Here is a 57,671-nt window from a genome sequence, read left to right as displayed (position 1 = left end):
GGTTCAGCTGGCGAATGTCCTCCGCTACCCGTGGACGTCGTCAGAGCGCCTACCGAGTTCTGGTCGCGAGCTCCGCCGGTCGGCTGCGCGCCGGCCGGGCAGACGTGTGGGACAGCGGCCGCGTCGCCTCCGCGGACTCGGTGACCGTACGTTACGCGGGCCGCGCCCTGAAGCCCTCCACCCGCTACCACTGGACCGTCCGCGTCTGGGACGAGGACGGCCGTGCCGTTCCCGACGCCCCGGCCGCCTTCTTCGAGACCGGCCTGCTGAGCACCGACGGCACGACCAACTGGGACGGCGCCCGATGGATCGCCATGTCGGGCAAGAAGGCGAATTCGGCCGGGGCCCCGCTGCTGCGCCGCGAGACCCGGCTGCGGGGCGCGGTCCGCGAGGCCCGGCTGTACGTGTCGGCGCTCGGTGTGTACGAGGCCCACGTCAACGGCCACCGGGTCACCGTGCCGCACGGCACCGGCACCACCCGTGAACTCCTCACCCCCGGCTGGACGAACTACGACACCACTGTCAGCTACTTCACCTATGACGTCACGGATCTGGTCTCCGGACGGAAGCGGCTGGCGCTCGCGGCGGTGCTGGGCAACGGCTGGTACAACGGCCGCGTCTCGGAGGACAGCGTCTACTACTCCGCCGACGGCAACTTGCTGGCTCTGAAGGCCAAACTGCTGCTGCGCTATGCCGACGGGTCGACGCAGAGCGTGGTGACCGGGCCCGGTGCCGGCTGGAAGGCGACCGACACCGGCCCCTACCGCGCCGACGACATCTACGACGGCCAGACCTACGACGCCCGCAAGGAGCTGCCCGGCTGGACGGCGGCCGGCTATGACGACTCCACCTGGGCCGACGTCGCGGAGCACGGCTACTCGGCCGGCTTCCCGGACGCCCGGCTCGTCGCCTACCCGGGGGACAGCGCCCGGCTGACCCCTCAGTGGGACCGCACCCCGCGCTCGCTCACCGTCTGCACCGGCGTCGCGGGCGAGGGCTCCAGCGCCAACGGCAAGGGCCACGTCGTCGTCGATGAAGGTCGCACGGTGACCGATCCTGCCCAAGCCGCCACCGCGTCCGTGACCCTCGCCGAAGGGGACACGGCGGTCTTCGACCTCGGCCAGAACATGGTCGGCGTGCCCCGCTACACCGTGCGCGGCCCCGCCGGCGCCCAGGTCACCCTCCGCTTCGGCGAGATGCTCAACGACGCGAGCCAGAGCGCCGACGGCCCCGAGGGTTCCGTCTACCGCGCGAACCTGCGCACCGCCGAGGCGACCAGCACGTACATCCTCAGGGGCGATCCGCACGGCGAGACCCACGAGGACTCGCTCACGTTCTACGGCTTCCGGTACGCCTCCGTGACCGTCACCGGCGGGCCGGTCACCGTCACCTCGCTCACCGGCTGCGTCGCCACCTCCGCGCTGCGCGAGGTCGGCACCGTCACCACCGACGACGACCAGGTCAACCAGTTGATCAGCAACGTCCACTGGGGTCAGCGCGGCAACTACCTGTGGATACCGACCGACTGCCCGCAGCGCGACGAGCGCCTCGGCTGGACCGGCGACACCCAGGTGTTCTGCGCCACCGGCCTGTACAACGTGGACGCCGTCACCTTCCTCAGCCACTTCGAGGAACTCCTCGTCGAGTCGCAGCGGACGTACGGCATCGACGGCGCCCAGTTCCCCGCGGTCGCCCCCGGGAACCGGGCCTTCACCGTCGCCCCGGTGAGCGGCTGGGCCGACTGCGGGATCATCGTGCCCTGGACCGTGTGGCAGATGAGCGGAGACCGGACCGTCATAGACCGCAACTGGGAGGCGATGAACCGCTACCTCGACTGGATCGTGAAAAAGAGCGGGACGACCTACGCGGGCCAGGGCTCCCTGTTCGCCGACTGGCTGGCCCCCCAGGGCACCGGCACCCAGTTCATGAGCGACGTCTACTACGCCTACAGCACCCGGCTCATGGCCCACATGGCGCGGGCGACCGGCCGGGCCGCGGAGGCGGACACGTACGACAAGCTCCACGGCGACATCAAGCGCGCGTTCAAGGCCAGGTACCTCAGCGTCCAGGGGGACAGCATCACCGTGCGCTCCAGCCTGGGCGGCACGCCGCCCACCGGCACGGAACCCGAGGACGACAGCCAGACCGCGCTGCTGTGGGTGCTCAAGCTCGGCCTGTACGACACCGAGGCCCAGCGCCGCCGACTGGTCTCCCTGCTCGCCGACAACATCGGCAACGACGCCGCGTACAAGGCGGCCCATCCCACCAGCGCCCGTGTCCAGTACGCCGCGGACACCCTCTCCGTCGGCTTCCTCGGTGTGAACGTCCTCGCCCCCGTCCTCACCGACGAGGGCCGCGCCGACCTCGCGTACACACTGCTCCACCAGAACGCCCTGCCGTCCTGGCTGTTCTCCGTCGACAACGGAGCCACCACCCTGTGGGAGTGGTGGAACTCGTACTCGAAGCAGGACGGTTTCGGCCCGGTGGTGATGAACTCCTTCAACCACTACGCCTACGGGTCGATCATGGAGTGGATGTACGAGGGGATGGCGGGCATCGCCAGGGACCCGGACAACCCCGGCTTCCGTCACTTCTTCCTGCGCCCGCACGTCGATCCGACGGGAAGGATCACCCACGTGTCCGGCTCGCACGTGTCGCCGTACGGCGAGATCGTCAGCGAGTGGACGGCGAAGGGCCGCGCCCTGACGTACCGGGCCCACGTCCCCGCCAACAGCACGGCGACGCTGCGCATCCCCGCCACCGACCCGGCCGCCGTCCGTGCCGGCAGGACACCCCTGTCCCACGTCGACGGCGTCGAGTACCTGGGCTTCTCGGACGGCACGGCGTCCTACCGGCTGCCGTCCGGCCGTTATGAGGCCACCTCCGCCCTGGCCTGAGGGGGCTGTGGGGCGACGGCCTACCGAGGGGCCATACGGATGGCGCCGTCGAGGCGGATGGTCTCGCCGTTGAGCATGGGATTGGCGACGACATGGGCGGCCAGCGCCGCGTACTCGCTCGGGTCGCCCAGGCGTGCGGGGTGCGGGACCTGTGCTCCCAGCGAGGCGACCGCCTCCTTGGGGAGGGTGTCGAACAGCGGGGTGTGGAACAGGCCTGGCGCGATGGTCACCACGCGGATGGCGAGGCTCGCGAGGTCACGGGCGACCGGGAGGGTCATGCCGACGATCCCTCCCTTGGAGGCGGAGTAGGAGGCCTGGCCGATCTGGCCGTCGAAGGCGGCGACGGACGCGGTGTTGATGATGACACCGCGTTCCTCGCCGAGGGGTTCGGCCCGTGCCATCCGCTCGGCGGCGAGGCGGATGACGTTGAACGTACCGATCAGATTGACCTGGACGACCTTGGTGAACGTATCGAGCGGGTGCGCGCCCGCCTTGCCCACCGTCTTGGCCGCAGGGCCTATCCCCGCGCAGTTCACGGCGACCCGCAGGGTCCCGAGCGACTGGGCGAGGTCGAGGGCGGCCGACACGTCCGCCTCGCTGGTGACGTCGGCCGGGGCGAAGGCCACCTGGTCGCCGAGTTCCTCCGCGACGGTCTTGCCCTTGGAGGCCGGCAGGTCGACGATGACGACCGCGGCCCCCGACTCGACGAACTTCCGCACGGTCGCCAGCCCGAGGCCGGAGGCCCCTCCGGTGACGAGGGCGACGCTGCCTGCGATGTCCACGTGTTCTCCTGGATCTCGTTGGTGGGGGACGTCAGATGCGTTCGATGATCGTGGCGTTGGCCATGCCGCCGCCCTCGCACATCGTCTGCAGGCCGTAGCGCCCGCCGGTTGCCTGCAGGTGGTGGACCAGCGTGGTGAGCAGACGGGTGCCGGACGCGCCGAGTGCATGGCCGAGTGCGATGGCGCCACCGCGGGGGTTGAGCCGCTCGGGGTCCGCGCCCAGTTCCCGTTCCCAGAGCAGCGGGACGGGCGCGAAGGCTTCGTTGACCTCGTACGCGTCGATGTCCTCGATCGTCAGGCCCGCGCGGGTCAGCACTCGCCGGCTGGCCGGGACGACACCGGTGAGCATCAGCAGTGGGTCACTGCCCGTGACGGCGAAGGCATGGAAGCGGGCCAGCGGTCGCAGGCCGAGTGCCGCGGCCCTGTCCTCACTCATGATCAGGACGGCCGACGCCCCGTCGGTGAGCGGCGAGGAGTTCCCCGGCGTGATACGCCAGTCCTCGATCTCCGGGAAGCGCCGGGCGATCTCCTCATCCGCGAAGGAGGGCCTCAGTCCGGCCAGCCCCGCCGCATCCGTCCCCGGCCGGACTGTCTCGTCCCTGGTGAGGACACCCCCGTCGGGGCCGACGACCGGGGCGAGCTCCTGGCAAAAGGCCCCGCGGTCCATGGCCGCCGCCGCTCGCGCATGCGATTGAGCGGCATGCGCGTCCAGGGTGTCGCGGCCGAACTTCCAGCGGGCGGCGATGAGTTCGGCCGCGACACCCTGGTTGACCAACCCGTCGGGGTAGCGCGCGCCGACCCCCGGGCCGAAGGGATCGCGGCCCTGGGTGGGCGAGCCCATCGGCACCCGGCTCATGGACTCCACCCCGCACGCGATCACCACGTCGTACGCGCCGGCGATCACACCCTGCGCGGCGAAACTCGCGGCCTGCTGGCTCGAACCGCACTGGCGGTCGACGGTCGTCGCCGGGACCGACTCGGGAAAACCCGCACCGAGAACGGCGCTGCGCGCGATGTTCATCGCCTGCTCGCCCGCCTGTCCGACACAGCCGGCGATCACGTCGTCGACCTGGTCGGGGTCGAGGTCATTGCGCGCGACCAGCGTCCGGAGCACACCCGACAGCAGTTCGGCCGGATGGATCCCGGACAGCTGCCCGCCCGGCTTGCCCCTGCCGGACGGGGTGCGCACCGCGTCCACGATGACGGCGTTGATCATGAGCCTGCCCCTCTGCCCTGCTCCGTGGCCACAACTCTATCGATCGATAGATATTGCACTATAGGAGCGACGAGCGCCCCCATCAAGAGTCCTTGACGCGATGTCCGCCAGGGCCCTAGGGTCCGATCTATCGATCGATAGATTTCATGGAGCCGCCATGAACGAAACGAACTGCCGCCCGGAGTAGCGTTCTCACCGCGGAGTGCAGAACCTGGCAGCCCTTGAGCGCCACGCGCCACAGACGCGCGGACGGTATCGCCGCTCACGAGCCACCGCGCCGTTCCCACCTCGCCCGGAAGGGGCAAAGTCGGCCAACCATGCCGTCGGCTCTCGCCGCGGACTCCCCCTGGAGATGACAGTGTCGTCACATGCCGGTCCAGCGGTCTCTGAGGCCGCTCCACCCCGTCGTTCGGCCCGCGCGTCCTTCGCCGCGGCGATCGCGACCTCGCTCGAGTGGTACGACTTCTTCATCTACTCCACCGCCGCCGCGCTGGTCTTCAACACCACCTTCTTCGCTACCGACGACGCCGTCGTCTCGGCCCTCAGTTCGTTCGCCACCGTGGCGGTGGGCTTCGTCGCCCGGCCCGTCGGCGGCGCCGTCGCGGGCGCGCTCGGGGACCGGCACGGACGCAAGCCCGTGCTGGTCGGCGCCATCAGCCTCATGGCGGTGGCCACCTCGCTGGTCGGCTGCGTACCGAACACCAAGGCAGTGTGGCTGGCACCGGCGCTGCTGGTGATACTGCGCCTGTGCCAGGGGCTGGCCGTCGGCGCGCAGTGGAGCAGCGCGGTCCTGGTCGCGACGGAGAACGCGCCCGCGCACCTGCGCGGGTTCTTCGGAAGCTTCGCCCAACTCGGCGTCCCGATCGGGGCGGTACTCGGCAACGTGGTGTTCCTGATCGCCACCGCGGCGTCCTCGGCGGAGGCCTTCTCCTCCTGGGTGTGGAGGATCCCCTTCTGGATCAGTCTGGTCATGCTGCCGATCGCCTTCGCCATCCACCGCTTCCTTGAGGAGACCCCGGAGTTCGAGGCGGCCGCGGCGAGGACCGCCGCACGACCCGAGGCCGAGGTCCGGCGCTCCGTGTTCGTCGAGGCCGTCCGGCGCAACCCGGGCGCGATCCTGACCGCGGCGGGCGCGAACACCGCGGGTGTGGTGCTCTTCCAGGTGACGGTCGCCGGCTCGGTGCAGTTCGTGACGACGTATCTCGGGATAGGCCGTACCTCGGCCCTCACCTGGGTGCTGGTGGCGTGCGCTCTCATGATGCCGTTGGTGCCGCTCTTCGGCTGGCTGTCGGACCGCTTCGGCCGCAGGCTGATCTTCGGGCTGGGAGCCGCCGCGATGATGGTCTGGGGAGTACCGATGTGGTTGCTGATTCCCGCGTCCGGGCCCGACCGGATCTGGCCGTTCGCCCTGGCCGTCATAGGCGCCGCCGTCGCCATGTCCCTGCAGACCGGCACTCAGGGCACGCTCATCGCCGAGCTCTTCCCGCCGGAGGTGCGTTCCTCGGGCGCCTCGCTCGGTTATCAGACAGCAGGGATCATCGGGGGCTTCGGACCGATCGTCACCGTCGCGTTGATCGACGGTGACTCGGCAAACGCCTGGCGGGTCGGCGCACTCGTGGCCGTCCTGGCCATGGCCTCCCTGGTCTGTCTGCAGCTGATCATCCGTCGCCGCTACCACTCGACCTCCGAACATGTCGCCTCCGACGAGACCGACGTCGTCACGGCCAGCTGACCTGGAGCATCTCGTGCACACCACGCCCTCCCCCGGCGCCCCCTTTCCCGACTCGGTGGCGCGAACCGATCCCGCGCGTCCGGCATTCGTCATGGCCGAGACCGGACAGGTGGTGACCTACGGCGAACTGGTCGACTCGTCCCGGGCCATCGCTGCCCTGCTGTGGTCCCGCGGGCTCCGGCACGGCGACTGTGTCGCCATCCTGATGGAGAACACCGCCGACTACCTACCGGTGGCATGGGCGGCGCAACGGTGCGGGCTGCGCTACGTCGGCCTGCCCGTCCGGCTGGAGCCCGCGGAGGCTGCCTACATCCTGCGCGACTCCCAGGCCCGTGCCCTCGTCACCAGCCCGGCCCATGTCGACCGGGCCGCCGCCGCGCTGCCGGAGGCGCCCGGGGTCGAACTGCGATTCAGCACCGGGCCCGCGGCCCAGGGCTTCGAGGAGCTGGCCGAGGCCGCGTCCGCTGCCCCTCCTGTCGTGCCCGAGGAGCGGGAAGGCGTCGACCTGCTCTATTCCTCGGGTACGACCGGCCGGCCGAAGGGCGTCGCGGCGAACCTGCCGCTGGCTCCGCTGGGCACCCCGCCCGGCGTCGCCACCCTGCTGCACGAGCGCTGGGGCCTCGACGAGACGGCGACGTACCTTTCACCTGCGCCGCTGTACCACGCCGCGCCGTTGCGCTTCTGCATGACGGTGCACCGTTACGGCGGCACTGTCGTGATCATGGAGCGCTTCGGCGCCGAGGCCGCGCTGGAGCTCATCGAACGCCATCGCGTGACCCACACCCAGATGGTTCCGACGATGCTCACCCGAATGCTCAAGCTGCCCGCGGAAGCACGCGCGCGACGTGACATGTCGTCCCTGCGCGTGCTCGTGCACGCGGCGGCCCCGTGCCCGCCCGAGGCCAAGCGGGCCCTGATCGCCTGGCTCGGACCGATCGTGCACGAGTACTACTCGTCCACCGAGAACTACCTGTTCACCGCGATCGACTCCCAGGAGTGGCTCGCGCATCCGGGCTCGGTCGGACGGCCACTGCTCGGGCGGCCTCACATCCTCGACGAGGTCGGCGGGGAACTGCCCGTGGGCGAGATCGGAACGGTCTGGTCCGAGGGCGGCCTGCCCTTCGAGTACCTGAACGACCCGGCCAAGACCGCGGAGTCACGCAACGACCGTGGCTGGACCACGGTCGGCGACCTCGGCCACCTCGACGCCGACGGCTACCTCTACCTCGCCGACCGCCGCGTCGACCTCGTTCTCTCCGGGGGCGTGAACATCTACCCGCAGGAAGCCGAGAACGTCCTGGTCGCGCACGCCGACGTGGCCGACGCCGCGGTCTTCGGCATTCCGCACGACGAGCTGGGCGAGGTCGTGCACGCCGTGGTCCAGCTCCGCCCGGACCTGGCCCCGAGTCCGGAGATGGCCGAGCAGCTCATCGACTGGTGCCGTCGGCATCTCTCGACCTACAAGTGCCCACGCGGCCTCGACTTCGCCGACGAGCTGCCACGTTCACCCACCGGCAAGCTGTTCAAGCGCGAACTCAGGGAGCAGTACCGGTGAGCGCTGAGCCGAGCCGCCCCGAGGCCGGCACCAGGGTGGTCTTGGAACGGCACGGCCACGTCCTTGTCATCCGGATGCAGCGCACGGCCAAGCGCAACGCCATCGACGCGGGCATGACGGCCTCGCTGGATGCCGCGCTGAACGAACTCGACGACGATCCGGATCTTCGGTGCGGGATCCTCACCGGCGGTGGCCAGGTGTTCTCCGCCGGAACCGATCTCGCGGTGGGCGCCGGAGACCCGACGCCCCGCGGCGGTCCCTACGGAGTCGTCCGCAGGCAGCGCGCCACCCCCCTGATCGCGGCAGTCGAGGGCGTCGCCCTCGGTGGCGGCTTCGAGCTGGTCCTGGCCTGCGACATGGTCGTTGCGGGCCGGTCGGCCCAGTTCGGCCTGCCCGAGGTGTCCCGGGGCGTGGTGCCCACCTGTGGGGCGCTGTTCCGGGCCTGGCGGCCGCTGCCCTTGACCGTGGCCAAGCAGATGCTGCTGACCGGCAGGCCCCTGCCCGCCCCTCGGGCCTACGAGCTCGGGCTGGTCAACGACCTGGTGGACGACGGCGAGGCGGAGGCTGCCGCCATGGCACTGGCCGACCAGGTCTGTGCGAACTCCCCGCTGTCCGTGAGCGCGACCCTCGCCGCGGTCGACCGGGTCGCCGCCGGGACGGATGAGCTGGGATGGGAGGTGACCCGGCATGCGATCGAATCCGTCCTCGGCTCCGAGGATCAGCGCGAGGGCGTCGCCGCCTTCCTGGAGAAGCGGACACCCCGCTGGCGCGGCCGCTGACACCCAGCGGCTTTCCCGGCGGCTCTCCCCCGCGTCCGGCACCCGGACCGGAACCCCCAACCCAGGACCGAGCCCTGAACCGGACCATCGACATCGGAGGTACTTGTGCGACGCATTGTCTGCTTGGAGTTCGGTGATCCGTCGGCTCTGCGGATTCTGGAGGAACCGACACCGCGGCCGCGGCCCGGCGAGGTCCTCATCGAGCTGACGGCCGTCGGTGTCAGCTTCGTCGACGGGCTCCTCGTACGCGGCGCCTACCAGGTCCGTCCGCCGCTGCCGTTCACTCCGGGCAGCTGCGTGGCGGGCCGCGTGGTCGCGGTCGGCGAGAGCGTCGCGAACCCGCCCCTCGGTACCGCGGTGGCGACGGTGCTCGCCGACTTCGGCGGCTACGCCTCACATGTCACCGTTCCCGCCGACGCGGTCGTCCCGTTGCCCGCCGACGTCACCCCCGACATCGCCGCGGCGGCCATGGAGAGTTATCTGACCCTGGTGTTCGCCACCACCCATCGCCTCACGATCGGGCCCGGCGAGCACGTCGTCGTCCTCGGCGCCGGCGGAGGCATCGGCCAAGCCGCGATCGACGTGGCGCGCAGCCTCGGTGCCCGCGTCGTCGCGGTGGCCTCCACGGAGGACAAGCGCGCCGCGGCCAAAGCGGCTGGAGCCGAAGTGACGCTCGGCTACGACAACCTCAAGGACGGCATCCGTGCCGCCACCGGCGGCGGCGCGGACGTTGTCATCGACCCGGTCGGGGGGCTCGCGGCCGAAAGCGCCCTGCGGGCACTGACGACGGGAGGGCGCTTCTGCGTCCTCGGATTCGCCTCGGGCGACATCCCCCGGTTGCCGGCGAACATCGTGTTGCTGCGCAACCGCTCGGTCGTCGGCGTCGACTGGGGCGACTGGTCGCGCGAAGTCGGCGGACCCCGCGGCAACGCGGCCCTCCTCGCCGACGTCCTCGCCCGGATCGGTCGTGGCGAGTTGCACCCCGCGCGGCCCTCGACCGCATCGCTCGCCGACACCGGCCGGGTGCTGCAGTTGCTCGGCGAACGCCGGGCCGTAGGCAAGTACGTCCTGCATCCATGACCCCGGAAAGGCGCCGCATGAGCACCGCAGAGATCCTCGGCAGTTCCGCAGCGAGCGGATCCGCCGGGGTCAACGACTTCGAGGGACTGCTGCAACGGCGCTGGAGCTGTCGCGCCTACCTGCCGGACCAGGTCCCGGACCACGTCATCGCCAGGATGTTCGGCATGGCACAGCGCACCGCGTCCTGGTGCAACACCCAGCCCTGGCACGTCCATCTGACCAACGGCGAAGCGACCCGGCGCCTGGCACGGAGCCTGACCGAGCACGCGCGCACCCGGCAGCAGGTGTCCGATCTCGAGGCACCCGCCCGGTACCGGGGGGTCTACCGGGACCGCCGCCGGGAGGCGGGACACGCGCTGTACGCCAGCCTCGGGATCGAGAAGACCGATCTGGCGGCGCGAGAGGCACAGCTGCTGAAGAACTTCGAGTTCTTCGGCGCCCCGCACGTCGCGATCATCACCGGCGACCGGGACCAAGGCGTGTACGGAGCCATCGACTGCGGTGGCTATGTCGCGAACCTGCTCAACGCCGGCACCTCACTCGGCATCGCGACCGTCCCGCAGGCCGCGATCGCCATGCACTCCGACCACGTCCGTACCCACCTCCGGATCCCGGAGGACCAACTGATCGTCTGCGCGGTCGCGTTCGGCTATCCCGACACCGCCCATCCGGCCAACCGCTTCCGCACCACCCGCGCCGACCTCACCGAGACGGTCGTCGTGATCGACGAGTGACCATCGGGCCGCCGCACCCACACCACCCTCCGGCCTCATCACAGGAACGAGCAGAACTGATGAAGCGCACAGTCTTCAACGAGGACCACGAGGCCTTCCGCGTCGTGATCCGGGACTTCATCGCCAACGAGGTCGTGCCCCACTACGCGGCCTGGGAGGAGGCCGGTCTCCCCTCGCGTGACCTGTTCCGCAAACTGGGCGCCCTCGGCGTGACGGGGTTCGGCATCCCGGAGGAGTACGGCGGCCCCGGCGACCCCGGGTACAAGTACCAGGTCGTCCTCAACGAGGAGTGCGCCTACGCGGGCGTGATGCTCGGACACCACACGCTCAGCACCGGCATCGTCCTGCCCTACCTGCTCGACCTGGCCGACGACGAGCAGAAGAAGCGCTGGCTGCCCGGCGTCGCCACCGGCGACATCATGCTGTGCATCGCGATGACCGAACCAGGCACCGGATCCGACCTCGCCGGCGTCCGCACCACGGCCACCCTCTCCGAGGACGGCACCCACTACATCGTGAACGGGTCCAAGACCTTCATCACCGGCGCCCGCAACTCCGAGCTGTGTGTGGTCGTAGCCCGCACCTCCCCGGCCGCCTCGGACAACCGCCGGGCCGGCCTGAGCCTGCTGGTCGTCCCCACCGACAGCGACGGCTTCACCTTCGGCCGCACGTTGGAGAAGATCGGCCTGCGCTCGTCCGACACGAACGAGCTGTCCTTCGTCGACGTCAAGGTGCCGGTGGAGAACCTGCTGGGCGTGGAGGGCCGCGGCTTCGAGTACCTGGGCCGGAACCTGGTGCGCGAACGCCTGGCCATCGGTGCCGAGGCGATCTCCCGCGCCCGCGCCGCGATCGTGTTCGCCCAGAACTACGTGCGCGAACGTCAGGTCTTCGGCAAGCCGGTCGCCCACTTCCAGAACACCAAGTTCGTGCTGGCCGAGTGCGAGACCGAGGTGGCCGCCGCCGAGGCACTGTGCGACCGGGCGCTCGACCTGGAGGAGGCCGGCGAGCTCACCGCCGCCGACGCCGCCCGGATCAAGCTGTTCGGTACCGAGGTCGCCGGCCGGGTCATCGACAAATGCCTCCAGCTGCACGGCGGTTACGGTTACGTCCTGGAGTACCCGATCGCCCGCATGTACGCCGACACGCGTGTCAACCGGATCTACGGCGGCACCAGCGAAGTGATGAAGTCGATCATCGCCAAGGACATGGGGTTGTAGCGGCGGAAACCCGTCCCGCTTCGCGCCCACACGGAACGCGGCGCGAAGCGGGACGGCTTGCCTTCCTCGCCGGAGCCGGTCCATGTCGCGTGCGCGCAGCGCGGCCTGGAAGCGGGTCGTGGGACCGCCGGTCGGTGAACTCTGCGGACAGCAGGGCGAGCAGACGGCTCCTGCTCTCACCTGGAGCGCATGGTCGCCCATCTCCTCGCCGACGACGTCCGTCATGCCGTCTGCCAGGTCACCGTCCAGGTCCGTCGACTGGACGAGGTCCAGGCGCGTGACGCGGGCGGATCCGGACTCGGTCCGGCCGTCGCCCGCGACATCGCCGTCGTTCGCGGAGGGGCCTGACAAAGTCGGCTACTCACAGCCTCTGGCCTCCTCGCAGTCCGGCGCCGGGACGCTCGACGACGTCGGCTCGTGGCTTCTCACTGCGGGCGTCACCAGTACCCGCAGTGACACGAGCGCCACGCACGACAGCCCGCCCAACACGACGCCGAGTGCCAGGACCCGGTCAGGACCGGTGCCGGACAGCGGGGAAACGAGCGAGGCGAAGCCGAAGTTCACGAAGCCGAGCACGGACGCCGCGGTGCCGGCCTGCCGGCCATGCCGCTGCAGGGCGACGACCTGGACCGTCGGCATACAGGCGCCGGCCGCGAGCAGGAAGAGGAACAGGGCGACGGTGAAACCGACGACGCCGAGCGCCAACAGGCTTGTCAGCCCCGTCGCCGCAGCGGCCGTCAGCGCTGCGCTCAGAGCCCAGCGCAGTACCCGCTGCGGCGAGAACCGCGTCAGCGCCCTGGCCGCCACCTGGGACCCCACGGCGAACGCCGACGCGTTGACGGCGAACAGCAGGGCATAAGCGTCGGCACCCAGTCCGTAGGTGGTCTGGAAGGCGAACGAGGAGGTCGACAAGTAGGCGAACACACCACCCACCATCGTCGCACCGATGACCGACGCCCCCGTCAGTCCCCTGTCCGTCAACACCGCCCTGTAGCGGTGCTTCACCGAGCTCCGGTCCCTCGGGCCGGAGCCGCCGCCGGTCAAAGTCTCGGGCAGGACGGCAAAACACAGCACCACCGCGACGAGGCCGTACCCGGCCAGGGCGGCGAACACCCCGCGCCAGCCCGCGGCCCACAGCAGCAGCGACCCCAGCAGCGGAGCCACGACCGGGGCCAGGCCACTCAGCAGCGCGAGCCGGGCCAGAACCCTGACCAGACGTCGGCCCTCGAAGGCGTCACGGGCGACGGCGGTGGCCACGACGGAGACACCTGCGGCGCCGAGTCCCTGCAGAAACCGCCACACCAGCAGCCACTCGGCGCTGCCGACCAGAGCGATGGCCGCGCTGGCGGCAACGTGGATGCCCGTGGCGGACATCAACGGCCAACGGCGCCCGACAGCGTCGCTGAGCGGCCCGAAGAGCAGTTGCCCGGCCGCGACTCCCAGGAGCGTGGCCGACAGCGACCACTGGATCTGAGCGGCGCTGGCTCCTAGGTCCGCGGCCATGCGTGGAAATGCCGGCAGGTAGAGGTCCGTGGTCAACGGGCCCAGCACCGCCAGCAGTGACAGCGTCACAACCACTCCGGCCGGTGCCCGAGAACTCGCTGTCCGGTCAGTGCTCATACATGTCCCAGCCCCGGACACCGGGACGAGCACCGCTCATGTGCCGGCCGCCCCGTGGTAGCCGAAGTCGGCAAAGCGGACCGTGCCCTCCTCGGCGAACATTCCGATCACGCGGCCGGTGAAGGGGACCGCGGTCTCGACCGACCAGACCCGCCCGTCGAATTCGGTGACGCGTTTCTCGACGCCGGTTCCGTCGACGACGCTCAGCCGGATCAGGTCACCGGACGGCAGCCACTGAGGATCGCAGGACACCGGAGCGAGCGTGGTGATGCGCAGGACGACCTCGTCGTCGGGCACCTCGGTGCTCCAGGAGTTGAGAAGGGTCGGCATCGACGCCCTGGCCGTGACACGGGTGCCGCGTCCCGTCGGTGACCGCTCGGCGACCACGCTGATGGTGAAGTTCTCGTCGAGACGGATCCCCAGACCGCCCCTGCCGTCGGTCGGATCGACCCGGGCGCTCACCGTACTGGTCACGTGCCTCTGCCGACGGCCCACGAAGTCGGGGCGGAAGGAGTCGATGCCACCGGAGTCGGCGTGCAGGCTGAGGTAGCCGGGACGCTCGTCGAGGGACGCGACCGACTCGGGGGTACGGCCCACCGCGAGCCAGCCCGGGTCGGCCAGGGCGGTCGTGTCCGTGAACTCGAAGTACTCCTCGACGGATTCCGACCGGGGGTTGTACGGCACCGGAGCCGCATACGGCCAGCCGTCGGCCCAGTCGACAGCGGTCACGTACGTTTCACGGCCGAGGGGTGAGGTCCGGCCGGCCGTGCGCGTGCCGAGGAGGACGAACAGGTCCCTGCCGTCCGGTCCGCGGACCAGATCGGCGTGGCCGGTGCACTGCACACGTCGGTCCGTCCCGGATGCGCTCAGGATCGGGTTGTGCGGCGCCCCTTCGAACGGCCCCTCGGCACTGGGGCCTCGGGCGATGCTCACCGAGTGGCCGTACCCGGTACCCCCCTCCGCGATCATGAGGTACCAGAAGCCGTCGCGTCGGTAGAGGTGCGGGGCCTCCGGGGCGGTCAGCCCGGTACCGGACCAGAGTTCGCGCGGTGTCTCCAGCACCTCGCCGGTGGTCAGGTCGACCCGCGCCTGGAGGATGCCGTGATGCGCGATGACACGCGTCCCGTCCATCTCCAGACCGCTGTACGTGACGTACGCGGTGCCGTTCTCGTCCCACGCCAGGTCGGGGTCGATGCCCTGGATGCCGTCGAGACCGAGTCCCTCGCTCCAGGGGCCCGCCGGGTCGGTCGCGGTGAAGACCACACAGCCGCGCGCCCCGGCGGCCACCGTGACGATCACGTGGTACAGGCCGTCGTGATAGCGCAGGGTCGGCGCCCACACCCCTGCGGTGGAAGGCGTCCGGGCGATGCCGACCTGCTCCTCGCGAGTGGCGACGTTGCCGATGTGTTCCCAGGTGGCGAAGTCGGTGCTCCGGTACACCGGGAGGGCGGGCAGGTACTCGAACGTCGAGGTGACCGCGTAGTACGTGCCGTCGACGAGGATGCAACTCGGGTCGGGGTTGAAGCCCGGGATCAGAGGGTTGGGCAGTTCTGTGGGCTCGATCGCGGCCGGATCCGGCTGTGACGTCACGGTGGTTCCTTGGGTTGGTCGCTGATGCGGATCAGACCTGGTCGATCTGCGTCTCGGAGAGGAAGGACCGCTCCGGGCCGGCGAGGAGCCGGGGCTTGCCGGCCACGGTGAAGGCGCCCTCCAGCCGACGGTCGTCGGAGTCGAAGCCGAGGAAGTAGGGGACGGTCCCCGGTTCGACGGCGAACTCACGGGCCACGTTCGTGTGTCCGAGCTGGGCGGCGGCCAGCCGGAACGTGACCCTGCGCGACGCGCCCGCCTCCAGCTCGACCCGGGCGAAGCCGGCCAGCTGCTGCGCGGGCTGGGCGACACCGGTGGCGGGGATCCGCACATAGAGCTGGAGTGTCGCGGTCCCCTCGACGGAACCGGTGTTGGTGACCGTCGCGCCGATGGCGGCGGTGCCCTCCGTGGTGATCTCCGCGTCGCCGGACAGGTCGGTGAGCGTGAAATCGGTGTAGCTCAGCCCGTGCCCGAAGGGGTACAGCGGGGTCGCCTCAAGGTCCAGGTAGAGGCGGTTCACGCCCGGAGGCAGCGGGTTGCGGTAGCCCGTCCCGGCGGGCTGGTGGTGGTAGACCGGGATCTGGCCGGTGTGCCGGGGGATGCTGTAGGGCAGCTTGCCGCTCGGGTTGACGGCTCCGAAAAGGACCTCGGCGACCGCGCCGGGCCCGAACGGACCGCCGTACGGAGCGATGACGATCGCAGCGGCGTCGCGCACCACCTCGGGCAGCGAGTACGCACGCCCCTGGAAGAGCACCACGACGAACGGCTTGCCCGTGGCGGCGACCGCCTCGGCAAGAGCCACCTGCTCCGCGGGCAGCGAGATGTCCGCCGAGTCGCTGCCCTCACCCTCCGTGCGGTCACCGGTGAACCACAGGCTGGCTCCGCCGAGCGCGAGAACGACGACGTCGGAGCGGCCCGCGATGTCGACCGCGCGCTCGACCGCCTCCGCGTCCAGTGGCCGTGTCACACCGGTGCCCGGCTCCACCAGGACGGTGCCGGCGAAGTCCTGGACGGCCTCGGCGAGTGAACGGGCACCGTGCCGCTCGCGGACGAAGGTCTCCGGGTCGACCGGCGGGAACAGCTCGTCGTTCCACGAGGCCAGGCCCGGATCCGCGCCCACCTGGTTGCCGAGCGCGCCCTGCGACATGCGCACGATCATCTCCCGCCAGGCGGGATAGGTGTAGGTGGGGAACTGCAGGGAGGGCGCGTCGGCGTGCGGGCCGATGACGGCGACCGTGCGCCCGCCGCCCGCCAGCGGCAGCAGCCCGTCGTTCTTCGCCAGGACGACGCCGCGCCGGGCGAGTTCGCGCGAGACCTCCTCGCCCTCCCGTGCCGTGGCGTCCAGATCGATGCGGTCCGCCGGGTACGGGTTCTCGAACAGGCCGAGCTCGAACTTGGCCTGCAGCACCCGCAGGACGCAGGTGTCCACGTCGCGCTCGTCGACTTCGCCCCGCCGGACCGCCTCGGCGAACTCCTTGCCGTAGCCGTACGGCGTGGGCAGCTCCACGTCGAGGCCCGCGTGGATCGCCATCGCCCCGGCCGCCTCGGGGGTGGCCGCGGCTCCCTGCCGCTTCACCACGTGTTCCAGCGTCGTGTAGTCCGAGGCGACGAAGCCGTCGAAGCCCAGGGTCCCGCGCAGGAGGTCCGTCAGGATCTCGCGGGAGACGCCGACGGGAACACCGTCCACCGTCGCGTACGAGTTCATCACCGACTTGAGGCCCGCCAGCTGGATGGCGGCCTCGAACGGGTAGGCGAACAGGTCGCGGGTACGGCGGGCGCCGCCCTCGTAGGCGGAGAGGTTGATGCCGCCGGAGGCGAGACCGTAGCCGAGGAAGTGCTTGGCCGTCGCGATGACGCCCTCGGACAGGTCCTCGCCCTGCAGGCCGCGGGTGTAGGCGACGCTGAGCGCGGCGGAGAGGTACGGGTCCTCGCCGTAGGTCTCGTGCACGCGGCCCCATCTCGGGTCGAGCGCGACGTCCATGACCGGCGCCAGTGCCTGCCGGAAGCCGATCCGGCGCATCTGTGCACGGATGACGTCCGTCATCGCCTCCACCAGGTCGGGGCTCCATGCCGACGCCAGCCCGGTGCCGGTCGGGAACACCATGTGGCCGCCCGCACAGAAGCCGTTGAGGGCCTCCTGGTGGATGAGGGCCGGGATGCCGAGCCGGGTACGGGTCACGTACTGGCGCTGGATCTCGCCCGTCATGCGCGCGAGCCGGGCCGGATCGTCGGCCGTCAGACCGGCGACGTGTCCCGGGGCCGTCTTGATCACTTCCTCGGCGCCCTCGGCCTCCGAGCCGTCCGGGCGGACCAGGAACCACGGCCAGCCGGCGGTGAGCTGGGCGCACTTCTCCTCCAGTGTCATCTCCCGCAGGAGCAGCTCGGCGCGGAGGCCGGAGGGCAGACTGGCGTCGCGGTGGTCCTGAGGGGACATGGGCGAGGTTCTCCTCTTGTGTTGCATGAGCGATGACACCGGAGCCGTCAGTGGGAACCGGGGTTGATGATGGCGTTCACGGCCTGCTGGAAGGCGTCGGCACCAGGATGGAGGTCCTGCGGGATGAGCGCCCCGGCGAGTGCTCCGGCGGGGGCGTCGAGGTAGCCGGAGAGACCTGCCGCTGCCTGGGCCTCGCCACGGGGGGCCAGGCCGGTCTCGACGGCCGCGCTGACCACGGCGGACCAGGCGGCCGGGTCGTCCAGGACGTCCCGGACCGTGGTGGCAGCGGCCGAGCCGTTCGAGGGCTCGACCGGGTCGGGCACCACCCAGTGGTGCTCGCCGTGACCGACCAGAACGGGTTCGGCGGAGCCGGGAAGATGTACCTGCGCGGTCGCCCCCACCGGCACGCGTACGTCCAGCCGGAACCGTCCGTCGGCGCGCTCCCACCCGACGAAGGCTTCTCCGTACGACGTGAGGTGCCGGGCGGAGGCCGAGGTGAGGGCCGTGGTGGGATGTGGCCGAACGGAGATCCTCCGGTAACCCGGGGCGGCCGGAGCGAGACCGGCGACTCGACGGTGCAGCCAGTCGGCGACCGCGCCGAGCGCGTAGTGGTTGAACGACGTCATCTCGCCGGGGTTGATGGTGCCGTCGGGAAGCATGCTGTCCCAGCGTTCCCAGACGGTCGTCGCTCCCATCGTCACCGGATACAGCCATGAGGGGCAGCCGGTCTGCAGCAGCAACCGGTGAGCGACGTCCGTGTGACCGGTGGAGTCGAGCGCGTCGGTGACGAGCGGGGTCCCCACGAAACCGGTGCTGATGCGGAAGCCACCCGCGCGTACGAGGTCCGCCAGCCGTCGCCCGGCCTGCGCGCGCTGCTCGGCAGTGTGCAGAAGTCCCCATTCGATGGCGAGGGCGTACACGGTCGGCGAGTCCGAGAGGATGCGGCCCGCGGCGGTGACGTAGGCACGGTTGAACGCCTCACGGACCTCGGCGGCCAACACCGCGTACCGGTCGGCGTCTTCATGACGGCCCAGAACCCGCGCCGCTTCGGCCACGACCGCGGCGGAGCGGGCCAGGTGGGCGGTGGCGACCACGTCGGGGTCGGCCTTGGCCCGGAAGGGATCCTCCGGCGGAGCCGTCGGGTCGAGCCAGTCGCCGAACTGGAACCCACCGGTCCACAACCGGTCCGGGCCGGCGAGGTCGGCCACCTTGTCCACCCAGGCGCGCATGCTCGGCCACTGCCGGTCCAGGACGCCTTGATCGCCCGTGCGCTGGTACAGCACCCAGGGCACGATCGCGGCGGCGTCGCCCCATGCCGCGGCCGCCGGCGCGGCGTCGCGCAGTACGTCCGGCACGACGAAAGGCACGAATCCGTCGGGAAGCTGCTCGGCCGCCAGGTCCTTGAGCCAGGAACCGAGGAAGCCCGAGCTGTCGAACAGGAAGGTCGCCGTCGGGGCGAACACCTGGATGTCGCCGGTCCAGCCGAGGCGCTCGTCGCGCTGGGGGCAGTCCGTGGGCACGTCGACGAAGTTGCCGCGCATCCCCCACACCACGTTCTCGTGGAACCGGTTGAGCAGCTTGTGGGAGGAGGTGAACCAGCCGGTGCGGCGCAGGTCCGACCCGATCACCACGGCTTCGACGTCCTCGGAACGCAGTTCGGGCACGCCCGTCACCTCCGCGTAGCGGAAACCGTGGAAGGTGAGAGAGGGCTCGAGGAACTCCTCGCCCGTTCCGGCGAGGTAATAGCTGTCGGTGGCTTCGGCGGTGCGCAGCGGACGGGTGCCGAGTTCGCCCTCCTCCAGGACTTCCGCGTGGCGTACGACGACCTCGGTACCCGGAGCCAGACCGCGTACCCTCAGCCGTACCCATCCCACGGCGTTCTGCCCGAAGTCGACCAGCGTCCGGCCGGACGGGGATGTCCACACCTTCTCGGCCGGCAGGACGTGGCTCGCCCGGACCGGCGGCCCGTCCGGAGCGACCAGGCGCGTGAGGTCACCCTGCACCACCTCGACCACGCCGGTGGCCGGGCGCCACCCGCCACCGCGTCGACGCAGATCGGCCCGCTGACCGTCGTAGAGATCGTCGGCCAGGATCTCGCTCTCCCGTGCGGTCCAGGTGCCGTCGGTGGCCAGCACGTGGACCCGCCCGTCGGTCGTGGTGACCTCGAGCTGTGCCAGCAACGCCAGCCGGTCGCCGTACAGCGCCCGCTCCTGGTTGAAGCCGAGACGGCCGCGGTACCAGCCGTTGCCGAGGAGTACCTCCAGTACGTTCTCCCCGCTCCGCACCAGCTCCGTCACGTCGTACGTCTGATACCGGAGCCGATGCTCGTAGGAGGTCCAGCCCGGTGCGAGTACGAGGTCGCCGACGCGGCGGCCGTTGAGCGTGGGGACGTACACGCCGTGCGCGGTGGCGTAGAGCCGCGCCTTACGGATGTCGCCCGGCACCTCGATCGCTCCCCTCAGCACCGGTGCCGGCATACGCAGGCCCCCGATACCGACCGGGCTGATGAAGCCGGCGTTCCAGTCGGAGGCGTCGAGCAGGCCGGCCTCGACGACCGCGGATTCGCTCCACTCGCTCCACTGGTCCTGACAGGCGACGCGTACCCGCACCGCCGCATACTCCCTCGATGCGAGCGGCGACGCCGGCCAGGGGACCAGCACCTGCTCGGTGCTGTCGACCCGGTAGCTCATGGTGGTCCCGCCGCGCAGGATCTCGATCTCATATGCCGTCTGGTGGTAGTCCGCGTCCGCCCGCGGGACCGTCCATGACAAGCGTGGGGAGCCCGTCCCGATACCCCGTACCGGCGAAACATCGGTGAGGTGCTCGAACCGGGGGGCGCAGGGAGCGGCAGCCACGACCATGCAGAACTCCAGAGTCTCTAGCATTCGGTGACCGGTCCCGAGGCGGGCGCGATGCGGCTCCGCGGAGAAACGCCTGCCTCGCAGGCTGAGGGCCTCTTGACGGGCCGGTATTGTGTAACGTTCTACGCAAGGAGCGTAAAGAGCGGCTTGAACTCATGTCAAGGCACCGGAGGCGTCGAACGATGGGGCAACGAGGGAAAACAGCACTTGTACGATGGCGTGAATGGACAGCAGCTCTGCCGACGCCGACCCGCGGGGCGACATGACCAGCTCACCCAACGGCGGGGGGCGGCCCTCCCGCAGCCGCCCCGACGACACCGCCCAGCCCACCGGTGTCCGCCGGGTGACCATCCAGGACGTCGCGAAAGAAGCACGGGTCTCGGTGTCGGCCGTGTCCAAGGTGCTCCGCGACGCCTACGGCGTCAGCCCGGAGATGCGGGCCAAGGTCGGCAGCGCGATCGAGAAGCTGGGCTACCGGCCGCAGGCCGGGGCTCGCGCCATGCGGGGCCGTTCCTACACGGTCGGCATCATGCTCACGGCGCTGTCGCACCCCTTCCAGCCCGAGATCGCCGAGGGCGTCACGGACGAACTGGAACCGACTCCCTACCAGGAGATACTCATCACCGGAGGGTCTGCGCCAGAGCGTCAGCAGCGCAGCATCGAGGCTCTGGTCGACCGCCAGGTCGACGGCCTCATCGTCGTCGCGCCGGAGATGAGTACGTCTTGGCTCGAACGCCTGGGGACCAGCCTGCCTACTGTCGTGATCGCCAGGCACGGTGGCGCCAGCGGCTATGACACCGTTGTCGACGACGACCGGGGTGGTGCACGCCTCATGGTCGATCACCTCGTGGGTCTCGGGCACCGGCGTATCGCACACACCAGTCACCCCACGGGCAGCCTCGAAAGGCCGTTCGTCCTGTCCCACACCGCCCGTCGCGACGGGTATGTCGAGGCCATGAAGAGACACCGGCTCGAACCGGACGTGATCGTGACGACCTACACGGAGGAGGGCGGGTACCAGGCCGCCGTGGAGGCGCTCTCCCGGCCTGTACCACCGACCGCCATCTTCGCGGGGGCCGACATCGCCGCGCTGGGCGCCCTACGGGCAGCGGAGGAGCGTGGGCTCCGGGTGCCCGAGGACCTCACGGTGACGGGCTACGACAACGTGAACGCGTCATCCATCGGCAGGGTCTCCCTCACCACGGTCGACCAGGCCGGCCACCTGACCGGCCAGATGAGCGCGCGGCTCCTCCTCGAGCGCCTGAACGGGCGCACCCAGCCGATCCATTACGTCGTGGCACCCCGTCTCGTACCCCGGGGGACGAGCGCCGCGCCCGCTCACGGACCCGCCGCGTCAGTGGCACGCTCCTCCTGAGTCATGACCGTCAAAGTCGTACAACGGTGCACTCCTTCCGGGGTCGCACCGTTGTTTTTATACCCCCGCCGCCAACCGGCCCGCATCCGCCAGTTGAACGGAGGGCACGCGCCCAAGACACCAAATGCCTGGTCGCGACACTTCGACGCCACAGATTGAAGATCACGCTACAGGCACGTTGCCGAAATGTTACCCCTCGGGGTTGGCTCGATCTCTTGACTGGCCCATCTCCCCTCCGTAACTTGCGGCGTAGAACGTTGTACACATCATCTTCGATCCAGTTTGCGGCGTGCGTTTCGCCGGCCGCTCTGGACGAATCTGCGTCAGCCGGCATGCAACCAGGCTGCAACTTCACTCGCGTCCGAAGGAGTCAACCATGCGGCGCATCACCCGACCCGCTACCGCAGCGGTCACCATGACCACTGCCCTCGCCGCACTGGCAGCGCTGAGCGGCTGCACCGACGCGAGCTCCACCTCGGGGAACGCCGGGGGTAACCACGACACCCTGACGCTCGGAATGACCCAGGACATCCAGGGCTGGGACCCCACCGAGCAGCCCAGCTACCAGGGCTGGGGAGCCTCGGCGGTCTACGAGTCGCTCTTCCGCTGTGACGCGCTGGGCAAGCCCCACCCCGCCGCCGCGAAGTCCTGGACCTTCGCGGCGGGCAACACCGGCGTGACCGTTCACCTGCACCCGGGCATGAAGTTCTCGGACGGGACCCCGGTGAACGCCGCGGCCGTGAAGACGATGATCGAATACGCCGGGAAGCACGGCGGCAGCGCCGCACGGTTCGCCGGCATGAAGGTCACCACACCGGACGACCTCACCGCGGTGATCACCACCCCGTCACCGAACCCGCTGCTCACCGCCCGGCTGTGCGAGGCCAAGCTGGCCAGCCCGAAGTACCTGGCCGGCGGCAACACCAACAAAGCGCCGGTCGGATCGGGCCCGTACACGCTCGACACGAAGGCCACGACCAGCGGTTCCGTGTACACCTTCGTCAAGAACGACAACTACTGGGACAGCAAGACCTTCCCGTACAAGAAGCTCGTTCTGAAGGTGATCGCCAACGAGACGGCGTCGATCAACGCCCTCAAGACCGGGCAGATCGACGGCTCGCTCATCACGCAGGCGACGTACAGCCAGGCCAAGGCGTCCGGGCTGAAGATCCAGACGCAGCACAGTCAGGTGTCCCGGCTGCTCCTGACGGACCACCTCGGCAAGAAGATCCCCGCTCTCGGCGACGTGAACGTGCGCCGCGCGATCAACATGGTGTTCGACAAGGACGCCATCGCGAAGAACCTCTACCGTGGGCTGGCCGGCACCACGCCCCAGATCTTCCGCCCCGGCAGCGCCGCGTACATCGAGGGCATGAAGGACCCGTACCCCTATGACGTCAAGGCGGCGAAGGCCCTGATGGCGAAGGCGGGCTACGCCAAGGGGTTCAGCATCGAGGTCCCGTACATGCAGGGCCAGAACATGGACACGGTACTGCCCATGGTCAAGCAGCAGCTGGGTCTGCTGAACATCAAGGTCAAGCAGGTCACCCTGTCCGGGCCGAACGCCATCAGCGAGCTGCTCAGCGGCAAGTACCCCATGCCGTTCTGGATGCTCGGGAACTACGGCGACTCGCGGCTGGACATCGGCGACTACGTCCTGCCCGACGGCAACTGGAACGTCATGCACCAGACGGACCCCACCGTGGCCAAGCTCTGGAAGAAGATCCTCACCGACGACACCGCGCAGTCGGCGAAGGACCAGCAGGCCATCAACCGCTACGTCGTGGACCAGGCCTGGTTCGTGCCGCTGGCCTCCCCGGGCATGTTCTACGCCTACAACTCCAAGATCAAGGTCCAGCAGTCCACCGACCCCAACGCCCTGCACCCGCTGCTGTGGGACTTCAAGTAGTTCCCCGGGTGTGAGTGATTGGAGTCGCAGATGTTGGTCTCTGTGCTGAAGAAACTGGTCCGCTCGCTGGCCGTGCTGCTCGTGGTCAGCTTCTCCACCTTCGTCCTGATGTACGGCAACGGGCCGGGAATCGCACGTGCGGTTCTGGGCACGAACGCCACCCCCGCGGACGTGAAGGCGGAGACGGCCAGGCTCGGTCTGGACGATTCGCTCCTGGTGCAGTACGGCAGATGGATCAAGGGCGTCGTCACGGGCAACCTCGGCGACTCCTTCTTCACCGGTCAGTCCGTGTCATCGGCACTCTCCTCCCGGGTGCCGGTGACACTCACCCTGATCGTGCTCTCCATCCTGCTGACGGTGGTGGTGAGCGTCCTCGTGGGCGTCACCGCCGCCGTCCGCGGCGGATGGGTCGACCGGGTGGTGCAGTTCCTGGCCGTCCTGGGGGCGGCGGTACCACCCTTCATCATCGCGATCGGACTCGTCTTCGCGCTGGCCGTGTCGGTCCGGGTGTTCCCGGCGACGGGATACGTCTCGCCGGACCAGAGTCTGAAGGGATGGGTGGAATCGGTCACCCTGCCGGTCGTCGCCCTCCTCGTGGGTTCGATCGCCAACGCGGCCTCGCAGTTCCGCGGAGCCGTGCTGGACACCCTGTCCCAGGATTTCGTCCGCACCCTGCGGGCGCGCGGGATCCCCGAGTCGCGGGTGATCTTCCGGCATGTGCTGCGCAGTGCCGCCGGCCCCGGTCTCACGGCGCTGAGCCTGCAGACCGTCGGCCTCATCGGCGGCGCGGTGATCATCGAGCAGGTGTTCGCCCTGCCGGGCCTGGGAGACCTGAGCAACACCTCGGCCCAGAAGGGCGACGTCCCGGTGGTGATGGGCTGCGTGCTGGTGACCATCGTGATCGTGCTGGTCGTCAATGTGCTGGGGGATCTCGCCGCGGCGGCGCTCAACCCGAAAGCGAGGAAGCGGTGACCACGACTCCCCCTCTGGAAACAGCCGACCTGGTGCAGCCGGCCACGAAGGGACGTTCCCTGTTCCGGCGGCTGCTGGCCAACCCCCAGGGTCTGGTCTGCCTGGTCTTCCTGGTCTTCGTGCTGTTCCTGGGGCTGTCCAGCCCCTGGCTGGCCCCCCACGACCCGAACCTGACGGACCTCAACGCGGTCAACGCGGGCCCGTTCAGTCCCGGGCACCTCCTCGGGGCCGACGCGACGGGCCGGGACATCCTGTCCCGGCTGATGTGGGGCACCCGGCAGACACTGCTGGCCTGCCTGGTGGTGCTCGTCGTCTCCGTGGTACTCGGTGTGACCACCGGCCTGGTCGCCGGTTTCTACCGGGGCCGGACCGACGCGGTGTCGAACTGGGTGTCCGACGTCGTCATGTCGACCCCTGGTGTCATCCTGCTCATCGCGCTGTACGCGCGGACCGGTTCGAACATCGTCGCTGCCATGGCCACGTACGGACTCATCGTCGCGCCCTCGTACTTCCGCCTGGTCAGGTCCGTCGTCCTCGGGGTCCGCAGTGAGCTCTACGTCGACGCCGCCAAGGTGGTGGGCCTGTCCGATCTGCGGATCGTCGGCCGTCACGTCCTGTGGGCCGTGCGCGCGCCGGTCGTGATCCAGAGCTCGTTCGTGCTCGCCTCGGGCATCAGCATCGAGGCCGGCATGGGCTTCCTCGGCCTGGGAGATCCCGCCAAGGCGTCATGGGGAGGGGTTCTGCAGGAGGCGTTCGGCAACATCTACAACAACAAGTCCGGCGTCCTGTGGCCCGCCCTCCTCATCAGCCTGACCGTCATGGCCCTGGTTCTGCTCGGCAACGCCCTGCGCGACACCCTGCAGTCGACGGCGAACCGCAGGAAGCTGTCACCGAGTCGCCTCCGCGAGGTGGTCCGGCAGGCACGCGCCGAGGCACGGCAGGCCTCCGACGACCGCCCCGCACAGGCCGACGCCGTGCTGTCCATCCGTGGTCTGCGCGTCGGCTACCAGAACGGCGAGGACGGTGTGCGGGAGGTCGTCCACGGCATCGACCTCGACGTGCGACGCGGCCAGATCCACGGTCTGGTGGGCGAGTCCGGGTCCGGCAAGTCACAGATCGCCTTCTCCACCCTGGGCATCCTGCCCCGCGAAGCGGTGGTCCTCGGCGGCAGCATCCTCCTGGACGGAAAGGACCTGCTGGCCGACGAACAGCAGATGCGCGCGGCGCGCGGCCGGCGTATCGCGTACGTGCCGCAGGAGCCCATGTCGAACCTCGACCCCAGCTTCACGGTCGGCGCGCAGCTCACCCAGGGCCTCCGCGCGGTCAAGGAGATCAGCAAGCGGGAGGCGGAGCAGGAACTGCTGGCCCTCCTGGCACGGGTCGGCATCAAGGATCCCGAGCGCGTCTTCAAGCTGTACCCGCACGAGATCTCGGGTGGCATGGCCCAGCGCGTGCTGATCTGCGGCGCGGTGGCCTCCGGTCCCGACCTCATCGTCGCGGACGAGCCGACGACCGCCCTGGACGTGACGGTGCAGGCCGAAGTGCTGGAGTTGCTGCGCGAACTGCGCGACGAACGCGGACTCGCGGTGATCCTCGTGACCCACAACCTCGGGGTCGTCGCGGACATCTGCGACACGGTCAGCGTGATGAGGGACGGACGCATCGTGGAACGCAACGAGGTGGACGCACTCTTCGACGCCCCCGCAGAGGCGTATACCCGGGAACTGCTCTCGTCGGCACGCCGTGTCGAGATCGCGGAGGTGTGAGGTGGCTGAGCCCGTACTGAAGGTCGAGAACCTCGTCGTCCGCTACGGCGGCCGGCGCGGCACGGGGACCACGGTGATCAACGGCGTCAGCTTCGACCTGCACGCCGGGGAGACCCTGAGCCTGGTCGGCGAGTCCGGATCGGGAAAGACGACCATCGGTCGTGCGATCCTCGGGCTCGCGCCGGTGACCGAGGGTTCGATCACTTTCCGCGGTGAGCCGGTCAGCAACATCAGGCGGGCCCGTCGGCGCAAGGTCGCCCACGACATACAGGTCATCTTCCAGGACCCTTACTCCTCACTGAATCCGTCGATGACGGTGGAGAGCATCCTGGTCGAACCGTTGCTCGCCGCCGGTGTGGAACAAGGCCGGACGCGTGTGCGGGAGCTCCTGGACGCCGTCGGTCTGCCCGCCGACTCCGGCCGGAGATACCCGAAGGAGTTCTCCGGCGGACAGCGGCAGCGCATCGCCATCGCGCGAGCTCTCGCACTCGACCCCTCCGTCATCATCTGCGACGAACCCACCAGCGCACTGGACGTGACGACCCAGGCCCGGGTGCTCACGCTTCTGGAGGACATCCAGCGCGACACGGGCGTCGCCTACCTGTTCATCAGTCACGACCTGGGGGTGGTGAACGAGGTCAGCGACCGGATCGCCGTCCTCAACCAGGGCCGCATCGTCGAGATCGGCACGGCACGGAACGTCGCAGTGAATCCGCAGCATCCGTACACCCGCAAGCTGCAGATGGCGGCCCCGGTCGCCGATCCGAAGAAACAGCGCGTCCGACGGGCTCGGCGGTTGGCGGCGAACAGCGCGGAGCTCTCCGAGCTCGAGAAGAGCTCATAGGCCGACTTCGTTCAGCGCTTGGCCGCGCACCCCTCGCTCGTCCCACGGCTGTGGGACGAGCGGGCGGTGCGACAGAAGAGTCTGGCCAATCACGGTCGGCAGCACGGCAACTTCGACATGGGGACCGATTCCCCAGCAGCTCGTGTCACCTGCAATGACAGGAGAGAGCGCTTGTCCGAGAACATAGTGAGAAGGCTGGGACTTGTCGGCGCCGTGGCATTGGCGACCATCGCCGGCACTCTGCTGCCACCCTCGATCGCATCCGCGAACCCGTCACCGAGCGACAGTTCGTTGTTCATGCCCGTGCCCGCGGCGGCGACCGAGGTCCCGATCGGACAGATCCCCCGCAGCCCGTGCGAGCCCACCATGTCGCAGGCCTGCGACGGCGCTCAGGTGACCTACGACAACCTGATCCAGAACCTCCTCGCCGGGGGCTACCCGCTGGACGTGCCCGGTCTGGGGATCCCCGTCGGCGGGGTGGGCTCCGGTTCGTTCATGATCAATCAGTCGGGGACGTTCGGGCCGTGGAACTTCGGCGGGTCACAGGACGCGGGCTGGGAGAACCGGATCCTCCCGCAGGCGGCGTTCCACTTCCGAGAGCAGGTCGGCTCCTCCTCCCCCTCGGTCACCACTCTCGCGGCCAAGGGACCGAACGTCGTCGGCAGTCAGGGACCGGTGGCGGTCCAGTCGTGGGGATCCCCTCTTCCCTCCTGGAACGTGCTGAAGCCGGGACAGGGGACCTATTCGGCGCTCTACCCGTTCGGGTGGGAGTCGTACACCGGGTTCACGACGGACGTGTCGACGATGTTCTACTCGCCGATCGTCGCCGGTGAGGACAAGCCCACCTCGCTACCCGTCGTGTACTTCGACGTCAAGCTCACCAACACCGGCCGCGAGAGCGACAAGGTGTCGATGATGTTCACGATGCCCAACGCCCCGGACCACACCATGGGGACCCCGGCGAGCGTCCGCACGGAATACACGAGCACATACCGGCGCGACCGGCACACTGGTGTAGAGGCGGTCACACTGGGAGCGAACAGCCCCGGCAACACCCCCGACGCGGCGAACTCCTCGTGGACGATCGCCGCTCGTCCGGGCCCGCGCCAGCACGTCTCGTACACGACGTCCTGGAACGCCGCGGGCGACGGCTCCGACGTCTACGCGCCGTTCACGAAGTCGGGCAGTCTCCCCGACCAGCCGATCGAGAACTCGAAGTCGGCCGGCGCCATCGCCGTGTCGGCCGAACTCGCGCCCGGCGAGACGCAGGTCGTCCCGTTCGCTCTCGCCTGGGACTTCCCGCAGGTCTCGTTCCACGACTACCAGACGACGTGGATGCGGAGGTACACCAACTTCTACGGGGCTCGCGAGACCGCGCAGAACGACTACATCGCCGGCAGCTACCCGGGGGACCAGGGTTTCAACATCGCGAACGACGCCCTGGCCGCGCAGTCGACGAATCTGGCCAAGGTCAGGCAGTGGTACGACCCGATCGCCGACAACCCGAAATACCCGCTGGCCGTCCGCACCGGCGCGCTCAACCAGTTGTCGCAACTCGTCTTCAACGACTCCTTCTGGGAAGGCGGACTCGTCTCGAACTCCGTGACACCCACGGGTGGTCGACGGCTGGGAACCCAGACACCCGGCACGCACATGTTCGACACGGCTGACGCGGCGATCCCATGGAGCCAGGACAGCGACTACGTGCTCGTGAACAACGCGAACGAGCTCGATGTCGACGCCTACGGATGGCTCGCCTACAGCAAACTCTTCCCCAACCTGGAACGCGATCGCCTGCTGGCGCAGGCCGAATCGGCGATGCTCGACCCCTACGGCGGCCAGACGCAGATCTACGGCGTGAGCCCGGACAAGGATCCGTTCGTCTCATGGCCGGTGAGCACCGCGCCCACACCGGGCGGCCCGACGTTCATCGACATCCCGGCCAAGAACATATTCCGCTACTACGGATACGCCAAGATCAACCACGATCAGGCGTTCCTCAAGACGGTCTACCCGGCCATGCAGAAGCAACTGCGGTACCTGCAGGCTCTGATTCCGTCGGGCAGTTCTCTGCCGGTGGGCCCGGCCCAGTACGCGAACACCTACGAATACGGCGTGAACGGCCCGGATGTCTACGACTCCTCGCTGTACATCCTCTCGCTGGAAACCGTGATCGCCACCGGCCGCAGCCTCGGCGCGGCGTCTCACACGCTCGCGGCGCTCGACCGGCAACTGCGCCAGGCGAAAGCGGAGTTCGAGAGCACGTTCTGGGACGCGGAGCACCACGCGTACCGGATGACGCCCGGCGCCACCCCGGACGCCTACCAGGTGCTGCTCGACACCTTCTTCGCGGAGAACGTGGCTGAGCAGATCGGTCTGCCCGACGTGCTCGACGTGAGCCACATGCGCGACCAACTGACCGCGTACTACGACGTGTTCATGAGGGCTCGTGACTCGAAGGGTGCTCTCATCGGCGCCCCGAACACCGCGCCGCCGCTCGGCTCCGGCGCGGCGACGGGCGAGGTCTGGACGGGCTCCAACTACGAGGTCGCGTCGACGTACATCAACGCCGGCAAGCGGTTCCACGATCCCTCGCTGATCGACGACGGCATCACGATGAGCTCCGCCATATCGCACCAGATCTGGCAGACGCCGAGTAACGGGTACGCCTTCGACGCGCCGGAGGCCTGGCACAGCGACGACCCGCAGAAGTACCGGTATCCCGACTACTCCCGGGCGCTCGCCGTCTGGGACGACATCGACGCGCTGCATCCGATCCGGCAGGCGCGTTGAGCAAGCCGGTGGCCGCCGGGAACCCTGCGGTCACCGGCTTCACCGTCACCAACAGGTCCGGGCCATGAACGGCTCCTTCAGGACCTTCAGGGTGCGGCGACACGACCGACCGGCCCGGTCATCCCCAGCTCGCAGGTACGGCTCACCGGAAACCCTCCGGCTACAGGCCGTCGATGACGCGAGTCAGGTGGCGTACCCCTCACCCGGCGGGGACACACCACCCGGCTCCTCGCGGAACCAGCCACTCGGCCCGTGGTCCGCAAGTTCAAGCTGAGGAGCGGCTCAGGGGCCGCTCCTCAGGTATCACCCCTCCCGGCGTGCACGCCCCGGCGCCCAGAGGCGCGGCACTGCGGGGCCTGCCCGTGATCATTTCGCGCACGCCGGCCCCGCTTCGCCGCACCCACGGCGCACGCCTCTCACCAGAACAGGAAGTCGATCATGAAGCGACCGATCCCGAGCCGAAGAGCCGTCATGCGTGCGGCCCTGGGAGCTGTTCCCGCGGCGTTTCTCCCCCTGGCTACCGCTCCCCTGGCCGCTGCCGGGTCCGGCGTGTCCGGCAGCACCGGCACGGCCCGACGCGGCAGTGGCTTCGCGATCCCCGAGCCTGCCTTGAGCCGCCCGTTCGGTCGCGTGGCGCACGGCGTGTGTGACCCCGCCGTCTCCCAGACGTGCGACGGCGCCGCGTCGCAGGGACCGATCGAGGCCCTCAAGGGTGCCTATCCCATGAGCGTTCCGGGGTTGGGTATTCCCCTGGGCGGCGTCGGGGCCGGATCCTTCATGATCAACCAGTCCGGCACCTTCGGCCCCTGGAACTTCGGCGGCGGGCAGAACGGCGACCGCTGGCAGAACCGGATCCTGCCGCAAGCGGCGTTCCACTTCCGTGAGCGCGTCGGGAACAAGCCCGCCATGGTTCGCACTCTGGCGGCCCCGGGCCCGCGCAACTCCGGATCGCTGGGACCCGTCGCCGACCGCTCGTGGGGCGACCCGCTGCCGGCGTGGACCTTGCTCAAGCCTGGCGAGGGAACCTACAACGCGCTCTACCCGTTCGGTTGGATCGACTACACCGCGTTCGAAACGGACGTCTCCCTGAGGTTCTACTCGCCGATCGTGGCGGGCGAGGACCGCCGCACCTCCCTGCCCGTGGCCTACTTCGACGTCCGTCTCACCAACCGTTCCACCGCGGTGGCGGACGTGTCGGTCATGTTCACCATGCCCAACGCGCCGGGCAACGTGGGAAGCACACCGGCCACCGTCCGCAAGGGCCTCGCCAGCCGTGTGCGGACCAACCGGACCACCGGCGTCACAGGCGTCACCCTCGGCTCCGACGACCCGTCGAACACCGCGGACGCCTACAAGTCCGAGTGGACCATCGCGGCGCGACCGGCCAAGGGGCAGAAGGTCACCTACACCACCTCCTGGAACGGCGACGGCGACGGCTCCGACGTCTACAAGCCCTTCCGGGACAGCGGCGCCCTCGGCAACGCGCGTCTCGACGACAGTGCCTCCGCAGGCGCCATCGCCGTCCAGGCCCGGCTGGAGCCCGGCGGGAGCACGGTCATCCCCTTCGTGCTCACCTGGGACTTCCCCCAGATCGCGTACGCCGACAACAAGACCGTCTGGATGCGCCGGTACACCAACTTCTACGGCGCCCGGACCACCGACCGCAGCAACGCCGAGGCGGGCGGCTACAACGCCTACATCCCCGGCAGCTACCCGTTCCACCAGAGCTTCGCCATCGCCGACGACGCACTCGACGACCGTGAGAAGAACCTGCGCGCCGTGCACTCCTGGTGGAACGCGATAGCCGGCAACTCCGCCTATCCCATGGAGTTGCGCACCGCGGCGCTCAACCAGCTCAACCAGGTCGCGTTCAAGATGCCGCTGTGGGAGGGGGGGTTGGTCTCCAGCGCGGTCGCACCCACGCACGGCACGCGCCCGGGCAGCCACACACCCGGCACGCACCTGTACTGGTCGCCCGACTCGGCCGCCGGCGGCAACAACGGCATGGGCAGCGATGTCGGCTCCTACGGTTACATCGCCTACAGCTACCTCTTCCCCAGCATCGAGCGCGACCGGCTGCGCGCCGTTGCCGAGTCCGTCATGCTCGACCCGTACGGCAACCCCGGTGACCCCGACGTGAACAACCCGTGGATCACCCTGGCCGAAGGCACCGCGCCGACACCGGACAGCCAGGAGTTCATCGACCGCCCTGCCAAGCGCCTGTACCGCATGTACGCGCACGCGCGGTTCCACGAGGACTGGGACTTCCTGGACTCGGTCTACCCGGCCATGAAGCGCATGATGGCCTTCCTCCAGGCGCTGGTGCGACCCGCCGAAAACCTTCCGCGCACCCGGCCCACGCCGGAGGGAGCCATGCTTCCCGCGATGCCCAACACCTACAACAGCATCCCCGCGCTCGGCCGCGACGTCTACGACTCGGGGCTGTACCTCCTGGCCCTGGCCGTCATGGTCAAGGCCGGCCGACGCCTCGGTGAGGACAAGGCCACCGTCACCGCGTGGCAGGAGGCCTTCGACCGGGCCCGTACCGAGTTCGAAGACGTGTTCTGGGACGATGCCAACCAGTGGTACCGGTACACGGAGTACTCGAAGGGCAGTGCCGTCCACCTGGACACCTTCTACGCCCAACATGTCGCCGAACGCGTCGGGCTGCCCGACCTCGTCGACCTGCGCAGGTATCGCACCCAGCTCACCCGGCACTACGCCCGCTTCACGGCCGGCCGGGACGCCGAAGGGAACCTCCTGGGTGCGCAGACCATGGCGCTGCCCGACGGGGTGACGCAGTGGCCGGCCCTCTCCAGCATTCTCGGGGTGGCCGAGCCTCGCCAGGAGATCGCTGTGTTCACCGGCACCAACTACTTCGCGGGTGCCACCTATGTCTCCGCCGGCAACCGCTTCCACGATGCCGGCCTGCAAAGGCACGGCATCGAAATGGCGTCCGCCGTCTCCACCCAGGTCTGGTTCGTGGACGAGAACGGCTTCGCCTTCGACACCCCGGAGGCCTATGGCACCACCAAGGCGGCGGTCTACACCTACCCGGCCTACGAGCGTGCTCTCGCCGTGTGGGACACGCTCGATGCCATCGACTCTCTGGCGACGGTGCTGCCGTCCGCGCACCGGTAGCAGTCCCGCTGCCGCTACCGAGCCCCACTGCCTACTGGTGGCTCGGTGGGGCACCAACCTGTGCCCCACCGGGATCGGCGAGCGGGGGTGCCACAGTGGCCCGCGCCGACTCGGCCGGGCGGGCCCGGGACAGCCGACTGGTCGAAACCGCACCGCTCGCTCCGCACAAGCTCCGCCGGTCCACGCTTTTCCTGACAGAAAGCGTGGACCGGCGATTCCCAGGTTGTCGGTGACCCCGCGCGAGACGGCCGGCCGGTCCCTCTTCAGACCGTCTTGACCGTGCCGCCGTCGATGACGTGGTCGACGCCGGTGATGTTCCCGGCGACGTCGGACAGGAGCAAGGTGACCAGGCCGGCCACTTAGTCGGCCTCGGTCATCCGGCCGGTCGTGATGTTCTGGCCCGTCACCATCTGCTGGGTGAATTCCTCGGGGGTCATGCCGGATGCGGCAGCCCACTGGGCGACCGTGCCGTTGGGCTCCTGGTAGACGGAGGTACGGATCAGTCCGGGAGAATTGGTGTTGACCCGTACGCCCTGGGCGATCGACGCGTCCGACGCGCACCCGGGCGGCCCTGCAGGACGCTACCTCGATGATCGACGACCTGATCGAAGTCGCCACAGCCCTCGACCTCTCCCACCCGAAGCCCCCGGGCTCGTCAAAACCACTGGCCTCCTCGTCGGTGAAGGCCGAGGTCTTGTGCAGCACGATGCGCGCGGGTGTGGTGCGGTGTTCGCGCCGGTAGGCGTCCAGGGCATGCAGCAGGAGGGCGTGCGCGCCGGCACGGGCAAGGTGGGGCTGGCGGTCGGTGCGGCTGATCCTGGCCGGCCCTCCGCGCACGATCACCCCGTCCCCGCGCTCGTTGAAGACCTGCGCGACGTACTCACGGCCTTGGTCAGGGCTGCCGGCTGGCAGGCGGTCTCGACGGCGCGAAGGTCGCGACTGCTGATCGCCCGCGTATTGCGGTCGCTGAAGACCAGGCTGGTGTGCAGGCCGCGGTCGATGCCGCAGCCGGGGAATTCCGGGAAGAGATGCGGGTACTTCTCGCCCTTGGCCGCGATAGGTTCCCGGCAGCGCTCCAACCATCGACGCAGCCCGTCGAGTTGGTCCGCAGGACCGACCAAGCCGACGCGGATCTTCCGGGGCGCGTCGGCCGCTCCGAGATCGGCGGGGCCGTAGTTCGTGATCCCGAACCGTGGATCGATGTGCCGGGCCGCTCCGCCGAACTCCAGTTCTGGTTCGTCAAGGATCACCGAGCTGATCACCGGCCTCGCCCGGCACCGCTCGCCCGTCCCTGACGGGGCGTCCGCAGCCCTGCAGACCTGGCCTTGTTTCCAGGGTTCCTTCGCCGAGGAGCGCCCTCGTCGCTCTCGCCGTCCTGGAGGAGACTGAGGAGATCCTGGGTGTCCGCATCCGCTACAGCCAGCGCGGCGTCCAGGCTTTCCTGTCCTCCGGCGGAGGGGTTTGGGTCGTCCTCAGGTGCGGCCCCGGACGGAGCCGGCCCCCACCACCGGTCGTCGATACCCCACTCGACCGTCATGGTGGCCAGCTCGCCGAACTGGTGCCTCAAGTTGCAGGCGGAGGTGGGATCGCCCATCCTGCGATTGCTCAGGCCGGCTCGCGTACCAGGTGGACGAGGGTCGAGGCGTGGTCGTCCGCGTCGAGGTCCAGCGGCAGCCCGTGGGTGAGCAACACGGCACCGTGGTGGACGGATCCGGTGGCCGTGTCCCGGTAGCGGACCGCGGGGTCGAGGGCGCGCAGTGGCAGGGCCGGGTCCCGGTGACCGAAGTGCCGGGCGTGCCGCAGCGCGATCACCACGGTCTCCTGTCCGTCGGAAGCCAGGTACTGAACGGCCGTGGTCTCGCCCGGCCCGGTCAGTCGGTACTGCTCGCCCAGCTGCACGAGATGCCGTACGGCCTTGTACGCTGCCACCAGTTCCGCAGCACGAGCCAGTTCGCCGTCCGCCCAGTGGTTCAGGTCGCCGCCGATGCCCAGGACACCGGTCATCGCGACATGGAAGCGGAAGTCCAGCGGCACGCTCCGCCCGGTGTAGGGGTTGGGGCTGTCGGTCACCCAGGCGCCCATCACCCCGGCCGGGTACAGCTGAGAGAAGCCGTGCTGGATCTTGACGCGGTCCACGGCGTCGGTGTTGTCGGAGGCCCACACCTGGTCGGTGCGGGCGAGGATGCCCAGGTCGAGTCGGCCGCCGCCGCTGCTGCACGACTCGATGCGCAGGTCGGGGTGGTCGGCGCGGAGCCGGTCGAGCAGCGTGTACAGGGCGTGGACGTGGTCGGTCCACAGGCGGTCCGGGTCTCCCTCGGCGTCGGGCCAACCCGCCTCCGTGAAGGGGCGGTTCATGTCCCACTTGAGGAAGTCGACGGCGTTCTTGGTGACCAGTTCATCGAGCCGGCCGTGCAGCCAGGCGGCGACGTCGGGGCGGGCGAGGTTGAGGACGAGTTGGTTGCGGTGTTCGGTGCGGCGGCGATGCGGGTGGTGAAGGACCCAGTCGGGGTGGGCGCGGTAGAGGTCGCTGTCCGGGTTGACCATCTCGGGCTCGACCCAGAGGCCGAAGCCCATCCCGAGGTCGTGGACGCGGTCGACGAGCGGGGTGAGTCCGTCGGGGAAGCGTTCGGGGTTTGGGGCCCAGTCGCCGAGTCCGGCCGCGTCATGGGTGCGGGCGCCGAACCAGCCGTCGTCCATGACGAACAGCTCCACGCCGAGCGCCGCCGCCTTCTCCGCCAGCTCGATCTGCCCGGTGACGTCGATGTCGTATCCGGTGGCTTCCCAGGAGTTGTACAGGACGGGGCGGAGTTCGTCCGGGTGCGTCAGGACGTGGTCGCGGACGTACCGGTGCCAGAGGCGGCTCGCCGCGCCGAAGCCGCCCTCGGTGTAAGCGCCGGAGCACACCGGGGTGACCAACTCCTCCCCCGGTACGAGTTCCCGCGTGATCGGATCGTGGCCGAAGCCCGCCGAGACGGTCACCCGCTCGGTGGGCAGCCGCTGTGCCGTCAGCTTCCAACCGCCGCTCCAGCCAAGGGCGCAGGACCAGACCGGGCCGTGCTCCTCGGTGCTGTGTCCGTCGTCGATCATCACCCAGGGGTTGTACTGGTGGCCGGTGGTGCCCTGGCGGCTGGTGGTCACGGTCTCGCCGTACGGCAGCGCCGTGCGCGCCAGCCGGGTCTCGGCCGACCATTGGCCGCGGACCTGGCTCAGCCGGTAGTCCCGCAGTCTGGGTAGCACCCAGGTGGCCGAGTCGGCACGGACGACGGTGATCGGACCGTCGGCCGCGCCGCCGGTGTGGCGCAGGACAAGGTGGCGTTCGAGCACGTCCGTGCCGGTGCGCAGCCGGTAGTGCGTTTCGATGGTGAGCGGGTAGTGCCGGTCAGCGAACAGCAGGACCAGTTCGCCGTCTTCACGCGCGTGGTCGATGAGCCGGGGTTCGAGGTCGCGTACGCCGTCCGGGAAGCGGACCTGGACGCCGGCGTGGGCGTAGCGCATGGCCCCGGCGGTGTCGAGGTCGAGGGTGCCGTCGGCGGGGTCCTCGAAGGAACGTCGGCCGGGTGCGGGGTAGTTCAGCAGCGAGACGGCTTGGTCGAGGGTGAGGCGGGGGCCCCAGTGCAGGCCGCGTAGTCGGTGGGCATCGTCGAGGTGGAGGACGTAGCTGGAGCCGGGTCCGGACAGGACCCAGAGGCGGTGCTCGGGGTCGTGGGCGATGCTCGGCATGGCGGCCTTTCGGGCTGATGGGGTGAGGCGGCGGGAACAGGGGGAGCTGTCCCCGCCGCGGCGGCTGTGTCAGCCGTTGACCGGGGCCACTTCGACGTAGTCGATGTCGGGTGCCCAGGAGGAGGCGTTGGAGAACTTCAGGGAGTTGGTGCCGGCGGCGAGGGTGACGGTGGTCGGCAGGGTCCAGTAGTCGTTCCAGCTGTAGGTGTTGCGGAAGGTCAGCGTGGTGGCGGTGCTCCCGTTGACGGACAGCTGGGCGGTGCGGGACTCGACGTTGGTGTTGTAGTTGCCGGATCCCGCCCGGTCGTTCTGGGCGTAGTGGATGACGACGGTGTAGCGGCCGGCGGCGGACGCGCTCACGTTGGCGAAGGTGAGCGTGTTGCTGCTGCTGTTGCCGACGTAGCCGACGTTCTTGCCGCCCGAGGCCCAGGTGTCGGACTGGGCCTTGGCCGCGCCCGTCAGGGTGGCGTTCTCGGCCTCGTACCTGGTGACGCCGGTGGTGTCACCGGAGCCGTCGACCTTCAGGTTCCGCAGGGTGAGGGTGGTGCCGCTGTTGGGGCTGACCGCGATCCGGTTGATGCCGGCGGTGAGGTACAGCCTGCTGCTGGAGGTGGTGGCCGAGCCGCCCGAGGAGGCGTAGGTGGCGGCCGTGGTGCCGTTCAGGGCGAGCGCAGTGCTGCCGCCGGAGGAGGTGTAGTCCGTCCTGACGGTGTAGTAGCCGTCGGTCGGGGCGTAGACGTCGAAGGTCGCCTTGTCACCGGAGGACATGGCCAGACTGCCGGTGCCGGTCTCGCCGACGTCGTCGTACGAGTACGACGGGCTGCCGCTGATGTCGGCGAGGGGCGCCTCGTACACCGTCTCGGGGGTGCTCGCCACGGAGGTCAGGTCGATCTTGTCGAGGGTGACCTGTCCTGCGGAGGTGCCCAGGTCGGAGTCGGCGACGGCGAGCGAGACGGTGTGGCTGCCCGCGCTCAGGGTGACCGGGACGGTGACGTTGGAGCGGTACTGCCAGTTCAGCGTGGAGGGGTAGTTGACGAACTGTGGGTCGGCGCCGTCGATGCGCAGTACCTGCTGGGAGGGCGAGCCGTTCTGGTTGCCGTAGAAGATGCGCAGGTTGTAGGTGCCTGCGGACGGGACGCTGGTGGTGAAGACGACCTTGCTGTCGCTCGCGGTCAGGTAGCCGACGTCCTTGGTGCCGGAGGTGGCGTACAGCTGGGCGGTGGAGTAGCTGGTGCCGGTGGCCTGCTGGACGACGGTGCCGTCGGTGATGGCCGCGTTCTCCGCCTCGTAGGAGGAGTACGAGGGGACGCTGGGCGTGGTGGCCGTGCCGCCGCCGTTCGGGGTGACCGTGATGCGGTACGCCGACATGGAGTTGAGGCCGGTCAGCGGCACCGTGATGGAGCCGCTCGACGGGGTGTAGGCGGTCCTGGAGATGGTCTTCGGCGGGGCCGAGGCGCCCTCGTAGCCGCTCCAGTCCAGGGACTGGACCGTGACCTCGACCTTGCTGCCGAAGGTGGCGCTCGGGATGTTGTTGATCACCACGTTGGTGTCGGTCGAGGAACCGCCCACGATCACCTGGGCCTGCTTGCGGCCGGTGTCGAGGGAGCCGATGCCCTGGAGCGTGTCCTGGACGTTCGCCTGCGGCGGGGTCGTCTTCACGGTCTGCCCGGTCATCCCGGCGTACCAGTGCCAGAACCACCACGACCCGTCGGGGACGTTGGTGTGGACGGTGTTGCCGGACATGTTGCCGGCGATGTCCCAGTACGGCTGTTGGGCGTAGACCTTGGTGTCCTCGAACATCGCGGCCCACTGGATCATCTGGCCGGGTACCGACAGGTCGCGCCGGTTGGCGTACTCGTCGATGTTGACGGTGATCGGGCTGATGGACCGGGCGGTCTCCAGGGCACGGTACGCGGCGTAATGGCCGCGGTAGTTGGCGAGCGAGGACGGACCCAGCTCGTGCCAGGTGAAGACGTCCGGCAACTGCCCCTGCGCCTTGGCGTAGGTGAGGAAGTCACCGAAGAACTTGCTGTTCCAGTTGGCGGTGTTGGGCCCGGCTATCCTGGCGCTCGGATAGTCGCTCCTGATCCGGCCGTAGACGGTGCTCCAGTCGGACTCGAAGGAGCTGAGCGCCGACGCGTAGGTGCTTGAGTTCGAACTGCCCAACCCGGTGTACCAGTTGCCGTCCGGCTCGTTGAACGGGACGAACACCACCTTGCTCGCGTACGAGGTTGCCTTGACCGCGTTGACGGCGGTGTCGACCTTGGTGAGGTAGTCGGTGATGCCGTTGTTCTGGTACGGCCAGTCCGAGTACTCGTCCTGGATGTTGGTGTACATCGTCCCGCCGCCGTTGCGGAAGAACGACGGCGCGACGGCGAGGATGTCGCCGTTGGGGTGCTGCGCGCCGCCCGGCGGCTTCTGCGAACCGGTGGTCAGCTTCAACGGGGCAAGGAGGTTGTCTCCCGGTACCCCGTCGTCGCTCTGCCCGTAGAGCGCGCCGTTCGAGCCGTGCAGAACGGCTCCGGTGGTCGTGCCGAGATCGACGGTGTAGGTCTGGGAGGCCGCGGCGGCGGTCCCCGGTACGGCGAGCAACGCGCCGATGGCCGCGACGGCCACCATTGCTCCGGTCAACGGTCTTCTTCTCATGGAGACCTGGCTTTCCCCTCCCGCGACGCTGCGGGAGGACGGAGGGGTTGGTTCCGGGATGCTCAGCGCATTGTTATCGCTCACATCCCCCGCGAGGGAGCGATACGGCGCACTTTTTCGAGCGCGGAGGTACTCGGCTTGCCGAGTGGGGAAACGGTCAGCGGGAACGGCCGGGGGCCTGCCCGGTGCTCTCACGGACGATCAGCTCGGGCTCCGCCCACAACGGCGGCAGCGGTGCGTTCTCGGGGTCGAGCAGCCGGTGCAGCATGCCGAACGCGCCCCGCCCGAGGCCTTCGAAGTCCAGTCGTACGGTGGTGAGCGCGGGGTGGGTGTAGCCCGCGTACGGAGCGTCGTCGAAGCCCACGACGCTCAGGTCGCCCGGCACGTCCCGGCCCGCCTCGCGCGCCGCGCGCAGCACGCCGAGGGCCAGTTCGTCGTTGCCGCACAGCACCGCGGTGACCTCCGGGTCGGCGACCACACCACGGCCGGTCAGATACCCGGATCGCGGGCTCCAGCCGCCTTCGAGCGGTTCGGGGACCGGCCGCCCGGCGTCGGAGAGGGCGTCCCGCCAGCCCTCGGCACGCTGGCCGACCCGGGTGGTGGACGACGGGATCGCCATGTAGTGCACGGTGTGATGGCCGAGGCTCAGCAGATAGCGCGTGGCCTGCGCCGCCGCCGCACGGTCGTCAAGCCATGCCTCGGGCCTGCCCCCGGCTCCCCCTACGTCCCGCGGCCGCTCCACCACCGCGACCGCCGGGAACTCCGCGGGCAGCGCGTGCCAGGCGCGTTCGCCGGGCGCGTTGAAGGCGATGACCAGCACCGGCTCACCCGGCCGGGCGAGCCGGCTCGCGACGTCGTCCGCCGTCATCGGCGCCTGCTCGTCCAGGACGCTGATCGCCACCGAGAACTCCGCCGTCCGCGCCGCCTCCTCGATGCCGCGCAGTGCCAGGGACGCCCCGTAGAGGGTGGTGTCCGAGGTGAGCACGGTCACCGAGCGCACGGCTCCCCCGGCCAGGGCCCGCGCGAGCCGGTTGGGCTTGTAGCCCAGCTCGTCGATGACCTCCAGCACCCGGTCCCGGGTGGCCTTGCGTACCTTCGGGCTGCCGTTGACCACGCGGGAGACGGTCTGGTGGGAGACCCCCGCCGCCTTGGCGACGTCGAAGATGCTGACCGAGCGCGTCCGGTCGGCGCTCTGGGCGGAGGGTTCCTCGTGCGGGACCGGGGCGGGCTGCTGCATGGTCGTGGACTCCTGGCGGCGGTGGGGGGCGGGGTGGGCGGCGGTCTGGGGCGGGGGCCGTATTACTTGATCGCCGCGTTGGACTCCTCGTTGACGGAGTCGGCCGCCTTCTGCGGCGTCTGCCGGCCGAGCCAGACCTGGTTGAAGGCGTCCAACACCTTCACGTTGTACGTCGCCGAGGACGTGGTCAGCGGGTAACCGATGGTAGTGCCCGCGGCCTCCTTCGCGAACGCGCTGACGTCCACGCCCCGCTTCTGCCACGCGGCGACGAAGTCCTGGTTGAGCGTGAGAATGCCGGGCCACACCGAGCCAGTGGCCACGATGATCTTCTGCGACTCCTCGGATCCCAGCCACTTCACCAGTTCCCATGCCTCCTTGGGGTGCGCGCCGGCACGCGAAAGTGAGTGTGAGCGCTAACATTCACTGGGTCAAGACATCGAGCGCAGATCCGTTTCGGCCACCGGTCGGCGTTAAGAGCTCGTAACAGGATCTTGTTGAGGTCCCCTGGTTGGGCGTGACCGATGTGATGATTCGGCCGTTCGCGTCGTGTGACGACTCGGCCGTGGATCGTGGAGGACGGCTTATGGGCACGGATCGAACCGCTGCTGCCACCGTGGCCCGAGCGGTCGCCCGGGCCGAAGCCGGTGGACGATCGGTTGTGCTTGCAGGGCATCTTGTACGTCCTGCACCAGGACATTGCCTGGCAACTCCTGCCCCTGGAGTTGGGATTCGGCTCGGGACAGACCTGTTGGCGCCGTCTGGACCGCTGGCAGAAGGCTGGCGTCTTCAAACAGCTGCACCGCATCCTGCTCGCCGAGCTGAACGCGGTCGGTGAACTCGACTGGTCCCGTGCGTGCGTGGACGGCTCTCACGTCCGCGCGAAAAAGGGGGAGCCGCGGCTCACGATGGAGTTGGCGTACGACGCGAGATCGTCGGCCCAAACCTGCAGGCGCTGGGGCGGCAGACGCCGATGAGTGCGAAGAAGCGGTGATAACGAGGGACGACATCCCAACGAGGGTAGACCGCGTCTCACCATGATCGTGTTACGAGCTCTAAGGCGAGTATTTCTCCCTCACCCATGGCACTGACGATGTTCTCTGGAATCATCATGTGCACGAATTGCTCTACGGACGGGCCCTCGGCGGTTTTCTGGGTTATCTCGGCGGTGTCGATTCCGGCTGGCCTCGGTCCGCTGACCCCCGTGAAGTTTCCGAGGAGAACGCCGAAAACGATGATGATCGTGGTGATTACTTCGAAGTAGAGGATCGACTTTCCGGCCAGTCTGCCGACGCTGCGCAGCGAGGCAAGGCACACGATGAGGGGAACGATGAGCGGGACGATCGCCATTCGGAGCAAGTTGAGGAATCCGTCGCCGAGGATATCGAAATGAATGGCGATGTCTGGAACGGTCAGGCCGAAGGTGATTTCGAGTGCTGCGGCTATGGCCATCTGTCAGCCCAGGGATTTCCACCACTTCTTCTTCACACTGTTCCTCCCCGGCTGTGGATTCGAGATCCCAAGAGGATCAGGTGAAATCCCGGGAGAGGTAAGTGCCGATTTCTGAGGTGGCGCTGAAGCCGCGCCAACCAACGCTCCATTCGCTTTTCTTCGCCTCCCCGGTCAGGGACCTCTTTTGTGGTGCGGTCGGCTGACGCCCCGCCCGTAGGGCGAGCTGATTTCACCATGAAGAAATTGCTGCTTGCGCTACGGCGGTATTGAGGTGGAGTGTGTTCGCGGCGTTGTTCCCGACGAGGGGACGGGCGTAGCCGAACCGGTGGAACGGGCGGACGCGGAGAGTGAGGCATCGTGCAGGGTGTGCAGGGCGGTACCGACAGGCCGGCTCGGCTTGAGAGCGAGAGCACGTCGCGCGTGGGGGTGACTCGGCGCAGCATGGTTGCCGGGTCGGCAGCTGCCACCGTGGCCGGGGGGCTGGTGGGGTGGGCGGGAGCCGGTATCGGCGAGGCCGCGCCGGCGGCCGCGCCCGGCCCTACGTTCGCCCTCACGGTGGCTGCGGCGACGGGGCTCGCGGCCACGCCCGGCAGGGCGTTCGTGATCATCGCCCGACAGTCGGACCTCAGTGGCGACGCGCCCGAGCCTCGCGACAACCTGCAGGACGTGCAGCCGATCAGTGTCCCGCTGTTCGGCATGGATGTCGCGCTGATGCGGCCGGGCAAGCCCATGGTGCTCCGGTCTGCGTCCGCTGGTGGTGAGGTCGTGGGCTACCCGGTGGAGAGCTTTGCCGACATCCCTCCCGGAAAGTACGTGGTGCAAGGGTTCTTCAACACCTATGAGACCGACCACCGGTCGGACGGGTCTGTGGTGCAGGTCCACTGGCCCAGCGGCGACGGCGGGGACATCTGGCATTCACCCGGCAACGCATACTCCAGACCGCGCACGATCCGTATCGATGGCTCGGTCTCGGTCATTTCGCTCACACTCGACAAGGTGATCGGCCCGATCGGGACGATCCCGCCGGGCGGAACCGGACAGCAGGGAAACCCGGCCGACTCCCAGCACGTCAAGCACATCAAGATCCGTTCTGAACTGCTCAGCAGGTTCTGGGGCCGAGATGTCTATCTGGGCGCCAATGTCTTGCTGCCCGAAGGCTACGACGACCCGGCCAACGGTCACGTCAGGTATCCGATGGACCTGAATGTCGGCCACTTCCCCAACGGCAACCCGCATGGCTTCACCGAGTCGCTGAGCAATGAGTTCTCCAAGTGGTGGGTATCGCCCGGTGCGGCCCGCTTCATCTCTGTGCAAGTGCGCAGCGAGAACCCCTTCTACGACGATTCGTACCACGTGAACTCCGCCAACCTCGGCCCCTATGGTGATGCGATCGACACCGAGCTCATCCCGGCCGTCGACAGGTCGTTCCGCACCATCGGGCAGGGCTGGGGACGCGCGGTGGAGGGCGGATCGACCGGGGGGTGGATCGCGGCGGCGAGCCTGGTGTTCTACCCGCACAGCTACGCGGGTGCTTGGGCCGCTTACCCCGATACTCTGGATTTCCGGGCACATCAGGTCATCAACATCTACGACGATCCGAACGCCTACTTCACCGAGCACTCCTGGGAGAAGATACCGCGCCCGGCAGCAAGGGCAACGAGCGGCGACACCACGTGGACCACCGGCCAGGAGAACTCGTACGAGCGGGCTGTCGCATCGAAGGGCCGTAGCCAGGGGCAGTGGGACACATGGTCGGCCGTGTTCGGCCCGCAGGGCGCCGACGGGTACCCGAAGCCGATCTGGAACAAGCGGACCGGCGCCATCGACCACGCCGTGGCCGCGTACTGGCGGCAGCATTTCGAACTGTCCTCCGTCGTGGCAGCACGATGGCAGACACTCGGCCCCAAGATCGCCGGCCGACTGCACATCTACGTGGGGACCGAGGACACGTACTTCCTCAATGACGGCGTCGAGTTCTTCGAGCAGAAGACCAATGCGCTCACCTCCCCGGCTCCGGACTTCCAGTTCATCTACGGAGTCGGGCAGCCGCACCACTGGTGGCCGGTCACCCCCCAGGAACTGCTGACGACCATGGCCGACTTCCTGGCCCGGCACGCGCCGAGCGGAACCGATGTCACCGGCTGGCGAGGCAACGAACAGCCTCCGCGAGTAACGTCCACCCGCGGCCGGCAGATCGTCGATGACGGCGTCGACTCCACCCTGTCGGACTTCGCCTCCTGACCTCAATGAACCTGCGCCCTCTTGAAGTTGGAGGTCTGTGGGCAGGAGCAAGCGGGCGTGAACCGGTATCGGACGACGGGGTGCGTATTCCGGGTCAGCCTCGCCAGCGGGCCACTTCGAGGGCGGCGGCGACAGCGGTGACGTTGTCGGCAAGGGGACGGGGCAACAGGTCGTCGGCGCGGGCCAGGCGGCGCAGGACGGTGTTGCGGTGGGTGAAGAGCCGTTCGGCGGTACGGGTGCTGCTGCACTGTTCGCCCAGATAGGTGGCCACGGTCTCCCGGATCTCGGCGTCCGCGTTCAGGAGGCCGCCGAGTGTGTCGGAGACGAACTCCTCGGCCTGGGCGGGATCGACGGTCAGGAGTGCGGCGAGGTGTACGTCTTCGTAGCGGGCAGCCCTGTGCTGTGAGGCGAGCCGGGTCAGCATGCGCTGGGTGGTGACGGCGTCGAGGTGGCTGCGTCGGAAGCCGTCGATGCCGCTTCCGGGCCGGCCCACCGCGATGCGCACTTCGGGGTACGCGGCGAGTCCCGCGCCCAGCCGGTCGGTGTCCGGTGAGGTGTCGACGGGCAGCCACAGCCACTGGGCCGTCGCGCCCGCGACGACGGTCAGCCGGTGCGCCGCACCACTGGCGCGCACAAGGAGTTCGGCGGCGGCTTCGAGCTGGTCGGGCACGGAGGTGGAGGCGGACCAGACGATGGCGGCGGTGTGGGGGCCGGTCAGGCGGTAGCCGAGCTGGGCTTCGGCCCGGGAGCGGCGGATCGGTGCACCTTCGAGCAGGAGGGTGACCACGGCCCGGCGCTCGGCGTGGGCGCCGCGGGTGAGCTCCGCCCGTTCGCCCTGCATCCGTTCGGAGACGGCGGAGACGGTGTCTTCGACGAAGGTCGAGATCGACAGCGCGGAGATGTCGAGCAGGTCACGCAGTAGACCGGCGTCGCTGGTGAGCTCGAAGCAGATCTCCATCCAGCGGCGCCAGGCCACGCTGTGACCGGTGCGGTAGGCGTCGAGTGCGCTCTCGTCCAGGCCCCGGCGTACGAGGTCGCGGGCCACGGCGAGCACGTCGAGATCCAGGTTCGCGGGCACGCGGCGCCCTGGACGCCGGACGTTCGACGCCGCCCAGTGCCGGATGTTGGCGAGGTTGGCCTGTTTGACCGCGGCGGCGAGGACCGGGTCCTCGGCGATGGGCCGCATCCGTTCTCCACTGAGCGAGGCCGCGTGGAGGGTCTCGACCCACTCGGGGCGGGGGTCGAGCACGATCTCGGCGCCTCGCCGGAACAGGTCCGCGATGTCGGGTGGGCACTCGGGCCAGGTTCCAAGAAATGCAGCGTCTTGCACCATGTGGTCATGATGGTGGTGCGTTCTGCTGTGGTGCAAGGCGGCGGCGGTCACGGACCCTTGTCCACAGCACGGTCAAGGTATCCGCGGGCAAGGAGCGACATGACGTCAAACCCGACACCGGCTGGACGCCTCGGCGTCACGCCTGCCGACGCCGAGCATGTGGACGCCGAGCATGTGGACGCCGAGCATGTGGACGTCCTCATCGTGGGCGCCGGGATCTCCGGCATCGGCGCGGCACACTACGTCAGGACGCGGTTGCCGTCGAAGAGCTTCGCGATCCTGGAGGCCCGTGCCGGTCTGGGCGGCACGTGGGACCTGTTCCGCTATCCCGGCGTCCGGTCGGACTCGGATCTGCACACCTTCGGCTACGCGTTCAAACCCTGGCGCGACGAGCAGGCCATCGCCGACGGCTCACGGATCCGGGCCTACCTGCGCGAGACGGCCGCCGAGAACGGCCTGGACCACGTCATCCGCTACCACCACAAGGTGCGCGCCGCGTCCTGGTCGAGCGAGCAGGCGCGCTGGACGGTCGAGGCGGAGCGCACCGACACCGGCGAGTCGACCACGCTGACCTGCGGCTGGCTTTTCACCGCGAGCGGCTACTACCGTTACGACGAGGGTTTCACCCCCGAGTTCGAGGGCCGCGAGCGGTTCGGCGGCACGATCGTGCACCCGCAGCACTGGCCGGCGGACCTCGACCACGCGGGCAAGCGGGTGCTGGTGATCGGCAGCGGCGCCACCGCGGTCACCCTCGTGCCTGCGATGGCCGACACCGCCGCACACGTGACCATGCTCCAGCGCACACCGACATACATCCTTCCGCTGCCCAGGACCGACGCGATCGCGAACACCTTGCGCAAGTACCTGGGCGATGAGCGCGGCCATGCCTGGACCCGGCGCAAGAACGTCTTCCAGCAGAATGCCGTGTTCCGCTTCTGTCAGCGGTTTCCGAAGGCAGCACGACGGCTGATCCGCTGGCTCAACGCCCGGGAGCTGCCCGCCGGTTATCCGGTCGACGAGCACTTCGACCCGCCGTACGACCCGTGGGACCAGCGGCTGTGCGTGGTGCCCGACGGGGACCTGTTCCGGGCCATCAGGGACGGGAAGGCGTCGGTGGTCACCGAGCGGATCGCGACCTTCACCGAGACCGGGGTCTCGCTTCGGTCCGGCCGTCACATCGAGGCGGACGTCATCGTGACCGCCACCGGCCTGAACGTGCAGGCTCTCGGTGGCATTGCCCTCACCGTCGACGGTACGGCCGTACATCTGCCGGACACCGTCGCCTACAAGGGCCTGATGCTGTCCGGTGTGCCGAATCTCGCCTACGCCATCGGCTACACCAACGCGTCCTGGACCCTGAAGATCGGGCTGCTCTGCGAGCACTTCTGCCGCCTGGCGGCACACATGGACGCCCATGGCTACGACACCTGCCGCCCCGAGGTGGCGGACACGTCCATGCCCACCCGGCCGTTCCTCGACTTCGGCGCGGGCTACATCCAGCGCGTCGTCGACCGGCTTCCCCGCCAGGGCGACCGGATGCCATGGCTGACCTCGATGAACTACCACACCGACGTCAAGCTGCTACGCGCCGACAACGTCCTCGACCCGGAGCTCCACTTCGGCCGCGCCACCGCCACGGGCGGCGCGGGCAAGGCGACCACGACGGCGGTACGCACATGAGCAACGTCCAGAACAGGGTCACCGTCGTCCACCCCGGCGGCGTACGGACCAACATCGCCAATGCCGGGCTGGAGAAGATGCGGGCGGCCGGCAGGGAACCCACGGCGCAGGAACTGGCACGCGTGGCCACCTACAACTCCAGACTGCTGACCCTGCCCGCTGAACGGGCCGCGCAGATCATCGTCGACGGCGTGGAGCGCGGCTCGCCCCGCATCCTCGTGGGCAGGGACGCCAAGTCGGTGGACCTGCTCGTCCGCCTCCTTCCGAAGCTGCACCCCAAGCTTCTCCTCCGGGTCGAGCGACGGCTCTTCGGTGACGCCTGAAACCCGTCGCCTCCCCCGCACCGTGGCACCCGCCCCACCCGAAGGAACCCCGACCGATGACCGGACGTACTGTGCTGCTCGGCGCCACCGGCTACACCGGAGGCCTCGTGCTCGACGCCGTGCTGCGCCGCGGCCTGAAGCCGACACCTGCCGGCCGCAACGGCACCTCCCTGGCGTCCCTGGCCGAGCGCCACGGCGGGCTGGATCACGTGGTGGCCGACGTGAGCGACCTCGCCGACCTGCGGAAGCTGGTAGGACCCGGCGATGTCCTCATCACCACGGCCGGCCCGTTCGAACGTCTCGGCCTCCCGGTCGCGCAGGCCGCCGCCGACGTGGGCGCGCACTACATCGACTCCACCGGTGAGGTCGGTTTCGTCCGCGCGCTCCAGGACCGCTGCCACGATCGCGCGCGCGAGACCGGGCCGGTGATGCTCCCCGCGTTCGGTTACGACTACGTGCCGGGGGTCCTCGCCGCCCGCCTTGCCGTCCGACAAGGCGGGGACGCGGTGCGTGCGGTGGACGTCGGCCACTTCGCCACCGGCTCGCTCCGCCGCGGCCTGAGCCAGGGCACCCGCAACACCGGCCGCAACGGCCTGACCCTGCCCGTGCCCCACTGGCACGGGCACCGTCTGATCGACCGGCGTCCCGCCTCGAATCTCCGCGACTTCACCGTTCGCGGCCGTCGCAGGACCGCCTTTCTCCTGTCCGGTACCGAAGTCCTCTTCCTCCCCCAGGCCTTCCCCCAGCTCGACACCGTCAGCGTCTGCAACGGCTGGTTCCCCGCCCTCAGCCGACCCGTACAGGCCGTCTCGGCGGCAGCCGCGACCGCCGCACGACACGTCTTCGGCCGTAAGCTGCTCGGACTCCTGACCCGCCCGATGAGCGGACAGTCGGGCGGACCCGACGCCGCAGAACGCGCCCGGACCCGCAGCCATACCGTCGCCGTGGCCTGCGACGCCCCCGACGGCGTCCCGCTCGCGGAAGTCCGTCTCGAAGGCCCCAGCATCTACACCCTCACCGCCGAACTCATCGCCTGGGGCGCCCACCGACTCGCCACCCGGCACGACCTCACGCCGGGCGTCGTCGGCCCTGTCGAAGCCTTCGGCCTCGACGCACTCCGGCTCGGCTGCGCCGAAGTCGGACTGCGGGGGCGCACGCGTGGGCGCACGCGTGGGCGTCAGTAGCCCCATCCCCAGCGGACCTGGGTGACACCCGAGGAGTTGGTGCTCGACAGTCCGCTGCCGTTGTGGGCCTGCAGCGAGTAGGAGTCCCCGGTGCGCAGTGCGGGCCAGTAGACGCTGCCCATCCCGTCCGAGCGGGCCGTGTCGGTCACCGCGGCGAGGTAGGACTGGAACTGGCCGTTGTCGTGGTTGGTCAGGTAGTCGGTGCCGGTGGTCATCGGGGCGCCGAACTCGTCGATGATCGTCCGGCCGGTGTAGCTGCCGATGCGGCTGTTGAGGTCCGACACCCAGGAGGATTCCTTGGTGTAGCTGTTCCAGTAGCCGTAGTAGTGCAGGGACAGCAGTGTGCCGTTGAGTGCGGAGGAGGCTCCGACGCCGGTCACGTTGTCGTTGTAGCCCGTGCCGCTGATGACGACCCGGCTCCTGGGGACGCCGGAGAACTGGGAGAGCCAGGATGAGCAGACCGAGACCCACTGGCTCAGCGAGTAGCCGTAGGGTTCGTTCAGCGGCTCGAAGTACACGTTGCCGTTGCTGCCGTAGGCACCGACCACGGTGGACCACATGGCCTTCCAGGCGGTCATGTCGGTGACCGTGCCGACGCTGGTCTTCTCGGTCCAGGCGCTGATCACCACCTTCATGCCGTCGGCGAGCGCCGCGTCGATCGCGCCCCGGTAGGCACCCCACCAGGACTGGCTGACGCTGGGCGGATTGATGGGCAGGCGCACGGTGTTGGCACCGAGGTTGGACCGGAACGCCTTGATGTAGTTGTCGGCGACCGAGTAGACCTGCGAGTAGCTGTCCGATGCGGCCAGGCCGTCCGGGATCACCCATCCGGTGTTGTAGTTGTCGCGGGTGTCGGCCCAGTTGACGCCCTTGAACTGGTTGGTGGCGGCGTCGGCCGGCTGCCCTGGGGCGATGACCAACTGGGACGCACAGACCACGGCGGCCACCGAAAGGAAGTGGGCGCATGCCTTCCGGATGAACGTGCGAGTAGACATGGCTGCTCCGCGAATACGAGAACTCATCCCGAGGGAAACTGTGGCGGAATGTTGTTGAGTGATGTGCGACTCTGTCGGAAGGTTGAAGCCTGCCTCCTGCCCCGTCAAGCCTTCGGACAGAAATCGGCGGGCAGGGGACGAGCGACAACTCCCGCGAACCTGCTGGCAGTTGATCTCAAGGCAGGCTGCCGGACTTCAGGCGATGTGCCGTGAGGGTCGTGTCGGGCGCGGGCCCCGGTCTCCGCCGAGGGGGCCAGGAAGGCGGCGCACACGACACAGGCCAGGACGACGAACATGGCGGGACGCAGGCCGACACGGCCGCCGAGGAAGCCGAGATGCGGCCAGCCCCCACAGCGGTACGGCGGCTCCGGCCAGGACAGCGCTGTCGGAAACGATGACGATGAGCAGACCGAGCGCGCCCGAGAGGGCACTGGCGCGTACGACGACGGTACGGCCGAAGCGGTCGAGGAAGAAGGTTCCGGCGAAGCGGCCCAGGACTACCACCGACCGACGGACACGAGCCGGAACCTGACGTTCGGGTTCGGCACGCACGCGTGCGCCGGGCAACTGCTGGCGCGGGCCGAGACCAGCATGATCCTCGGCCGCGTCGCCGGGCGGTGACGCCGTCGGCGCGCGGACTCGCGGTGTCCGCCGAACCGTCAGCCTGCGTCGAGTTCGAGCAGTCCGAGCCGGACGGCCGCACTGACCGTGCCGGCTCGGTTCTCGGTGCCGAGCTTGCGATAGATCCGGACCAGGTGGGTCTTGACCGTGGCCTCGGTCAGGAACAGGGCGGAGGCGATGGCCCGGTTGCTGTGGCCCCGGGCGAGCAGTCGTACGACCTCGGTCTCCCGCTCGCTGAGCACCGGCCCCGGGTCGGCGGGCCGGCCGACGAGACGGGCCGCGGCTTCGGGGGCCAGGCCCATGCCCCCGGCTGCCGCCGCGCGCACGGCGCGGAACAGTTCCTCGGGCGGACCTGCCTTGAGGATGTAGCCCCGGGCGCCCGCTTCCACCGCACGGACGACATCGCCGCGACCGCTGTAGCTGGTCAGTACGACGACGCTGGCACCGGGTACGGCGGCGGTGATACGGCGAGTGGCCTCGATACCGTCGAAGGCGGCACCCCGCTGGGCGGCGTCCGACAGGCGCAGGTCCATCAACACCACATCGGGGCGCAGACGTTCGGCGAGGCGAACCGCGTCCCTGCCGTCGCCGGTCTCGGCGATCACCTCAAGGCCGGGCTCCCCCTGCAGCAGGGCGCGCAGGCCGGCTCGTACGACGGTGTGGTCGTCGACGATCAGGATCCGCAGGGCGTCCGCGATCACAGTGTCCTGGCCAGTACGCGCTCGGCGACGGGCAGTTCGGCCCGCACCCGGGTGCCGTGCCCGGGCCTGCTCTCCACCGTGAGCCTGCCGCCGAGTGCGCTCAGGCGATCGCGGGCGGCGGCCAGCCCGAACCCCCGGTCGAGACCACTGGGTTGCCTGGTCCGCGGGTCGAAGCCCCTTCCGTCGTCGCGGACTTCGACGGTCGCCCTGTCGTCCTCGTAGGTGAGGGAGACACGGACATGGGTGGCCCGCGCGTGTTCGCGGGCGTTGGCGAGGAGGCCCTGGGCCACGCGCAGCAGGGTCACCGCCCGTTCGGCGGGCAGAGGGTGCGGCTCTCCCCCGGTGTGGAAGGTGACGCGCGGCGCACCGGCCAAGGAGTGCGGGCGGGTACACAGACCGCGCAGGGCGGATTCCAGGTCGTCCCGCTCCAGGGCGGGCGGGGTCAGGTCGCCGATGATGGTGCGGGTCTCCTCCAAGTGGGCGCCGAGGGCCTGGGACACGGCACGGAGCTGGCGCAACGCGGCGTCCGGGTCGCGTTCCCAGTCCCGTTCGGCGGCCTGCAGGAGCATACGGCTGCCCGCGAGCTCCTGGGCGAGCGTGTCGTGCAGGTCCCGGGCGATCCGGGTACGTTCGGCAAGCCGCCCGGCCTCACGCTGACTCTCCGCCAACTCGGCACGGCTTGCGGCCAGTTGGCTGTTCAGTCGCTGCTGGGTGCGGTAGAGGACGACGGTGGCGCAGAGAGCGGCAAGCGGGGGCGCCAGTACGTCGAGGTCGACGCCGCCGCCGATCCGTATGAGCGAGGCCAGCAGCCCGGCCGTGATCGCGCCGATCGCCGACACCGTCACCCGGCGCCCGTGCATCCGCAGCGCCAGCACCGCCAGCGGAACGGCGAGCCAGGTGTAGGCGAAGGCGAGCGGTACCGGGATCTTCCAGGACACCCAGCCCCACAGGAGCACCAGTGTCCCCAGCCAGACCGGCCGGCCCGCGGCACCGAAGCGCTCCCAGCGGGCCGGCCCGGCGATGTAGAGCAGACCGAGGGCGGCGATGGGCGGTGCGACCGTCCAGCACAGCTCGCTGTTCAGCTCGACGAGCCGCACCAGGGTGCCCGCGACCGGGGCCAGGAAGACCAGATGGGGCAGCTGCCGCGCCGAGAGGGACAGCCGGCGGCGTAAGACGGGGATGGTGGGGGACACTCGGGCTCCCTGCGACGGGCCGACGCAGTCGACAACGGTGTCCAAAGTGTAAAGCGCGCCCTGTGCATTCCCGGTAAGCGGCGTTCTGCCGCGGTCACCGCCCCGGGTGCAGGCCCGGCCACCCCGGCGACGGGTCGCCCTTGACCTCGCCGAAGTACAGGGCGAAGGTCTGCTTCAGCCGCTCGATCCCGGCGCGGTCCGCCATGAACTCGGGGAAGCCGTCGACGTGGGCGTTCGGGAAGTCCCAGACGGGCTTGAGGCTCGCGTTCGGGGTGATGTCCTCGCGGACGGACCAGCCGTTGAAGGCGGCCTTCTGACGGGCCTCGGACAGCTGCCAGTTCATGTAGAGCTTGGCCGCTGCCGGATGGGCGGCCTGCTTCAGGATCGCGGCGCGCTGCCCCCAGGCCATGAAGGGGGCCCGGTCCGGGAGGACCCACTTGAGCGGGCCCGACGTGGCGACCGCGCTGCCCGCGCCGCCGACGCCGACGGTCTTCTGCTTGCCGGTGACCGCGGCGCTCGGAGTGTGGGTGCCACGGGCGAACTGCGGCTGCTGCGCGGCGAACTGGGCCACCCAGTCCCAGCCGTAGGTGCGCTGGTAGAGGGAGTAGAGGTAGAGGACCGCGTCGTCGTCGTGCGGGTAGGCGGACGCCATGGCGTTCTTCCAGCGGGCGTCGACCAGGTCGGCCGGGGTCCTGGGCGCGTTCCCGCCGGCGGCCTGGATGTCGTACATGAAGCTGAAGGCGATGACCATCAGCGCCGTCCACGCGCCGTCGGGGTCCTTGAAGCCCTGGTGGACCTCGGAGAACCCGGCGGGCTTGTAGGGCAGCAGCTCGCCCTGGCGCTTCCAGCGGGTGAAGTCCTGGAGGGTCTGCAGCTGGACCACGTCGGGGACCAGGGTGCCGGTCGCGAGCTGGTTGTCGACGCGGACGTCGTGGTACTTGCTGTAGTCCACGACGACCGTCAGGTCGACCTCGGGGAAGGCGGCGGCCCAGGCGGTCCGGACGCCCGCGGCCTGGCTGTCGACGTCACCGCCCTGGTAGAGGACGAGCTTGCCGCCCTCGGCGACGGCGGCCTCGTACAGTTCCTCCAGCGAGCGCGTCTCCTCGCGGATGCCCGGCAGGGAGGCCCCGGAGCTCCGGGCGCCCGGTGCGGCCGAGGCCTGCCCGGCTGCGGCCCCGGCGATCGCGACGCCCGCGCCTGCGACGAGCAGCCGGCGCCTGCTGAAGTCCGTGGACATGGTGGGAATCCTCTCCTCGTGCCAGATCTGCGACGCCGTCGGCGACTCGGGCACGACGGCCCGGCAAGTCTTGCCGGACGGCGCCCTGGTCCGCGTCGCCCGTAAGCCGAGATCGGATTCAACCGTTCGATGGACTCAGAGGCTCGTTGACTCGATGGGCTCCGGTCCTCCCTCGCCCCTGCTCGGTGAGGCCTCCGGCCGGTCCCGCCGCTCGGTCCACACCGCTGCGGTGTGTCGCACAGCGCGGCGCAGCCGACGTCGACGCCTCCGTTCCGCAGTGCGTGTCGGAGCCGACGGAAGGTCGACGTCAAACCGAAGGTCGACGTCAACTGGTCCCAGGCCGGGCGACGTTCTTCACCGCAGCAGGTCAGCGATGGTTTCAGGCGCGCGTGACGCTACCGAGCGCGGTGCGCAGGTCGTCCTCTCCGGGACTCAACGGAGGAAGGGCGGTCGCGTTGGCCGGGTTGAGCGCGTCGAAGAGCAGCGCGATGAAGCGGGCGCGCAGTGAAGGCGCGGTGCCGGGGAGGGCAAGACCGGCCACCGCCATGACAAGAAAGCGAGGGATGTCCTCGGCGATGAGGTCGGCACGGATCTCACCGGCCTGCTGCCCGCGCAGCAGAAGCGGGTGGAGCGAGGCACTGAAACGCTGGAGGACGTCCACGGCCACGTCGGCGAAATTGCCGGCGAAGGTGACCAGGCCGCGTTCCTCGGCGATCAGGTCGAGCAGGCGCGTGGCGATCTCCTGCAGTGCCTGACGCGTGTCGTCGGCTTCGGCGGCACGTTCGATGAGCGGTTGCAGGTCGGTCTCGAGGATGTCCTCGAGGACGGCTCGGACGACGGCCTCCCGGTTGGGGAAGTGGCGGTAGAGCGTCGCGATGCCGACACCGGCCTCCGCCGCGATCCGCTCCAGAGAGGCCTCGCCCTCCCCGAGCACGATCCGCCCCGCGGCGATGATGCGCTCCACGCTCGAACGGGCGTCGACCCGGCGCCTTGCAGCACGGCCTCTTGCGCTTGTCATCCCTGGCTCTTCCTGTCCCGCCATGACGGCGTCATCACCCTCGGCCGATAGCAGCCTACCGCATTGATAGTTGCCTATCGTTTTGATAGAACACTCTCACTTTGCTGCGCGGTCTCGACTAGACCAATGGGAGATGGGGAGAGGTCTGTGTCCGTTCTGCTCTACCGGCTGGGCAGGTTCGCCTACGGCAAACCCTGGTACGTCATCGGCGGCTGGCTCGCCGTCCTGGCCTCCGTCCTGACACTGCTGGCGGTCAACCCCGTCAGGCTCAGCAACGAGGTGCGCATCGACGGCACCCCGTCCCAGAAGGTCATCGACGATCTGGCCGTGTCCCTGCCGGAGGCGTCCGGCGGCCAGGGCATGCTGCTCTTCAAGGCCCCGGACGGCGCCCGGATCGACGACGCGAAGGTCCGCCCCGCCCTGCTGGCCGCTGTGGACGCCGTCTACCGCCACGACCATGTCATCGACGCGCGCAAGGTCCTGGCCAGGGAGGCTGCCAAGGGTGAGCGGAGTCCGCTGCTGCGCGCCCAGGCAGCGGTGGCACGTGCCGCCGGCCTGCCGATCGCCGGCCGCTCCCCCGTACCGCTGCAGGCGGACGGCCGGCCGGTGCCGGGGGTGATCGTCTCCGCCGACGGTTCCACCGCGCTGCTGCAGTTCCAGTTCGACGAGCAGACCTTCGAGCTTCCCTCCGGGACGATCGACAGCACCGTCAAGGCCGCCCAGCAGCGAGCCGCACACGGTGGCCTGGAGGTCCTGCCGTCGGCGGCCATGATGGAGGTCCCCGAGATCGTCGGCGTCGGCGAGATCGTCGGCGTGGCCGTCGCGGCCGTGGTGCTGCTGATCACTCTGGGGTCGGTCGTGGCGGCCGGTCTGCCCCTGGTCATCGCCCTGACCGGCGTCACGGTGGGAGTCGGTGGTGCCTTCACCCTCTCCACCGTCTTCGAGATCCACTCACTCGCCGCGGTCCTGGCGCTGATGCTGGGACTGGCCGTCGGCATCGACTACGCCCTGTTCATCGTCAACCGGGAACGCCGACTGATCCTGGACGAGGGCCTGGAGGCGGCAGAGGCGACCGGTCGCGCCGTCGGCACCGCCGGCAGTGCGGTGTTCTTCGCCGGCAGCACCGTCATCATCGCCCTGGCGGGACTCCTGGTCATCAGGATCACCCTGCTCTCCACCATGGCGCTCGTCGCGGCCGCCACGATCGCCATCGCCGTCCTGCTCGCGCTGACCCTGCTGCCTGCCCTGCTGGGCCTGGTCGGGGAACGTATCTGCCCCGCCCGGATCCGGCGTGCGGCGCAACTCGGGGAATCCGTCAACGGCCGGCAACGAGCCGTCCGTTGGGGAACCCGCCTGGTCCGCCACAGGTACGCCGCCGTCGCGGCCTCGGTCCTGATTCCCGTGGTCCTGGCGATTCCCGCCGCGGACATGAGACTCGGCCTGCCCTCCGGCGCCAGCTACAACCCCGAAACCGGGCAACGCCGCAGCTACGACCTGGTCAGCGATGCCTACGGCCCCGGCTGGAACGGTCCGCTCCTGGTCGTCGTCAGCTCCACCGCGAGGAAAGCGCCCCTCACCCCCGCCTCCCTCGCCGGGGTGACCGCCGACCTGCGCAACGTCAAGGGCGTCACATCGATCTCGCTCGCCGGGATGAACGACACCGGCACCACGGCCATCCTCAGCCTCGTACCCGGCAGCGGTCCGAACGACGACGCGACCAAGGCCCTCGTCACGGCCGTACGCGGCAAGAGCACGGAGATCAGCAAAACCCACGGCGCGGTCATCGGCATCACCGGTTTCACGGCACTCGCGATCGACGTCTCCGACCGGCTCGCCGACGCCCTGCCCGTCTACCTGGCGACCGTCCTCGGACTCTCCCTGATCGTCCTCCTCCTGGTCTTCCGCTCCCTCATGGTCCCCGTGATGGCCACCCTCGGCTTCCTCCTGAGCATCGCCGCCACCTTCGGCCTCACCACGGCCGTATTCCAATGGGGTTGGCTGCAGAGCCTGATCGGCCTCGACGCCACCGCGCCGGTCGTGAGCCTGCTGCCCATCATCATCACCGGCGTCCTCTACGGGCTCGCCATGGACTACCAGATGTTCCTCGTGACCTCCATACGTGAGGCGCATGTGCACGGCGCGACCGCGCGGAGCGCCACCGTCAACGGCTTCGCACGCGCGAGCTCCGTCGTCCTTGCGGCCGCCACCATCATGGTCTCCGTCTTCGCGGGGTTCGTCTTCAACGCCCAGCCCATGATCAAGCAGGCCGGCTTCGCGCTGGCGGCCGGAATCCTCATCGACGCCTTCGTCATCCGCATGACACTCATCCCGGCCACCATGGCACTCGCGCAGGAAAAGGCCTGGTGGATCCCCGCCTGGCTGGACCGCCTCCTGCCCGACCTGGACGTCGAGGGCGACAAGCTCGCCCAGAGGATCCCCCCGCCCCGCCACACGACCACACCACCACACCGCGAAGAACAACAGGCCGGAACCACCGGCTGACCGGCATCGCACCGGCCACCGCCACTTCTTCCTTCCGGTGAGGCGGCCGGGGCCGACAGGGGACGAAATCGCCCGACGCTGCGGGAACGGCGGCAGCGCCGGGCCGGCGGTGAGGCGCCAGAAGCCGACCAAGGTCCACGCGCACCGAACCGCTCCTGCAGGCCCTGCGGCCGGCGACTACGCACCACCCACGCCATAGCGCCCAGCGACCGTGGAAGAACGACTGGCGGGGGGGGGGCGCCCCCCCCCCCCCCCCGGAGAAACCCGACAATAGACGCCCCGCTCGAAAGGTCAGAA

Annotated in this window: 40 protein-coding genes and 1 pseudogene (1 of these 41 running past the window's edge); 23 read left to right on the top strand and 18 right to left on the bottom strand. The window is 69.4% G+C overall.

The window, feature by feature from the left end; all coding sequences use genetic code 11:
• Positions 1–2,897: the 3' portion of a family 78 glycoside hydrolase catalytic domain gene (locus ACIRR9_RS18675; RefSeq protein WP_403752758.1), read on the top strand. The gene continues 220 nt to the left of window position 1, outside the view; 2,897 of the gene's 3,117 nt are visible here — the last part of the coding sequence; its start codon lies off the left edge, out of view; its stop codon occupies positions 2,895–2,897.
• Between the two features lie 20 nt (positions 2,898–2,917).
• On the opposite strand, the gene ACIRR9_RS18670 is transcribed toward ACIRR9_RS18675, so the two are convergent.
• Together ACIRR9_RS18670 and ACIRR9_RS18665 are read right to left on the bottom strand one after the other, a co-directional pair.
• The gene (locus tag ACIRR9_RS18670) at positions 2,918–3,679 is read right to left on the bottom strand and encodes a 3-hydroxyacyl-CoA dehydrogenase (protein WP_403752755.1); all 762 of its coding nucleotides are present in this window, start codon (positions 3,677–3,679) and stop codon (positions 2,918–2,920) included.
• Between the two features lie 31 nt (positions 3,680–3,710).
• On the bottom strand, positions 3,711–4,895 hold the full coding sequence (locus tag ACIRR9_RS18665; RefSeq protein ID WP_403752752.1) for a thiolase family protein: 1,185 nt from the start codon (positions 4,893–4,895) through the stop codon (positions 3,711–3,713).
• A gap of 358 nt (positions 4,896–5,253) precedes the next feature.
• Between ACIRR9_RS18665 and ACIRR9_RS18660 the strand changes: the two genes are divergently transcribed.
• The 7 genes from ACIRR9_RS18660 to ACIRR9_RS18630 all read left to right on the top strand — a co-directional run bounded on the left by ACIRR9_RS18660 (position 5,254) and on the right by ACIRR9_RS18630 (position 12,340).
• Entirely contained in the window at positions 5,254–6,627 is a 1,374-nt protein-coding gene (locus tag ACIRR9_RS18660) for an MFS transporter (RefSeq protein ID WP_403752749.1), read from the top strand.
• Positions 6,628–6,640: 13 nt separating this feature from the next.
• The gene (locus ACIRR9_RS18655) at positions 6,641–8,182 is read left to right on the top strand and encodes an AMP-binding protein (protein ID WP_403752746.1); all 1,542 of its coding nucleotides are present in this window, start codon (positions 6,641–6,643) and stop codon (positions 8,180–8,182) included.
• Positions 8,179–8,961, top strand: coding sequence for an enoyl-CoA hydratase-related protein (locus ACIRR9_RS18650; protein ID WP_403752743.1), 783 nt, complete (start codon positions 8,179–8,181; stop codon positions 8,959–8,961). Before ACIRR9_RS18655 ends, ACIRR9_RS18650 begins: the two co-directional genes overlap by 4 nt.
• A gap of 105 nt (positions 8,962–9,066) precedes the next feature.
• The gene (locus ACIRR9_RS18645) at positions 9,067–10,041 is read left to right on the top strand and encodes an NADPH:quinone oxidoreductase family protein (protein ID WP_403752740.1); all 975 of its coding nucleotides are present in this window, start codon (positions 9,067–9,069) and stop codon (positions 10,039–10,041) included.
• A 17-nt stretch (positions 10,042–10,058) separates the two neighbouring features.
• Positions 10,059–10,775: a nitroreductase gene (locus ACIRR9_RS18640; protein ID WP_403752737.1), complete on the top strand. Its 717-nt coding sequence runs from the start codon at positions 10,059–10,061 to the stop codon at positions 10,773–10,775.
• 59 nt (positions 10,776–10,834) lie between these two features.
• Entirely contained in the window at positions 10,835–11,992 is a 1,158-nt protein-coding gene (locus tag ACIRR9_RS18635) for an acyl-CoA dehydrogenase family protein (protein ID WP_403752734.1), read from the top strand.
• A gap of 189 nt (positions 11,993–12,181) precedes the next feature.
• On the top strand, positions 12,182–12,340 hold the full coding sequence (locus tag ACIRR9_RS18630; protein ID WP_403752731.1) for a hypothetical protein: 159 nt from the start codon (positions 12,182–12,184) through the stop codon (positions 12,338–12,340).
• 9 nt (positions 12,341–12,349) lie between these two features.
• On the opposite strand, the gene ACIRR9_RS18625 is transcribed toward ACIRR9_RS18630, so the two are convergent.
• From ACIRR9_RS18625 to ACIRR9_RS18610, 4 genes are all read right to left on the bottom strand, one after another.
• Positions 12,350–13,564 (bottom strand): multidrug effflux MFS transporter, encoded by a 1,215-nt coding sequence (locus ACIRR9_RS18625; RefSeq protein WP_403752728.1) that lies wholly within the window; start codon positions 13,562–13,564, stop codon positions 12,350–12,352.
• A gap of 84 nt (positions 13,565–13,648) precedes the next feature.
• Positions 13,649–15,202 carry a family 43 glycosylhydrolase gene (locus ACIRR9_RS18620; protein WP_403752725.1) on the bottom strand — a complete coding sequence of 518 codons (1,554 nt, stop codon included), beginning with the start codon at positions 15,200–15,202 and terminating at the stop codon, positions 13,649–13,651.
• A 31-nt stretch (positions 15,203–15,233) separates the two neighbouring features.
• A complete protein-coding gene (locus ACIRR9_RS18615; RefSeq protein WP_403752722.1) occupies positions 15,234–17,633 on the bottom strand; it encodes a glycoside hydrolase family 3 N-terminal domain-containing protein in 2,400 nt (799 codons plus the stop codon).
• A 47-nt stretch (positions 17,634–17,680) separates the two neighbouring features.
• Entirely contained in the window at positions 17,681–20,494 is a 2,814-nt protein-coding gene (locus tag ACIRR9_RS18610) for a family 78 glycoside hydrolase catalytic domain (RefSeq protein ID WP_403752719.1), read from the bottom strand.
• A 223-nt stretch (positions 20,495–20,717) separates the two neighbouring features.
• On the opposite strand from ACIRR9_RS18610, the gene ACIRR9_RS18605 reads away from it, so the two are divergent.
• The 8 genes from ACIRR9_RS18605 to ACIRR9_RS18570 all read left to right on the top strand — a co-directional run bounded on the left by ACIRR9_RS18605 (position 20,718) and on the right by ACIRR9_RS18570 (position 34,036).
• Positions 20,718–21,869 carry a LacI family DNA-binding transcriptional regulator gene (locus tag ACIRR9_RS18605; protein WP_403752716.1) on the top strand — a complete coding sequence of 384 codons (1,152 nt, stop codon included), beginning with the start codon at positions 20,718–20,720 and terminating at the stop codon, positions 21,867–21,869.
• Positions 21,870–22,245: 376 nt separating this feature from the next.
• Positions 22,246–23,778 carry an ABC transporter substrate-binding protein gene (locus ACIRR9_RS18600; RefSeq protein ID WP_403752713.1) on the top strand — a complete coding sequence of 511 codons (1,533 nt, stop codon included), beginning with the start codon at positions 22,246–22,248 and terminating at the stop codon, positions 23,776–23,778.
• Between the two features lie 30 nt (positions 23,779–23,808).
• Positions 23,809–24,750 (top strand): ABC transporter permease, encoded by a 942-nt coding sequence (locus ACIRR9_RS18595; protein WP_403752710.1) that lies wholly within the window; start codon positions 23,809–23,811, stop codon positions 24,748–24,750.
• Complete coding sequence (locus tag ACIRR9_RS18590) at positions 24,747–26,516, top strand: dipeptide/oligopeptide/nickel ABC transporter permease/ATP-binding protein (protein WP_403752707.1); 1,770 nt, start codon at positions 24,747–24,749, stop codon at positions 26,514–26,516. The genes ACIRR9_RS18595 and ACIRR9_RS18590 overlap by 4 nt, the downstream gene beginning before the upstream one ends.
• Position 26,517: 1 nt before the next feature.
• Positions 26,518–27,360, top strand: a complete 843-nt coding sequence (locus ACIRR9_RS18585) for an ABC transporter ATP-binding protein (RefSeq protein WP_403752704.1) — start codon at positions 26,518–26,520, stop codon at positions 27,358–27,360.
• Positions 27,361–27,531: 171 nt separating this feature from the next.
• Positions 27,532–30,153, top strand: a complete 2,622-nt coding sequence (locus ACIRR9_RS18580) for a GH116 family glycosyl-hydrolase (protein WP_403752701.1) — start codon at positions 27,532–27,534, stop codon at positions 30,151–30,153.
• A gap of 723 nt (positions 30,154–30,876) precedes the next feature.
• A complete protein-coding gene (locus ACIRR9_RS18575) occupies positions 30,877–33,294 on the top strand; it encodes a GH116 family glycosyl-hydrolase (protein ID WP_403752698.1) in 2,418 nt (805 codons plus the stop codon).
• A gap of 589 nt (positions 33,295–33,883) precedes the next feature.
• Positions 33,884–34,036 carry a hypothetical protein gene (locus tag ACIRR9_RS18570; RefSeq protein ID WP_403752695.1) on the top strand — a complete coding sequence of 51 codons (153 nt, stop codon included), beginning with the start codon at positions 33,884–33,886 and terminating at the stop codon, positions 34,034–34,036.
• Between the two features lie 97 nt (positions 34,037–34,133).
• On the opposite strand, the gene ACIRR9_RS18565 is transcribed toward ACIRR9_RS18570, so the two are convergent.
• The 5 genes from ACIRR9_RS18565 to ACIRR9_RS18545 all read right to left on the bottom strand — a co-directional run bounded on the left by ACIRR9_RS18565 (position 34,134) and on the right by ACIRR9_RS18545 (position 41,256).
• Complete coding sequence (locus tag ACIRR9_RS18565; protein WP_403752692.1) at positions 34,134–34,544, bottom strand: hypothetical protein; 411 nt, start codon at positions 34,542–34,544, stop codon at positions 34,134–34,136.
• Between the two features lie 355 nt (positions 34,545–34,899).
• Complete coding sequence (locus ACIRR9_RS18560; RefSeq protein WP_403752689.1) at positions 34,900–37,014, bottom strand: alpha-galactosidase; 2,115 nt, start codon at positions 37,012–37,014, stop codon at positions 34,900–34,902.
• Positions 37,015–37,083: 69 nt separating this feature from the next.
• Positions 37,084–39,645 (bottom strand): CBM35 domain-containing protein, encoded by a 2,562-nt coding sequence (locus ACIRR9_RS18555; RefSeq protein WP_403752686.1) that lies wholly within the window; start codon positions 39,643–39,645, stop codon positions 37,084–37,086.
• 172 nt (positions 39,646–39,817) lie between these two features.
• Positions 39,818–40,897, bottom strand: coding sequence for a LacI family DNA-binding transcriptional regulator (locus ACIRR9_RS18550; protein WP_403752683.1), 1,080 nt, complete (start codon positions 40,895–40,897; stop codon positions 39,818–39,820).
• Between the two features lie 62 nt (positions 40,898–40,959).
• Positions 40,960–41,256, bottom strand: a complete 297-nt coding sequence (locus tag ACIRR9_RS18545) for a hypothetical protein (protein ID WP_403752680.1) — start codon at positions 41,254–41,256, stop codon at positions 40,960–40,962.
• A gap of 207 nt (positions 41,257–41,463) precedes the next feature.
• On the opposite strand from ACIRR9_RS18545, the pseudogene ACIRR9_RS18540 reads away from it, so the two are divergent.
• Positions 41,464–41,778 (top strand): annotated as a pseudogene (locus ACIRR9_RS18540) (transposase); the annotation flags it as partial.
• A gap of 148 nt (positions 41,779–41,926) precedes the next feature.
• Here the strand turns inward: ACIRR9_RS18540 and ACIRR9_RS18535 are convergent.
• On the bottom strand, positions 41,927–42,346 hold the full coding sequence (locus ACIRR9_RS18535) for a cation:dicarboxylate symporter family transporter (protein WP_403752677.1): 420 nt from the start codon (positions 42,344–42,346) through the stop codon (positions 41,927–41,929).
• A 357-nt stretch (positions 42,347–42,703) separates the two neighbouring features.
• Between ACIRR9_RS18535 and ACIRR9_RS18530 the strand changes: the two genes are divergently transcribed.
• Entirely contained in the window at positions 42,704–44,587 is a 1,884-nt protein-coding gene (locus ACIRR9_RS18530; RefSeq protein ID WP_403752674.1) for an alpha/beta hydrolase-fold protein, read from the top strand.
• Positions 44,588–44,681: 94 nt separating this feature from the next.
• Here ACIRR9_RS18530 and ACIRR9_RS18525 read toward each other — a convergent pair whose 3' ends face one another.
• Complete coding sequence (locus tag ACIRR9_RS18525) at positions 44,682–45,920, bottom strand: PucR family transcriptional regulator (protein ID WP_403752671.1); 1,239 nt, start codon at positions 45,918–45,920, stop codon at positions 44,682–44,684.
• 99 nt (positions 45,921–46,019) lie between these two features.
• Here ACIRR9_RS18525 and ACIRR9_RS18520 point away from each other — a divergent pair, with 99 nt between their 5' ends.
• The 3 genes from ACIRR9_RS18520 to ACIRR9_RS18510 are packed head-to-tail and all read left to right on the top strand — an operon-like array spanning position 46,020 to position 49,107.
• Positions 46,020–47,600: a flavin-containing monooxygenase gene (locus ACIRR9_RS18520; RefSeq protein ID WP_403752668.1), complete on the top strand. Its 1,581-nt coding sequence runs from the start codon at positions 46,020–46,022 to the stop codon at positions 47,598–47,600.
• A complete protein-coding gene (locus tag ACIRR9_RS18515) occupies positions 47,597–47,923 on the top strand; it encodes a hypothetical protein (RefSeq protein ID WP_403752665.1) in 327 nt (108 codons plus the stop codon). Before ACIRR9_RS18520 ends, ACIRR9_RS18515 begins: the two co-directional genes overlap by 4 nt.
• A 56-nt stretch (positions 47,924–47,979) precedes the next feature.
• Positions 47,980–49,107, top strand: coding sequence for a saccharopine dehydrogenase family protein (locus ACIRR9_RS18510; protein WP_403752662.1), 1,128 nt, complete (start codon positions 47,980–47,982; stop codon positions 49,105–49,107).
• On the opposite strand, the gene ACIRR9_RS18505 is transcribed toward ACIRR9_RS18510, so the two are convergent.
• Positions 49,101–50,102, bottom strand: a complete 1,002-nt coding sequence (locus tag ACIRR9_RS18505) for a cellulase family glycosylhydrolase (protein WP_403752659.1) — start codon at positions 50,100–50,102, stop codon at positions 49,101–49,103. The genes ACIRR9_RS18510 and ACIRR9_RS18505 overlap by 7 nt on opposite strands.
• Positions 50,103–50,396: 294 nt before the next feature.
• Between ACIRR9_RS18505 and ACIRR9_RS18500 the strand changes: the two genes are divergently transcribed.
• Positions 50,397–50,723, top strand: a complete 327-nt coding sequence (locus tag ACIRR9_RS18500; protein ID WP_403752656.1) for a hypothetical protein — start codon at positions 50,397–50,399, stop codon at positions 50,721–50,723.
• A 38-nt stretch (positions 50,724–50,761) separates the two neighbouring features.
• On the opposite strand, the gene ACIRR9_RS18495 is transcribed toward ACIRR9_RS18500, so the two are convergent.
• The 4 genes from ACIRR9_RS18495 to ACIRR9_RS18480 all read right to left on the bottom strand — a co-directional run bounded on the left by ACIRR9_RS18495 (position 50,762) and on the right by ACIRR9_RS18480 (position 54,872).
• Positions 50,762–51,424, bottom strand: coding sequence for a response regulator (locus tag ACIRR9_RS18495; protein WP_403752653.1), 663 nt, complete (start codon positions 51,422–51,424; stop codon positions 50,762–50,764).
• Positions 51,421–52,617 carry a histidine kinase gene (locus tag ACIRR9_RS18490; protein WP_403752650.1) on the bottom strand — a complete coding sequence of 399 codons (1,197 nt, stop codon included), beginning with the start codon at positions 52,615–52,617 and terminating at the stop codon, positions 51,421–51,423. Before ACIRR9_RS18490 ends, ACIRR9_RS18495 begins: the two co-directional genes overlap by 4 nt.
• A 94-nt stretch (positions 52,618–52,711) precedes the next feature.
• The gene (locus ACIRR9_RS18485; RefSeq protein ID WP_403752647.1) at positions 52,712–53,854 is read right to left on the bottom strand and encodes an ABC transporter substrate-binding protein; all 1,143 of its coding nucleotides are present in this window, start codon (positions 53,852–53,854) and stop codon (positions 52,712–52,714) included.
• A gap of 379 nt (positions 53,855–54,233) precedes the next feature.
• Entirely contained in the window at positions 54,234–54,872 is a 639-nt protein-coding gene (locus tag ACIRR9_RS18480; RefSeq protein ID WP_403752644.1) for a TetR/AcrR family transcriptional regulator, read from the bottom strand.
• Positions 54,873–55,019: 147 nt separating this feature from the next.
• On the opposite strand from ACIRR9_RS18480, the gene ACIRR9_RS18475 reads away from it, so the two are divergent.
• Positions 55,020–57,374 (top strand): MMPL family transporter, encoded by a 2,355-nt coding sequence (locus tag ACIRR9_RS18475; RefSeq protein ID WP_403752641.1) that lies wholly within the window; start codon positions 55,020–55,022, stop codon positions 57,372–57,374.
• The last annotated feature ends 297 nt before the right edge of the window (positions 57,375–57,671 follow it).

The organism is Streptomyces sp. NPDC101234, from assembly GCF_044767525.1.
Taxonomy (GTDB): Bacteria; Actinomycetota; Actinomycetes; order Streptomycetales; family Streptomycetaceae; genus Streptomyces; species Streptomyces sasae.
This window is presented reverse-complemented; position numbering and strand designations above follow the sequence as displayed.

Excerpts from the sequence above, each read along its gene's own strand:
- ACIRR9_RS18665 (WP_403752752.1), bottom strand. The coding sequence starts at position 4,895 with ATGATCAACGCCGTCATCGTGGACGCGGTGCGCACCCCGTCCGGCAGG.
- ACIRR9_RS18640 (WP_403752737.1), top strand. The coding sequence starts at position 10,059 with ATGAGCACCGCAGAGATCCTCGGCAGTTCCGCAGCGAGCGGATCCGCC.
- ACIRR9_RS18635 (WP_403752734.1), top strand. The coding sequence starts at position 10,835 with ATGAAGCGCACAGTCTTCAACGAGGACCACGAGGCCTTCCGCGTCGTG.
- ACIRR9_RS18630 (WP_403752731.1), top strand. The coding sequence starts at position 12,182 with ATGGTCGCCCATCTCCTCGCCGACGACGTCCGTCATGCCGTCTGCCAG.
- ACIRR9_RS18615 (WP_403752722.1), bottom strand. The coding sequence starts at position 17,633 with ATGTCCCCTCAGGACCACCGCGACGCCAGTCTGCCCTCCGGCCTCCGC.
- ACIRR9_RS18610 (WP_403752719.1), bottom strand. The coding sequence starts at position 20,494 with ATGGTCGTGGCTGCCGCTCCCTGCGCCCCCCGGTTCGAGCACCTCACC.
- ACIRR9_RS18605 (WP_403752716.1), top strand. The coding sequence starts at position 20,718 with ATGGACAGCAGCTCTGCCGACGCCGACCCGCGGGGCGACATGACCAGC.
- ACIRR9_RS18600 (WP_403752713.1), top strand. The coding sequence starts at position 22,246 with ATGCGGCGCATCACCCGACCCGCTACCGCAGCGGTCACCATGACCACT.
- ACIRR9_RS18595 (WP_403752710.1), top strand. The coding sequence starts at position 23,809 with ATGTTGGTCTCTGTGCTGAAGAAACTGGTCCGCTCGCTGGCCGTGCTG.
- ACIRR9_RS18575 (WP_403752698.1), top strand. The coding sequence starts at position 30,877 with ATGAGCGTTCCGGGGTTGGGTATTCCCCTGGGCGGCGTCGGGGCCGGA.
- ACIRR9_RS18570 (WP_403752695.1), top strand. The coding sequence starts at position 33,884 with ATGATCGACGACCTGATCGAAGTCGCCACAGCCCTCGACCTCTCCCAC.
- ACIRR9_RS18560 (WP_403752689.1), bottom strand. The coding sequence starts at position 37,014 with ATGCCGAGCATCGCCCACGACCCCGAGCACCGCCTCTGGGTCCTGTCC.
- ACIRR9_RS18550 (WP_403752683.1), bottom strand. The coding sequence starts at position 40,897 with ATGCAGCAGCCCGCCCCGGTCCCGCACGAGGAACCCTCCGCCCAGAGC.
- ACIRR9_RS18535 (WP_403752677.1), bottom strand. The coding sequence starts at position 42,346 with ATGGCCATAGCCGCAGCACTCGAAATCACCTTCGGCCTGACCGTTCCA.
- ACIRR9_RS18525 (WP_403752671.1), bottom strand. The coding sequence starts at position 45,920 with ATGGTGCAAGACGCTGCATTTCTTGGAACCTGGCCCGAGTGCCCACCC.
- ACIRR9_RS18520 (WP_403752668.1), top strand. The coding sequence starts at position 46,020 with ATGACGTCAAACCCGACACCGGCTGGACGCCTCGGCGTCACGCCTGCC.
- ACIRR9_RS18515 (WP_403752665.1), top strand. The coding sequence starts at position 47,597 with ATGAGCAACGTCCAGAACAGGGTCACCGTCGTCCACCCCGGCGGCGTA.
- ACIRR9_RS18510 (WP_403752662.1), top strand. The coding sequence starts at position 47,980 with ATGACCGGACGTACTGTGCTGCTCGGCGCCACCGGCTACACCGGAGGC.
- ACIRR9_RS18505 (WP_403752659.1), bottom strand. The coding sequence starts at position 50,102 with ATGTCTACTCGCACGTTCATCCGGAAGGCATGCGCCCACTTCCTTTCG.
- ACIRR9_RS18500 (WP_403752656.1), top strand. The coding sequence starts at position 50,397 with ATGGCGGGACGCAGGCCGACACGGCCGCCGAGGAAGCCGAGATGCGGC.
- ACIRR9_RS18485 (WP_403752647.1), bottom strand. The coding sequence starts at position 53,854 with ATGTCCACGGACTTCAGCAGGCGCCGGCTGCTCGTCGCAGGCGCGGGC.
- ACIRR9_RS18480 (WP_403752644.1), bottom strand. The coding sequence starts at position 54,872 with ATGACAAGCGCAAGAGGCCGTGCTGCAAGGCGCCGGGTCGACGCCCGT.